This window comes from Geodermatophilus sp. SYSU D00758 (assembly GCF_054049955.1).
This window is the reverse complement of the sequence record NZ_JBJGYK010000033.1, coordinates 1-43,849: the sequence shown is the minus strand read 5'-3', so window position 1 is coordinate 43,849 and position 43,849 is coordinate 1. Positions and strand designations below refer to the sequence as shown.

The following is a 43,849-nucleotide window of genomic DNA, read 5'->3' as shown; positions in this document are numbered from 1 at the left end:
CCCCCCCCCCCCCCCCCCCCCCCCCCCCCCCCCCCCCCCCCCCCCCCCCCCCCCCCCCCCCCCCCCCCCCCCCCCCCCCCCCCCCCCCCCCCCCCCCCCCCCCCCCCCCCCCCCCCCCGGCCGCGGATCAGCGCTGGGTGGGCCGCGCCCGGCGGACGACGAACGGGCCGATGGCGAGCAGGTCGACGGGGGCCGAGCCGAAGCACTCCAGGGCGTCCCGCGGGTCGTCGACCATCGGCCGGCCGGCGGTGTTCAGGCTGGTGTTGACCACGACCGGCAGCCCGGTGCGCCGCTCGAAGCACTCGAGCATGCGGGCGACCAGCGGCTCGTCGGCGCGGTCGACGGTCTGGATGCGCGCCGTCCCGTCGACGTGGGTGACCGTGGGGATGCGGTCGCGCCAGTCGGGGTGCACGTCGTGGACGAAGAGCATGTACGGCGAGGGGATCGGCCCGCGGCCGAAGATCTCCGGGGCCCGCTCGGCCAGCACCATCGGCGCCACCGGGCGGAACTGCTCGCGGCCCTTCACGTCGTTCATCCGCTCGAGGTTGGCCTCGAAGCCGGGGTGGGCGAGCAGCGACCGGTGACCCAGCGCGCGGGGGCCGTACTCGCTGCGGCCCTGGAACCACGCCACGATCCCGTTGTCGGCGAGCACGGCGGCGACGGCGTCGGCCACGTCGTGCGGGCGCTCGTAGTCGATGGCCGCGGTGATCAGCCAGGACTCGATCTCCTCGTCGGTCCAGCCCCGTCCGAGGTCGGCGCCGGGCATCGGCGCGGTGGTGTCGCCGAGCTCGGTGGCCACGGCCATGGCCCCGCCGAGCGCCGTCCCGGAGTCGCCGGCCGCGGGCTGAACCCAGACGTGCTCGAACGGGCCCTCGGCGGAGATGCGGCTGTTGGCCACGCAGTTGAGCGCGACGCCGCCGGCGAGGGTCAGCGCGGAGTCGCCGGTCCGGCCGTGCAGCCAGCGGACGAGGTCGAGCATCGTCTCCTCCAGCCGCAGCTGGACGCTGGCGGCGAGGTCGGCGTGCGCCTCGGTCCACTCGTCGCCCTTGCCCAGCCGCGGCGCGAACTCGGCGAAGTCGATGCGCTCGGTCCGGAAGCCGCCGTCCCCGGTCGCGTGGACGTAGGGCTCGAGCTCGGCGGCGAAGCGCGGCTTGCCGTAGGAGGCCATCGCCATGACCTTGTACTCGTCGGAGCTGCGCAGGAAGCCGAGGTGCTCGGTGAGGTCCTCGTAGAGCAGGCCCAGGGAGTGGGGGAGGGCCTGGCTGGCCAGCACCTCGAGCTGCCCGTCGGTGTAGCGGCCGGCCAGGTGGCTCACCGCCTCGCCGCGGCCGTCGAGCACCAGCACCGAGTTGGTCGGGTAGGGCGCGGCCAGGCCGGCGCTCGCCGCGTGCGCGACGTGGTGCGGGACGTACCGGACCCGCTCGGCGGCCAGACCGGGCAGGTGGTGGGCGAGGAAGGACGGCGCCTTCTCGGCGTACATCTTCCGCATGACGTCGCCCTCGTCGTACAGCCCGGTCTCCTCCGGACTCGGCATCAGCCGCGGGTCGAAGGAGTAGGCGACGGCGTCCAGGTCGGCGGGGGTGAGCCCGGCCTCGGCCAGCACCCAGGCCGCCGAGAGCTCGGGCAGCTCCCAGGCGCTCCACGGCAGCGGTCGCTTGCCGTGCTTGCGCCGGCTGAACCGCTCCTCCTCCGCCGCCGCCACGACCTCGCCGTCGACGACCAGGGCCGCGGCCGGGTCGTGGTAGAGCGCGTTGATGCCGAGGACCTTCACCCGTGTACTCCTCTCGCCGGGAACGCCGATCGCCCGGGCACAGGGGTGATCATGAGGGCGCCGGCGTCGTCCTGCAGTGCGAACGCCGGCCGGGAGCCCGGGGATCACCCGCCCGTGCGCGTGCCGCGGCCCCCTCCCCGCCGCCGGGAGGCGGCCGGGGCACGGGAGGTCGCGGCGCGCCCGGCGCCGGTCAGCCGCCGCCGAGCAGGTTGCCGACCTGGTCGATCAGCAGGATGACCGAGAAGAACCCGTAGAAGAGCACCGCCCAGAACAGCGCCACGAGCCGCACGCCGCGGGTGCGGAACTGCTCCGGCAGCGTGTGCCGGTTGAGCTGGATGAGCAGCGCCGAGTACACGAACATCACCAGGCCGTTGAGCGAGCTGGCGATCACCAGCAGGATCAGCGGCTGCGTCACGCCCGACAGCAGGATGGCCGAGCCGAAGACGATCTCGGTCCAGACCACGGCGAAGTAGATCCGGCTCTCGCTCCACCGCGGGTTCTCGCGCAGGACCCCGGTCTTCAGGACGTCGGCGGTCACCCGGCCCACCATGTCGAGCACGGCGAGGTTGGTCGAGAAGAGCACCACGGTGCCGATCAGCCAGAACGTCGTCGACAGCCAGGCGCCCTGCTCCGCGCCCAGCGCGTCGCCCTGCTGCCGGATGAAGTCGAAGCTCTCCGCCTCCGTGGTGCCGACCCCGATGGTCGAGTAGGCGAGCATCATGAAGGTCAGCAGCGCGATCAGCCCGATCACGAAGAACGTGACGAACTGCTCGCGGTCGGCCACCCGCCACCAGTCCCGCCACCGGCGCAGGTTCGCCTCGTCGCGGCGGCACATGAAGCCGGTGGTCGGGGCGGCCACCTCCTCGCCGGTGAACGGGGAGACGACCTTGGGCAGCCGGGCCCCCATCGCCAGGCCCTTGTCGCGGACCCAGTTCGACTGGGCCAGGTTCATGGCACCGCCGGCGCCGGCGAAGGCGATCGCGCCGAGCAGGGTGGCGGTGCCGATCTGGCTCACCGCGTCGGGCAGCTCGCCGACCGAGACCAGGCCCTCGGCCAGGCCCGAGTAGCCCTCTCCGCCGACCAGGAAGACCAGGGCGTAGATCAAGAACAGGACGATCAGCCCCACCATGAAGAACTGGATCTTCTCCACGGTCTTGTAGACGACGGGCGAGGCGGTGAGGACCAGCCCGATGAGGACGAGGACGCCGATCGTGATGTAGGGGACGGCGTCCTCGCTGAAGCCGAAGACGAACCCGAGCGTCGTCGTCCCGCCGGTCGCCCAGCCGGGCCAGGCCCAGGGGACGACGGTCATGATGACGAACAGCCAGCTCCACGGCTTCCAGAGCCGGGTGAAGCCGGTGACCGCGGTCTCGCCGGTGACGAGCGTGTAGCGCTCGATCTCCATGTTGAGGAAGTACTGCGTCAGGACGCCGATGACGACCAGCCACACGACGGCCAGGCCCACCTGCGAGGTGATGTAGGGCCAGAGGACGAACTCGCCGGACCCGATGGCCCCGGCCAGCAGCAGCACGCTGGGGCCGATGACCTGCCTGATGTGCAGCGGTTCCGGCAGGTCGGCGTACGGGACGGGCGGCAGCGCCTTGCTGGGCAGCTCGGTCGCCAGGTGCCGGGGCTCGGAGGTCTCGTGGGTCGCCATGGCTCCTCCTGGGCCGGTCGGAGCGTCTCGGCGCCCCGGGTGGCGACGAACGGTATGACCTGCGTCACACCGTGGCAAGACGGTGGTGCCCGGGGCGGCTCGCCGGTCGCCACCCCGGGTTCAGCCGCGGCGGGTGAGCAGGTCGTTCTCGGTGACGGCGGCCAGCGCGAGGGTCTTGTAGCCGACCTCCTCGAACAGGACGACGACGCGGTCGTCCTCGACCCGCATGACGACCCCGGGGCCCCACTCGGCGTGCTCCACGGGCGTCTGCGCGGGGAAGGGCGTGTCGGCGTCGTCGCCGACCGGCTGGTCCTGCGAGAGCCCGGCCGAGCAGTTGTCGCAGTTGCCGCACGGGTGCTCGAGCTGCTCCCCGAAGTAGCCCAGCAGGAACTGCCGCCGGCAGTCGGTGGTCTCGGCGTAGCCGCGCATCATCTCGACCCGGCTCTGGTCGACCCGCTCGTGGTGCTCGGCCAGCTCGTGCGCCGCGGCGGCCGCGTCGGCCGGGTCGGGGGCGCCCTCGGCCGGGTGGGCGGCGCCCTCCTCGTCGAGCACGACGGCCGAGACCTGCTCGAGCAGGTTGAGGTCGCGGGCCAGCGGGGTCGCGGCGCGGCCGGTCTCCTCCCGCAGCTGCTTGACGTCGACGCCGTCCTCGATGCCCGCGGCCTCCGCGGCCGCGACCAGGCCGGCCACCTGCTGCAGCTCCTCCTCCGGCGGGATCCCCGCGGCGAAGAACTTCCGGACCCCGAGGTCCTCCTGCCGGTAGACCAGCAGTGCCAGCGCGGGCTGCCCGTCGCGGCCGGCCCGGCCGATCTCCTGGTAGTAGCTGTCGAGGGAGTCGGCGGGCTCGGCGTGCACGACGAAGCGGGTGTCGGGCTTGTCGATGCCCATGCCGAAGGCGGTGGTGGCGACGACGACGTCGAGCTCGTCGGCCATGAAGGCCCGCTGCACGTCCTCGCGCTCGGACTTCTTCAGCCCCGCGTGGTAGGCCCGGGCCCGCAGCCCGCGGTCGGCCAGCTCACCGGCCAGCTCCTCGGTGCCCTTGCGGGTGGCGCTGTAGACGATGCCGGGCACGCGGCCCTCGCCCACCTCGGCCAGCACCCGGTCCAGCACCGCCTCGTGCTTGGTGTGCGCGTCGGCGTGCTGCTCGACCTCGAGCCGGATCTCCGGCCGGTCGAACCCGGCGACGACCACCTCCGGATCGCGCATGCCGAGGCGCTCGACGATCTCCGCACGGACCGGCGGGGCGGCGGTGGCGGTGAGCGCGAGCACCGTGGGGTGGCCCAGCTGCTCGACGACGGCGCCGAGCCGCAGGTAGTCGGGCCGGAAGTCGTGACCCCAGGCGGACACGCAGTGCGCCTCGTCGACGACGAACAGGGTGGGCCGGGTGGCGGCGACGGCCTCCACCACCTCGGGCTTGACCAGCTGCTCGGGCGCGAGGAACAGGTAGCGGACCGTTCCGTCCGCCAGCCCCTCGAGGGCGGCGCGCTGGTCACCGGCGGAGAGCGCCGAGTTCAGCTGCGCGGCCGAGCCGGCGAGCGTGTCCACCTCCTCGAGGCGGGCGACCTGGTCGCGCTGGAGGGCGATGAGGGGGGAGACCACGAGCACGGGGCCGTCGGTCAGCCGGCCGGCCACCTGGTAGACGGCGGACTTCCCGGCTCCGGACGGCAGCACGGCGAGGGTGTCGCGCCCGGAGACGACGCTCTGCATCGCCCGCTCCTGGCCGGGGCGGAAGGTCTCGAAGCCCAGGAGCTCGCGGGCGGTCTCGCGGATGCGGCGGGTGCGGACGGCGGCGGTCTTCCCCGCCGGGTTGTCCGCGCTCGTCGGCTCGTCCTTGCCGGTGCGTGTCACCGGCTGCCTCTCCCCGGGGCGCGTGATCGGCAAACGGGACGCGGGTGGGACACCCGCCACCCCGGTTCCCCTCACGCCTGCCGCGCCACCCCGGCGCCTCGCCGCCCGCAGGGCGTTCCCCGGGGAACGCCCTGCCGCCCCGCCCCGGGTGTGCCTGCGGGGACGCCGTCAGAGGCCGACGGCCACCGTGGCCGCGAGCTCGCGCACCGCTTCCAGGTCGTCCTTCCCCGGTGCCCCGGTCAGGCTCAGCGGCGCCGCGACCCGCTTCCACCCCAGCGCCCCGGTGATCCGGTCGATCGCGGCGAGCGCGCCGGCGGTGTCGTCGTTGCCGTGCACGTAGACGCCGTGCGGCAGCCCGACGGTGGCGTCCAGGCACGGGTAGTAGACGGTGTCGAAGAAGTGCTTCAACGCCCCCGACATGTAGCCGATGTTGGCCGGCGTCCCGAGCAGGACGCCGTCGCACGCCAGCAGGTCGGCCGGCCCGGCGGAGAGCGCCGGCCGCAGGGTCAGCTCGACCTCCTCGACCATCGCCGCTCCCTCCTTGACCGCCTCCAGCACGGCCTGCATCGCGGGCGACGGCGTGTGGTGGACGACGAGGAGCCGGGGCACCTCCGCATTCTCGCCCGGGTCCGCGGCGCGCGTGGAGCGTGCCCGTGACCGGGGCGTTGCCGCGGGGACGTCCTCAGCCGGACGTCGGGGCAGCGGTCCCGGTGGCGAGGCGGCGGTAGGTGGCGGTGGCTTCGGAGGAGAACCCGTCAGGCGCCGTCTCCGCCTCTCGGCGGTGGAAGCGCGCTCGTCGGCGCTCGTGTCGAAGCCGAGACCCCGGGCGGGCGCGGACACCCGTCGACCACCCGGGACGTCGCCGGACCGCCGTCCCATGTCGAGCCGCAGGGCGCGGCACCGGCTACCGGGGGAGTCGCCGCAGGTGGCGGACACCGGGTGAGCGGGGGTGTTCCCGAAGGAACGCCCCCGGCGTCACCGCAGGGACGACCGGCGGGTGCCGACGTCGGCGCGCTCGGCGGCGGCCCGGCCGGCGAACCAGCCGCCGGCGTCGACCGAGGCCCGGCTGCGGCGGCTGCGCACCCGCGGGAAGAGCTCGGCCGCCCGGGCCTCGACCGCCTCCTGGCGGCTGCGCAGCACCGGGAGCAGGTCGACGCCGTGCTCGGCCGCCGCCTCGGCGGTGGCCCGCCGCCGCGCTGCCTGCAGCCGCTCGCCGATCCGGGCGGCGTAGCCGAGCAGGAACGAGCGCCGGAACGAGCGGGACGCCGCACCGCGTGCCGCCCCGCGCTCGGCCGCGGACAACCCCTGGGCGACCTGCAGCAGCAGCGACGTGAACAGCAGCTCCACCGCGTCGAGGTCCGGCGGGGCGCCCACCAGGTTGGCGATGCCGAGCCGCCCGTACCAGACCAGCCGGACGTCGTTGGCCTCCGCGACCGCGGCCAGCAGCTGCATCCGGGCCCGCACGTACGGCTCCGCGACGTGCACCCGGCGGGTGCCGACCTCGGCCCCCGGGGACGGGGACGGGGACGGGCCGGGCCCGAGCAGGGCGGCGTCGACCGCATGGCGGGTCATCAGCTCCTGCGCCTTCGCGGTCAGCGCCTCGGCCTCGTCGGGGAACTCGGTGGACTCGGCCTTGGCCAGCAACCCGCGGATGCGGCGCAGCACCCGGGAGTCGTCGGGCGCCGCCCCGGCGCCGGGGGCGGGCCGGGAGCGGGGCGGGCCCCACCGGGACGGGGGCGGCATGAGCACGTCGAGGCGGGCCAGCCAGCGCAGGGAGGCGGCCAGGAGCAGGACCACGCGCCACGCCTCCCGTGCCGGGCGCCGGTGCGCCCGGTGCCAGGCGGCCACGACCGCGGGCTCGCCCGGGGAGAGGGCACCGAGCTCCCGCAGCTGCTCGACCCAGCCCTCCGGCGCCCGGCGCTGCGCACCGCTGGCCCGCGCGTGCTCGGCGATCAGCGCCACCGCCAGCGGGGCGGACCGCGCGGACGCCTCGCGCGCCACCGCGTGCACGACGTCCGCGGGCTGCCAGCCGCGTTCGAAGGCCTCCTCCAGGGCGGTCAGCAGCACGCCGGTCGCCGCACCGGCGCGGTCGACGGCGGGGTCGAGCGCCGCCAGCTCCTCGGCGGCCGCGGGGAGCCCCTCGTCGTCGGGGAACATCCGGGCGAGCAGCAGCGTCCGGACCCGTGCGTCGTCAGCCATGCCGGCGATGCTGCCCGCCGGCGCCCGCGGCACCCGGGACCGCCTGGGGACGGCGGGGTGCCGTCCACAACCCCGGCGGCGGGGTGGCGGCCCCTAGGGTCCCCCCGTGGCCGCCTCCTACCGCATCGCCGAGGCCGCGGAGCTGCTCGGCGTCAGCGACGACACCGTCCGCCGCTGGATCGACAGCGGCCGGCTGCCCGCGCGCCGCCAGGGCGGGGCGCCCGCCCAGGTCGCCGGCGCCGACCTGGCGCGGGTGGCGGCGCAGCTGCACGACGCGCCCGAGCCGGGCGCCACCCGCTCCTCCTCGGCACGCAACCGGCTCACCGGCATCGTCACCCGCGTGGTCCGCGACACCGTGATGGCGCAGGTGGAGCTCCAGGCGGGTCCGTTCCGGGTGGTGTCCCTGATGTCGCGGGAGGCCGCGGACGAGCTGGGGCTGGAGGTCGGCGTCCGCGCCGTGGCGACGGTCAAGGCCACGCAGGTCAGCGTCGACGTCCCCTGACCCCACCCCACCACGTCGCCTGCACGCGGGGGAGCTTGCGCAGACGCGCACCGATCTGGTCTCCTCCTCCCGCACCTGCGGACGGGAGGACGATGTGCGCGACCGCATCCGAGGCACGCTGACCGGCGCGGCGCTGCTCGCGCTGGCCGGCTGCGGGGGCGGCTCCGCCGACGGCGCGGGGACGGCGGCCTCCGGCGCCCCGGCCGACGAGCAGCTCGGCGGCACGCTCACCGTCTTCGCCGCCGCCTCGCTCACCGACGTGTTCACCGAGCTCGGCGAGCAGCTCGAGCAGGAGAACCCGGGGCTGTCCGTGCAGTTCAGCTTCGTCGGCAGCTCGGCGCTGGCCACCCAGATCACCCAGGGCGCCCCCGCGGACGTGTTCGCCTCCGCCAACCCACCGCAGATGGCCGTGGTCACCGACGCCGGCCTGGCCGCCGGCGACCCGGAGGTGTTCACGACCAACGTGCTGGAGATCGCCGTCCCGGCCGGCAACCCGGCCGGGGTCACCGGCCTGGCCGACTTCGCCCGCGAGGACCTCGCCCTGGCCCTCTGCGCGCCCGAGGTGCCCTGCGGCGCCGCCTCGGAGCAGGTCCTCGCCGCGGCGGGCGTCACGGCGGCCCCCGACACCCTGGAGGAGGACGTGCGCGCGGCGCTGACCAAGCTGGAGCTCGGCGAGGTCGACGCCGCCCTGGTCTACGCCAGCGACGTCGCCGCGGCGGGGGACGCCGCCGAGGGCGGTGCGGTGGAGGGGATCGCCTTCCCCGAGGCCGAGGACGCCGTCAACGACTACCCGGTCGCCGTCCTCGCCGACGCGCCCAACCCGGACGCCGCCGCCGCGTTCGTCGAGCTCGTCACCTCCGACACCGGGCAGCGGGCCCTGGCGGACGCCGGGTTCCGCGCCCCGTGAGGCGGCGGCGGGAGACCGGCGTCCCCGCCCCGCTGCTGGTCCCGGCGGCGGTGGCCGTCGCCTTCCTGGTCCTGCCGCTGGCCGGCCTGCTCATCCGCACCCCGTGGGCGGACCTGCCCGCCCAGCTGGCCGAGCCGGCCGCCGGGCAGGCGCTGCGGCTGTCCCTGGTGTCGGCGACCCTGGCCACCGGCGTCTCGCTGCTGCTCGGCGTCCCCCTGGCCTGGGTGCTGGCCCGGTCGCGGGCGCGCGGGCGCTCGGTGCTGCGGGCGCTGGTGACCGTGCCGCTGGTGCTGCCCCCCGTGGTCGGCGGCGTCGCCCTGTTCCTGGTGCTCGGCCGGCAGGGCATCGTCGGCCGGTGGCTGGACGACGCCTTCGGGGTCACGATCCCGTTCACCACGACCGCGGTCGTCATCGCCGAGACCTTCGTGGCGATGCCGTTCCTGGTGATCAGCGTCGAGGGTGCACTGCGCGCCGCCGACGCCCGCTTCGAGGACGCCGCGGCCACCCTGGGCGCCGACCGGTGGACGACGTTCCGCCGCGTCACCCTCCCGCTGGTGGCTCCCGGGGTGGCGGCGGGGGCGGTGCTGTGCTGGGCCCGGGCCCTGGGGGAGTTCGGCGCCACCATCACCTTCGCCGGCAACTTCCCCGGCACCACGCAGACCATGCCGCTGGCGGTCTACCTCGAGCTGCAGAGCGACCCGCCGGCGGCGATCGTGCTGTCGGTGCTGCTGCTCGCCGTCTCCCTGGGCACGCTGCTGCTGCTCCGCGACCGCTGGCTCCCCCGCAGCGGAGCGGCCGCGTGACCCTGACCGCGGCGGTCGAGGTGCGGCGGGGGGCGTTCACCGTCGCGCTCGACGTCGCGGTCGCGCCCGGGGAGGTGCTCGCCGTCCTCGGGCCCAACGGCGCGGGCAAGTCCACGCTGCTGCGGGTGCTCGCCGGGCTGCTGCTCCCCGACGCCGGCCGGGTGGCGGTGGGGGACGACGTCTGGGACGACGTGGCCGCGGGGCGGCACGTACCCGCCCACGAGCGCCGGCTGGGCATGGTGTTCCAGGACCACCTGCTCTTCCCGCACCTCTCGGTCACCGAGAACGTCGCCTTCGGGCTGCGCACCCGCGGCGTGCCCAAGGCCGAGGCGCGGGCCGCCGCCCGGGGCTGGCTGGCGCGGGTCGGCATCGGGGAGCTGGGGGACCGGCGGCCCGCGCAGCTCTCCGGCGGCCAGGCGCAGCGCGCCGCCCTGGCCCGCGCGCTGGTCGGCGACCCCGCCGTCCTGCTGCTGGACGAGCCGCTGTCGGCGCTCGACGCCCGGACCCGGCTGACCGTGCGCGCCGAGCTGCGCCGCCACCTCGCCGACTACCCCGGCAGCACCGTGCTGGTGACCCACGACCCGGTCGACGCGATGGCGCTGGCCGACCGCGTCGTGGTGGTCGAGGGCGGGCGGGTCGTGCAGGAGGGGACGCCGGCCGAGGTGAGCCGGCACCCGCGGACGGACTACGTCGCCCGGCTGGTCGGCCTGTCCCTGCTGCCCGGGACGGCGGACGGCACCGGTGTGCGGCTGGACGGCGGCGGCAGCGTGGCGGTCGCCGAGGAGGCGTCGGGCCCGGTCTTCGTCGCCGTCCGCCCCGAGTCGGTGGCCCTGTACCTCAGCCGGCCCGAGGGCAGCCCGCGCAACGTGTGGCCGGCCCGGCTGGTCTCGGCCACCCCGCACGGGGCGACGGTGCGCTGCGAGCTCGACGGCGAGGTGCCGATGATCGCCGACGTCACCGCGACCGCGTTCGCCGAGCTCGGGCTCGCGCCCGGGGTCGCCGTCTGGGCCACCGTGAAGGCCTCCGAGATCGCGGTCTACACCCGCTGAGAGGCTGGAGGGGTGAGCGCAGTCGCCGGGATGGTCCTGGCCGCCGGGGGCGGCCGCCGCTACGGGATGCCCAAGGCCCTGGTCGAGTACGAGGGCAGCCTGCTGGTGGAGCGGGCCGTGGCGACGGCGGCGGCCGTCTGCGACCCGGTGCTGGTGGTGCTCGGCGCCCGGGCGGTCGACGTCTGGCGGACCGCCCGGCTGGGGAACGCCGTCGTCCTCGCCAACCGCGACTGGGAGACCGGGATGGCGTCGTCCCTGCGCACCGGGCTCGACGGGCTGCGCGGCTGGCCCGGGAGGGTGGACGCTGCCCTCGTGCTGCTCGTCGACATGCCCGGGATGACCCCGGCGGCCCTGCAGCGGGTGGCCGCGCACGCCGCGCCCGACGTGCTGGCGGTCGCCACGTACGACGGGGTGCGCGGCCACCCGGTGCTGCTGGGCCGGGAGCACTGGGCCGGTGTCGCGGCCACGGTCACCGGGGACGAGGGGGCCCGCCGGTACCTGGCCGAGCACGAGGTCACCGAGGTCGACTGCACGGGGCTGGCCGACCCGGTCGACCTCGACGTCCCCCCGGCGGGGGCCCGGTGAGCACCGACCCGACGCGACCGCTGCCGCCCGGCCCGCTCGCCGAGGCCGCGGAGCGCTTCGCCGGGGCGCTGGGCGACGCCGGGAGGGTCGCGGTGGCCTTCTCCGGCGGCGTGGACTCCAGCGTGGTGGTCGCGCTGGCGGCCCGCGCCCTGGGCCGGGACGGCGTCGTCGCCGTGCTGGGCGTCAGCCCGAGCCTGGCCGCCGACGAGCGCGCGTCCGCGCGGGCCACGGCGGCGCAGGTCGGCGTCCGCCTGGTCGAGGTCCGGACCGCCGAGCTCGACGACCCCCGCTACGTCGCCAACGCCGGCGACCGCTGCTACTTCTGCAAGCACGAGCTCTACACCCGCTCCTTCGCCGAGGTGGTGCGGGCGCACCGCGTCGACCTGCTGCTCAACGGGGACACCGCGGACGACGCCGTCCGCGGCGACCGCCCGGGCAGCCGGGCCGCCGCCGAGCTCGGCGTCCGCCGCCCGCTGGCCGAGGCCGGCATCGGCAAGCGCACCGTGCGGGAGCTGGCGCGGACGCTCGGGCTTCCCGTCTGGGACAAGCCCAGCGCGCCCTGCCTGGCCAGCCGCATCCCCGTGCACACCCCGGTCACGATCGGCGACCTCGGCCGGGTCGAGCGGGCCGAGGCGGGCCTGCGCCGGCTCGGCCTGCGCGACCTCCGGGTCCGCCACCTGGGGGCCCGGGCCCGCGTCGAGCTCTCCGCGGAGGGGCAGGCCGCCCTGGCGGACCCCGCCTTCGCCGAGGCCGTCCGGGCGGCGGTGCGGGCCGGCGGCTCGGCGGGCGGGGGCTACGACGAGGTGGAGTTCGCGGCGGCCCCGCTGCGCCGCGACTGACCGACGGGTGCGCACCGACCGGCCGATGCGCACCCGCCGCCCGGGTACCGTCGGCGCCGTGATCGCGCGAGTCGTCGACGTCCCCCTCTCGGTCGCCGAGCACGAGGACGCCGTGGCCGACAAGCGGGCCGGCGCGGTGGTGTCCTTCGCCGGTGTCGTCCGCGACCACGACGGCGGCCGGTCGGTGACCGAGCTCGAGTACGTGGGGCACCCCACGGCGCAGGACGTGATCGCCGAGCTCGCCGCCGAGTTCGCCGCCCGCCCCGAGGTCCACGCCGTCGCCGTCTCCCACCGCATCGGGCTGCTGGGCATCGGTGACGTCGCCCTGGCGTGCGCGGTGAGCGCCGGCCACCGCGGCCAGGCCTTCACCGCCTGCGCCGAGCTCGTCGACGAGGTGAAGAAGCGGCTGCCGATCTGGAAGCGCCAGGTCTTCACCGACGGCGAGGAGGAGTGGGTCGCCTGCCCCTGAGCGGGCGGCCGGTCAGAGCCGGTCGGTGGCCCGGCGCCCCCGCGGTGCGGGCGGCGGGTCGGAGGGCGGCACCCCCGCCGCCATGAGCGTGCTGATCATCCGTGCCGCGAACTCCACCTGCGGCAGGTCGCGGGTCGCGCTGCGGGGCCGGGCGCGGAAGCCCAGGCCGCAGACCGTGCCGAACAGCTCCCCGCCGGCCGTCACCAGCGGGACGCCGATGTAGGCGGCGACCCCGGTCAGCGGCCCGAGCCGGCGCGAGGCGTAGGCGGGGACCGCCGCGGTCACCGTGGCCGCGCGGGGACCCTCCCCCACCGTCATCAGCTGGCAGAAGCTGTTCGCCCAGGGCAGCGCCGACCCCGGTGGCAGGACGGCGGCCGGGTAGGCGTGCAGCACCACCTGCAGGTCCCCGACGACGCGGGTCACCGCCCACACGTCCCAGCCGAGCTGGTCGTGCAGGAACTCCAGCGCGCCGCACGCCGCCCCCGGGAAGTCCCGCCAGGGGGCGACGTCGGTGATGCCCGGCCCCGACACGTCCTCGGCTAGGACCCCCGCCGGTCGTCGCGGAGGTCCCGCTCGGCGTCGCCGTGCTCCCGTGCGGTGTCCGCCCGCTCGGCGGCCTCCTCCTCGGCCTCGCCCTCCAGCCGCCGGGCCTCCCCGGCGACCTGGGCGGCGGCGTCCCCGTGCGACTCCCCGTAGAGCTCCTCGGCCCGGCCGTAGAGCTCCTCGGCCTTCGCCCTGGCCTTCTCCCAGATGCTCATGGGGTCATCCTCCCGCGCGGGGGTGGGCGGCGCAGCGGGTTCGGCGACCCGCTGCGGGTCCGGTGGTGCGCTGCGGGGCCGGCGGTCCGCTGCGGTCAGCGGTGCACGGTGTCGCGGATCTCGCCCACCAGCTCCTCGAGGATGTCCTCGAGCGCGACGACGCCGACGACCGCGCCGTCCTCCAGCGAGCCGCCCTCCACGACGGCGGCGAACTGGGCGCCGCCGGCCTGCATCGTCTGCAGCGTCGAGCGCAGGTCGCCCCGCGCCGGCACCCGGGGCAGCGGCCGGGTGATGTCGGCCACCCGGACGTCGGGCCGGCCGTCGTCGACCAGCACGTCCTTCACGTGCACGTACCCGGTGAACGAGCCGTCCCGGACGACGGGGAAGCGGGAGAAGCCGGTGCGGGCGGCGGCCCGCTCGACGGCCACCGCGGAGTCCGCGGCGTCGACGGTGGTCAGCGACGCGCGGGGGATGAGGACCGAGCGGGTGTCGCGGTCCTCCAGGGTCAGCGCGCCGGTGAGCAGGTCGTGCCCGCGCTTGTCCAGCAGCCCGCCCTCGCGCGACTGGTCGATCAGCCCGGCGACCTCGTCCCGGGTGAAGGAGCTGGTCACCTCGTCCTTGGGCTGCACCCGCAGCAGGCGCAGGGTGGCGTTGGCCAGGGCGTTGAGCACCAGGATGACCGGCTTGAGCACGGTGACCACCGCGCGCAGCGGCGGGGCCAGGGCCAGGGCGGCCCGGTCCGGACCGGCCAGGGCGAGGTTCTTGGGCACCATCTCGCCGATCACCACGTGCAGGGCCACGACGAGGGTCAGCGCGATGACGAACGAGATCGGGTGCACCAGCGCCTCGGGGACGCTGAACGCCTCGAACACCGGCTCCAGCAGGTGGGCGACGGCCGGCTCGCCGATCGCGCCCAGCCCCAGCGAGCACACGGTGATGCCCAGCTGCGCGCCGGCCATCATCAGGGAGACCTGCTCCATCGCCCCCAGCGTCGTGCGGGCGCGCCGGGACCCGGCCTCGGCCAGCGGCTCGATCGACGAGCGGCGGGCGGAGATCAGCGCGAACTCGGCGCCCACGAAGAAGGCGTTGGCCAGCAGCAGGACGACGGCGACCAGCACCCCGACCCAGTCACCCACGGGAGGCCTCCTCGACCGTCTCGGACGCCGGGACCGCGCCGACGCGGGCCCGGTCCACCCGGGTGCCGTCGAGGCGCTGGACCTCGACCCAGACCCCGCCCAGGTGGCCCTCGGCCTCGCCGGCCAGCTCGGGGGGCAGCGGGCGCACCGCGGTCACGCGGTCACCGGCCTCGGGGATGCGGCCCAGGTGGTGCAGGACCAGCCCGCCCACCGTCTCGTAGTGCCGGTCGGCCGGGACGGGCAGCCCGGTCAGGGCGGTCACCTCGTCCGGGCGCAGCAGCCCGGAGACCGACCACGAGCCGTCCCCGAGGTCCACGGCCTCGGGTTCGGGCTCCTCGTCGTGCTCGTCGGAGACGGCGCCGACCAGCTCCTCGACCAGGTCCTCGACGGTGACGACGCCGTCCGTGCCGCCGTACTCGTCGACCACCACCGCCATCTGCAGGCCGCCGCGGCGCAGGTCCACGAGCAGCTCGTCGAGCTGGCGGGAGGTCGGCACGAACATCGCCGGCACCATCACCCGCTCCACCGGCACGTCGGAGCGCTGCGACCGCTCGACGCCGAGCGCGTGTTTCACGTGGACCATCCCCACGACGTCGTCCGCACCCGCGCCCGCGACGACGGGGAAGCGCGAGTGCCCCGACTCCCGCGCCGCGGCGAGCACCGCCGCGACCGGGGCGTCCACCGGGACGGTGGTCATCCGGATGCGGGGGGTGGCGACGTCGCTGGCCCGCAGCTCGCCGAAGGCCAGTCCCCGCTCGAGCAGCGTGGCGGTCCCCTCGGGCAGGGTGCCGACGGCCCGCGAGCGGCGGACCAGGGAGGTCAGCTCCTCCGGGGAGCGCGCCGAGGCCAGCTCCTCCTGGGGCTCGACGCCGAACACCCGCCGCAGGATCACGTTGGCCCAGCCGTTGAGCAGCCGGATGACCAGCGCGGTGGAACGGGTGAACCCGCGCTGGAAGCCGGAGACGGCGCGGGCCACCCGCAGCGGGTCGGCGATGGCGAGGTTCTTGGGCACCAGCTCGCCGAACACCATGGTGAGCGCGGTGGCCAGCACCAGGGCCAGGGTGATCGAGACCGACCGGGCGGCGGTGCCGGAGAGCCCGACGCCCTCCAGCGGGCCGCGCAGCAGCGCGGCGATCGAGGGCTCGGCGACGAAACCGATGGCCAGGTTGGTCACCGTGATGCCGAGCTGGGCGCCGGAGAGCTGGGTCGAGAGCGTGCGCAGGGCGGCGAGGACGCCGGGCGCCCGGCGGTCGCCCTCCTGGACGCGGCGCTCGACGGTGGCCCGGTCGACGGTGACGAGGGCGAACTCGAAGGCCACGAACCCGGCGCAGGCCAGCACCAGCAGGATGCCGACGAGAACGAGCAACCACTCGATCACCGGGTGCCGCCCGGCGGGAGGGCAGGGGAAGGGGGATGGTGAGGCAGCGCCGTCACGGCGTCGGGATCAACCTCCGGCGAACGGGGGCAGCACGTCGACGACCACCCCGGGTTGCAGCTCCAACGAGCGGTCGCGGGTCTGTGTTCCGTCGACCAGGAACGAGCAGGCGGTGAGCACCCGCTCCAGGCGCTCGCCGTGCGCGGCCACGACCTGCTCGACCAGCTCGGCGAGGGTGCCGGCGGTGCGGGTCTCGGTGTCGACGCCGGCGGCCGCGCGCGCACCGGCGAAGTACCGCACCGTGACGGTGGGGCCGGCCACGCTCAGCCCCCGATGGCCGACATCGGCCGGGACGGCTGCAGGAAGCTCGGGTCGTCGATGCCGTGGCCGGGCAGCTTGGCGAGGGTGGCGATCCGCCAGCGGTCGGCCAGCTCCCGGTCGGTGGCGCCGTCGCGCATCGGCGTCCGCAGGTCGGACTCCTCGCGGGCGAACAGGCAGTTGCGGATCTGCCCGTCGGCGGTCAGCCGGGTGCGGTCGCAGGTGCCGCAGAACGAGCGGGTGACCGAGGCGATGACGCCGACCGTCGCCGGGCCGCCGTCGACCAGCCAGCGCTCGGCCGGCGCCGAGCCGCGCTCCTCGGTGTCCGGGGTCAGCGCGTGCGCCGCCGACAGCCGCTCGAGGATGTCCTCGGCGGTGACCATCTCCCCGCGGGTCCAGGCGTGGTGGGCGTCCAGCGGCATCTGCTCGATGAACCGCAGCTGGTAGCCGTGCTCCAGGCAGTAGTCGAGCAGCGGGACGGCGTCCTCCTCGTTGATGCCGCGCAGCAGGACGGCGTTGACCTTCACCGGGGTCAGCCCGGCGTCGCGGGCGGCGGCGAGGCCGGCCAGGACGTCGTCCAGCCGGTCGCGGTGGGTGAGCTGCTTGAAGCGGTCCCGGTCGAGGGTGTCGAGGCTGACGTTGATCCGGTCCAGGCCGGCCGCGGCGAGCGCGGGGGCGACCCGGGCCAGGCCGATCGCGTTGGTGGTCAGGCTGACCTCGGGCCGCGGGGTGAGCGCCGTGGCGGCCTGCACGATGCCGACCAGGCCGGGCCGCAGCAGCGGCTCCCCGCCGGTGAAGCGCACCTCGCGGATGCCCAGCTGCTCGACGCCGATGCGCACCAGCCGGGCGACCTCGTCGTCGGTGAGCACCTCCACCTTGGGCAGCCAGTCCAGGCCCTCCGGCGGCATGCAGTAGCTGCACCGCAGGTTGCACCGGTCGGTGAGCGAGACGCGGAGGTCGGTGGCCACCCGGCCGTGCCGGTCGACCAGGCCGCCGGTGCCCGGGACCGGGTCCGGCCGGCGCGGGACCGGGTCGGGCAGCGGCGTCGGCGAGGTCACACCCCGAATGTAGTGGCGGAGTCCCGGTCCGTGCCCGTCCCCCGGACAGGGGACGGCGCCGGCCGGTGAAACCGGGGCGGTGCCCGGTCGGCGTTGCTACGGTCGCGGGGCCACCCGAGAGACCTGCGGGCCGACCGCACTCGCCTGTGGCCAGGAAGCGCGAGAACGTCCGTGTCACCCCGCACCGTCTTCGGTCCCTACGTCCGCCTGTTCGCCGTGCCCGGGTCCCGGGCCTTCTCCTTCGCCGGGTGGGTCGCCCGGCTGCCCATCCCGATGCTCGGTCTGGGCGCCGTGCTGCTGGTGGCCGGCGAGACCGGCAGCTACGCCCTGGCCGGGGCGGTCTCGGGCACCCTGGCGCTGAGCTTCTCCGTGGCCAGCCCGCAGTGGGCCCGGGCCATGGACCGCCGCGGCCAGGGCCCGGTGCTGCGCTGGGCCATGACGGCCTACGCGGCCTCCGGGGTCGCCTTCGTCGCCGCCGTGACCGCGGGTGCGCCCCGGTGGAGCTGGTTCGTCCTGGCCGCGCTGTGCGGGGCCAGCGGTCCCAACATCGGCTCGCTGGTCCGCGCCCGCTGGGCCGCCGCCCTCGAGGACGCGCAGCGCCGGCAGACCGCGTTCGCGCTCGAGGCCGTCGTCGACGAGGTCGTCTTCGTGGTCGGGCCGCCGCTGGTCACGCTCCTGGCCACCCTCGTCGCGCCGCCGGCCGGCTTCCTCACCGGGATCACGCTGGGGGCCCTCGGCGGGTTCTGGCTGGCCGGCCAGCGCGGCTCCGAGCCGGTGGTGCAGCCGCCCGACCCCGACGCGCCGGCCCGCCGCTGGGCCGCCCTGAACCGCGCGGTGCTCGTGGTCTCGGCCACCTACCTCGCCATCGGGGCCGTCTTCGGCGCCGTGGACGTCGTCGTCATCGGGTTCGCCGAGGTGGAGGGCGTGCCGGCCCTCGCCGGGCTGGCGCTCGCGGTCTTCGCCGGCGGCAGCCTGCTCGCCGGGCTGGTCTACGGGGTGGCCCGCCTGCCCGGGGGCCTGAGCGCGCGGTTCCTGGGGACGGCGGTCTTCTTCGCCCTCGCCGTCCAGCTGCTGTGGGGCGTCGGCTCGATCGCCGTCCTCGTGGGCGTGGGGTTCGTGGCCGGGCTGGCCATCGCGCCGGTCCTGGTCTCCGGGACGTCGCTGGTCGAGGCCCGGGTCCCCCGGTCGGCGCTGACCGAGGCGCTGTCGTGGACCACGACCGGGCTGACCCTCGGGGTCACGGCCGGGTCCGCGCTGGCCGGGGCCGCCGTCGACGCCTGGGGCGCGGAGGCGGCGTTCGCCGTCCCCGCGCTCGGCGCGGCGCTGGCCGGGCTCGTGGCCCTGGCCGGCGCCCCGCTGCTGCGCCGCCCCGGGGCGCCGGGCGCCGCTGTGACCGGCGCACCGGTTGGCCGCTCCGTGGCCGGGTAGGCGTCCCGGGTCGGCAGCGCGCGACCCGGTCGCGCGCGCCTCCCCGAACCCGTCCCGAGAGGAGTCCCCTGTGGCCACCGTGCCCACGATCCGGCTGAACAACGGCGTCGAGATCCCGCAGCTCGGCTTCGGCGTCTACCAGGTCCCGCCGGAGGACACCGCCGAGGCGGTCGGCGCCGCCCTGGAGATCGGCTACCGGCACATCGACACCGCGGAGATGTACGGCAACGAGAAGGGCGTCGGCGAGGCCATCGCCCGCTCGGGCATCGACCGCGGCGAGGTCTTCGTCACCAGCAAGCTGAACAACGGCTTCCACCGCCGGGACGACGCGCTGCGCGCGTTCGACCGGACGCTGGCCGACCTCGGCACCGACCACCTGGACCTGTTCCTCGTCCACTGGCCGCTGCCGACGATCGACGTCGACTACGTCGAGACCTGGAAGGCCATGGAGGAGATCTACGCCTCCGGTCGCTGCCGGGCCATCGGCGTCTCCAACTTCCAGCCGCACCACCTGCGCCGGCTGTTCGCCGAGACCGAGGTCCGGCCCGCGGTCAACCAGATCGAGGTCCACCCGTACCTCGCCAACGACGAGGTGCGCACCTTCGGCGCCGAGCACGAGATCGTCACCGAGGCATGGTCGCCGATCGCGCAGGGCAAGGTGCTCGACGACCCGGCGATCACCGAGGTCGCCCGGGCGGTCGGCCGCACCCCGGCCCAGGTCGTGCTCCGCTGGCACGTGCAGCGCGGCGACGTGGTGTTCCCGAAGTCGGTGACCCGCTCCCGCATGGAGGAGAACTTCGCGCTGTTCGACTTCGAGCTCGACGAGGGGCAGATGGCCACCCTCACCGCGCTCGACCGCGGCGAGCGCACCGGCCCCGACCCGGACACGTTCGACTACGTCCCCGGCTGAGCCGGACCCAGCCCGGGACGTGTCGGGATCCCGTGATCCCGCACGTCCCGGGCGGGGGGACCGCCGAGATCGCGTGATCTCGGTGGGGTGTTCAGTCCGTCGTCACGAAGTCGATGAGCTCCTCGACCCGGCCGATGAGCGCGGGCTCCAGGTCGGTCCAGGTGCGCACCCGGGCGAGGATGCGCTGCGCCCAGACGTAGCCGGTGTCGTCCTCCCAGCCGAGCCGGCGGCAGACGCCCTCCTTCCAGGGCTCGCCCTTGGGCACGGTCGGCCAGGCCCGGATGCCCACGACCGACGGCTTGACCGCCTGCCAGATGTCGACGAACGGGTGGCCGACCACCAGGGCGTGCTCACCGGTCACCTGCTCGGCGATGCGCGACTCCTTCGAGCCGCGGACGAGGTGGTCCACCAGCACGCCCAGCCGGCGCCCGGCCGCGGGCCGGAAGTCGCGCACGATGCCCGGCAGGTCGTCCACGCCGTGCAGGGGCTCGACGACGACGCCCTCGATGCGCAGGTCGTGGCCCCACACCCTCTCGACCAGCTCGGCGTCGTGCTTGCCCTCGACGTGGATGCGGCCCTCGCGGGCGACCCGCGCCCGCGCACCGGCCACGTACGTGGAGCCCGAGGCGCTGCGGGCCGGTCCGGCGGGGGCCTGCGGCCTCGGGCGGACCAGCACGACCGGCCGGCCGTCGACCCAGAACCCCGGCCCCAGCGGGTAGCCGCGCACCTTCCCGAACCGGTCCTCCAGGTGGACGACGTCCTTCTCGCAGCGCACGACGGCGCCCACGAACCCGGAGCTCGGGTCCTCGACGACGAGGTCGCGCTCGGCCTCGACCTGCGGGACCGGCTTCTTCACGGTGCGCGGGTGCACCAGGTTGTCGTAGGGGGAGCGTGGAGGCACGCCCTCAAGCTTGAGCAGCCCGTGGCCGCCGACCCGCCAGCGACGCGCCGGGAGCGGCTCGTCCGACACGCCCGACCGGGAACCGATCACGGTGCGTCACAAGCGTCTCCACGGTGCGAGCACGGCGCCGGCGCCCGGTTCACCCCCGGCCTGAGCAGGGCGGATGCGCTCGGCGGAGGGGCTGCGGGGCCGGTGCCGGACGCCCGTGCGCCCGGCCGTCCGGCGTGCCGGACGGATCCGGTCTGTTTCGACGCGCCGGTCGGCGGTCACCCATGGAGCGACCGTTCCGAGCAGCAACCCCGATGGGAGCTACAGCGACGATGATCGGCACCGAGTCCATCAGCCGCGTGATCGGCAAGGACGTCTACGACGAGTCCGGCGACAAGATCGGCTCGGCCTCCGAGGTGTACCTCGACGACGAGACCGGTCAGCCGGAGTGGGTCACCGTCCGCACCGGTCTGTTCGGCACGAAGGAGTCCTTCGTCCCGATCCGCGACGCCGCCATGACCGATGACGGGCTGCGCGTCCCGGTGAGCAAGAGCGCCGTGAAGGACGCCCCCAAGATCGACACCGACGGGCACCTCTCCCCGGCCGAGGAGCAGGAGCTCTACCGCTACTACTCGATGGAGTACGGCACCGCCCGGGAGACCACCACGACCGGTGTGGTCGAGACCGGCACCGCCCGGACCGGCGTGGACGAGCGCCCGGCCGTCGGCCGCGACACCTCGGGCCCGACCACCGACAACGCCATGACCCGCTCCGAGGAGCGCGTCAACGTCGGTACGCGCCGCGAGGAGACCGGCCGGGCCCGGCTGCGCAAGTACGTCGTCACGGAGAACGTGAGCGAGACCGTCCCGGTGACCCGCGAGGAGGTCCGGGTCGAGCGCGAGCCGATCACCGACGCCAACGTCGGCAACGCCATGGACGGGCCGGCGATCAGCGAGGAGGAGCACGAGGTCACCCTCCACGCCGAGCGCCCCGTGGTGGAGAAGGAGGCCGTGCCGGTCGAGCGCGTCCGCCTCGACACCGAGACGGTCACCGACCAGGAGCGGGTGTCGGCCGACGTCCGCAAGGAGGAGATCGAGGTCGACGGCGTCCGGGACGACGACCGGCGCGTCTGACGCGCACGACCCCGGCACCGCACGTCACGTCGGCGCCCGCCCGGTCCCCCGGGCGGGCGCCGACGCGCGTCCGGGCGGTGTCTGCCCGACCGGGCAGCGTCGTCCGCCCACCGCAGGTGGGATGCTCGTCGGCGTGAGCGAGCTGGTGAGCGACACCCAGACGGCCACCCCCCAGGTGGGGTCCGCCGACCCCGACGAGCTGGCCGCGGCGCTGCGCTCCACCGGCTACCTGCCCGACGAGGGGCTGGCCACCGCCGCCTACCTGGCGCTGGCCATGCACCGGCCGCTGTTCCTCGAGGGGGAGGCCGGCGTCGGCAAGACCGCCCTGGCCCAGGCCCTGGCCCAGGTCACCGGGCGGCCGCTCTACCGCCTGCAGTGCTACGAGGGCCTGGAGGCCAGCCAGGCCCTGTACGACTGGGACTTCGGCCGCCAGCTGCTGCACCTGCGCGCCGCCGAGGCCGCGCACGCCACCGGGGACACCGAGACCCTCGAGGCCTCGCTCTACGACCGGCGCTTCCTGCTGGCCCGCCCGCTGCTGCAGGCCCTCGAGGACTCCCCGAGCGTGCTGCTGGTCGACGAGGTCGACCGCGCCGACGACGAGTTCGAGGCCTTCCTGCTCGAGGTCCTCTCCGACTTCACCATCTCGATCCCGGAGCTGGGCACCATCCGGGCGTCGACGCCCCCGCTGGTGATCCTGACCTCCAACCGCACCCGCGAGGTGCACGACGCCCTCAAGCGCCGCTGCCTCTACCACTGGCTGCAGCACCCCGACTTCGACCGCGAGGTCGCCATCCTGCGCACCCGGCTTCCCGAGGTCACCGAGCAGCTGGCCCGCGAGGTGGCCCGCGCGACCGCCAAGCTGCGCACCCTCGACCTGCTCAAGCCACCGGGGGTCGCCGAGGCGATGGACTGGGCGACCGCGCTGCACACGCTGGGGGCCCGCGACCTCGACCCCGACATCGCCGCCCGCACGCTGGGCGCCGTCCTCAAGTACCGGGAGGACACCGACCGGGTGCACCAGCTGACCCGGGGGGCGTTGTTCGGTGGCGGCTGAAGCGGCCCCGCGGCCGTCCCCACCCGGCCGGGACGTCGTCGACACCGTCCTGTCCTTCGCCCGGACGCTGCGGCACGCCGGCGTGGCGGCCTCCCCGGACCGGGTGGAGGCGATGCTCGGCGCGGTCGGCGCCCTCGACGTCCTGGACGCCACCGACGTCTACTGGGCCGGCCGGCTGACGCTGTGCGGCGGGCCCGACGACCTCGACCGCTACGACGCCGCGTTCGCTGCCTTCTTCGGCGGGGAGGCCCCGCGCGTCCCGCGCCCGGCCCCCGGTCCGCCGGACCGCCAGGTGGCCACCACGGCGCCGCTGGAGCCGCCCTCGGGCGAGGGCGAGCAGGGCGACGAGGAGCCGCCGGAGCTCGCCGGCCGGGCCAGCGAGGAGGAGGTGCTGCGGCACCGGGACGTCGCGGAGATGTCCATCGCCGAGCGGGAGCACCTGCGCCGGCTGTTCGCGCTGCTCGTGCCGGCCTCGCCGATGCGGCCGTCCCGCCGCCGGCAGTCCAGCCCGCAGGGGGCCGTGCACCCCTCCCGCACCGTCCGCCGGGCGCTGCACAGCGGCGGGGAGGTCACCCGGCTGCTGCACCGGCGGGCCCGGCCGCGGCCGCGGCGCGTCGTCCTGCTCGTCGACGTCTCCGGCTCGATGAGCCCCTACGCCGACGCGCTGCTGCGGTTCGCGCACGCGGCCGTGCGCGCGCACCCGTCGGCCACCGAGGTCTTCACCATCGGGACCCGGCTGACCCGGGTGACCCGTGAGCTGCGGCTGCGGGACCCCGACAAGGCGCTGGCCGCCAGCGCCGGCGCGATCCCCGACTGGTCCGGCGGCACGCGGCTCGGCGAGGTGCTCAAGGCCTTCCTGGACCGCTGGGGCCAGCGCGGCACCGCCCGCGGCGCCGTGGTGGTGGTGTGCAGCGACGGCTGGGAGCGGGGCGGGACCGACCTCCTGGCCGAGCAGATGCGCCGGCTGCACCGGCTGGCGCACGCCGTGGTGTGGGTCAACCCGCACAAGGGCCGGGAGGGGTACGAGCCCCTCACCGCCGGCATGCAGGCCGCCCTCCCCTCGGTCGACGCGTTCGTCGCCGGGCACAGCATGGCGGCGTTCGAGGAGCTCGCGGGAGTGATCTCGCATGCCTGAGCTGTTGAGCGGAGTGGGAGGGGCGCGATCCCCGCGCCGTGGCACTCCACTGCCGAGGAGGGGCAGCGATGCGTGACGTGCTCGAGGACCTGGTCGGCTGGTGGCAGGCGGGCGAGACCGTCGGGATGGGCACGGTGGTCGCCACCTGGCGCTCGGCGCCGCGCCCGGCCGGCGCCTCGATGCTGGTGGGCCCCGACGGGACGGCGGTCGGCAGCGTCTCCGGCGGCTGCGTGGAGGGCGCGGTCTACGAGGAGGCCAAGGACGTCGTCGACTCCGGCGTCCCCACCCTCGAGCGGTACGGCGTGAGCGACGACGACGCCTTCGCCGTGGGCCTGACCTGCGGCGGCATCCTCGACGTCTTCGTCGAGCGGGTCTCCCGCGAGTCCTTCCCCGAGCTCGGGGAGATCAAGGAGTCGGTCGACCGGCACGAGCCGGTCGCCGTCGTCACCTGCGTGGCCGGCCCCGAGGACCGGGTCGGGCGCCGGCTGGTGCTCTGGCCCGACCGCGCGTCGGGCACCCTCGGCCTGCAGCGGCTCGACGACGCCGTGGCCGCCGATGCGCGCGGCATGCTCGCCGCCGGGCGCACCGGGATGCTGCACGTCGGCCACGACGGCGAGCGCCGCGGGGACGACCTGTCGCTGTTCGTGAACTCCTTCGCCCCGGCGGCCCGGATGGTCGTCTTCGGCGCCATCGACTTCGCCGCCGCCGTCGCCCGGGTCGGGGCCTTCCTCGGCTACCGGGTGACCGTGTGCGACGCCCGCCCGGTGTTCGCCACCCCCAAGCGGTTCCCCGACGCGCACGAGGTCGTCGTCGAGTGGCCGCACCGCTACCTGCAGGCCGAGGTGGACGCCGGGCGCATCGACGAGCGCACCGTGCTCTGCGTGCTCACCCACGACCCCAAGTTCGACGTCCCGCTGCTCGAGGTCGCGCTGCGCCTGCCGGTGGCCTACGTCGGCGCGATGGGGTCGCGGCGCACCCACGAGGAGCGGCTGGCGCGGCTGGAGGAGGCGGGCCTGTCCAAGGAGGAGCTCTCCCGGCTGTCCTCCCCGATCGGCCTGGACCTCGGTGCCCGCACGCCCGAGGAGACGGCCATCTCGATCGCCGCGGAGGTCATCGCCGGGCGCTGGGGCGGCACCGGGGAGCGGCTGACCGGCACGGAGGGCCCGATCCACCGGACGGCGGACCGCTGACGGGTCGATGAGGGATGTCGCGCAGTCAGCAGAGCGGTTCCCCTCGGAGCAGGGCGTCGCGGACCTCATCGGCACGGACCAGCCCGCGGGCACCAGGAGCCACCGAGTAAACGAGCGGGGTTCCGCCGTGCGCAAGTCGCAGGGGCCTCCCGTCGACCTCGTCAACGGTCACGGTGCCGTCCTCGCCCGCGGCCGAGTAGGACATCTCGAGCGCCCACGACACGACACCCGGGCCGCCCACGACCTCCACGTGGAAGACCTCGACGTCGCTGTCCGACACGCGGAAGACGGGGGAGTCCTCCAGCACCCCGTCGACGTAGACCTCCACCGAAGGCGGGTCGCCGGCCAGGTCGACCACCAGGACGCGTACCGGCACGGCGGCGCCGCACCCCTCCCAGGAGTTGACCCACGTCCCGTCGGGCACGGGGCTGGTCTCGAGCACGCGGACCCGGATCTCGTCGATGACGACCGGTTCTGCTTCCCGCCCCCTGAGCACCAGCTCGAGCGAACGATCCCCGTACGGGATGCCGCCGTTCTCGGTCGCCCAGCGCTCGAACTCGGCGGTGTCGACCGTGTCGATGTCGACAGGAGCACCGGCCGGATCGACCGTCACCGGGAACAGGTGGTTCGGGGTGCCGGTCCGGTCCTCGACCTGCACCACGACGGGGTCGAGGAGTCGGTCCTGGGCGGCCTCGAACGCCGACTGGACGAGGATCCCCCCGACCGCACCCGCGATCCCGAGGGCTCCGACGAGCGCCAGCAACCGCTTGCCGAAGCGGCGGCGACGTCCTGCGGGTTCCTCGGTGACCTCCGGAGCTGCCTCCCGCGGTCTCCCCGAGCGGCGCCGCGAGCCGGACGGTGCCGAAGCGCCGGCCTCCTCGGCGTCACGGACCTCAGGCCTGGGCTGCTCGAGGTCCATAGCCGTTCGCCTCTGCGTCGACCGGTGGGTGCGCGAGCACGGTAGGTGTGCCCTGTCACCCGGCCGTCACGGTCGTGTCACCGCGGACCCCGGGCGGCGTCACCGGGCGTGGCCTCGATCCGGCGGAACCGCGGTCGACGACGGTCCCGGTGCTCTCGTGCGTCGAGAGGAGGGAGCGAGGGCCTCGACCGCAGCGCCTCCGCAGCCCCCTCCGGTGCCCGGACGGGGTGAGCGATCATCGTCAGGTGGGCAGCGAGGCGCCGTACCGCTACGACGTCGAGGTGGTCGGGCTGCTGGCCTCGCCCGGGCACCGCTACGACGGCCGGCCGCAGCGGCCGGTGCCCGAGCAGGCCGGAGACCGCCGCACGGAGATCGAGGTCCGGGCGGGGCACGGGGTCGTCGGGGACCGCTACGCCGGCCGGCCGGCCCACCGGGACGCCCGGCTCACCGTGCTCGCCGTGGAGGCGCTCGAGGCGCTCGCCGACGAGCTGGGGACGGACCGGTTCGACCCGCTGCTCGCCCGCCGCACCGTCGTCCTGCGCGGCGCGGAGGTGGAGGCGCTGCGCGGGCGCGAGTTCGCGCTCGACTGCGGGGAGGGCGAGGTGCGGCTGCGCGGCGGCCGCCCGGCGCACCCGTGCGCGTGGATGGACGTCGTCCTCGCGCCCGGGGCGCACCGCGGGTTGCGCGGCCGGGGCGGGGTGCGCTGCGCCGCGCTGTCCGACGGGGTGCTCCGGCTGGGCCCCGCCGTCCTGACCGCACCGGTGCCGCTGGACCCGGCCCGGGCCGGGGCCGCCGTCCTGCGCGCGCGGTCGTGACCGCGCCGGGACGGGGTACGGGGCACCCGTGCGCACCCGAGCCGCGGCCATCGCCGTCCTGACCGCCCTGCTCGTCCCCGGCTGCGGGGGAGGAGGGGACGCCGGCGGCCCGGCCGCGACCGGCGGCGCACCGGCGGGCGCGACGACCCGGGAGCCGCGCCCGTCCGGTCCCGAGCTGGTCGAGGCCGCCGCCGACGCGCTGGAGGAGGCCGGGGCCGTCCGGGTGCGGGGAACGGCCACGGGCGATGGCGCGGAGGTCCCCGTCGACCTGTTCCTCCGCGGCGACGACCTGACCGGCACCGTCGGGCTGGAGGGCCGGACCGTCGAGATCGTCCGGGCGGACGGCGAGCTCTACGCCCGGGCGCCTGCCGGCTTCTACGAGGACCGCGGGGTCCCGGGGTTCGTGGCCGGGCGGCTCGACGACGTCTGGGTCACCGTCCCGGAGGGGCAGGCCGAGGGCCTCGACGCCGTGTCCGTCGCCGCGTTCGCCGAGGAGCTGCGGGCCCGCGCCGGGGACGCCCGCGAGGACGTCCGGGACGGCGAGCTCGCCGGCCGGCCGGTGCTCGTGGTCACCGGGGCCGACGGTGCGTCGGTGCGCGTCGCGGCCGAGGGCGAGCCGTACCCCCTGCGGATCGACAGCGCCGAAGGGGACTTCCGGCTGGACCGGTTCGGCTCGGACCGCACCGTCGAGGCGCCGGGGTCCGCCCTCGACGTCGGCGGCCTGGTCCCGGGCGGCTGACCCACCGGCCGGCGCCCGGTGTCCGGGGTCACTCACCCGAAGTGGCGATCCGCCACCGTCCGTGTCGCCCGCCGATCTCGGCCGAGCCGCATGCTCCCCGGGACCGGACGCCGCACAGTTCCGGACGAGTTCCCGGGAGAAGTCGCCACCATGCGCATCCGGACCGTCGCCGTCATCGGCACGGCCGCCGTCCTGCTCACCGGGTGCGGGGGTGCTCGGGAGGTCGCAGGTACACCTGCCCCGGCTCCCGCACCGAGCACCGCCTCGGAGACCGCCGGCCCCCTGGCCGGGCTGAGCGGCCCCGAGGTCGCCGCCGCGGCAGCCGCCGCGCTGGAGGAGGCCGGGGCGGCCACCGTCCGGGGCACGGTGTCGACCGGGGCCGAGCAGGTGACGGTGGACATGCACCTGCAGGGCGCGGACGCGGTCGGTGCCCTGGGGATCGACGGGCGGACCGTCCAGTTCCGGCGACTCGCCGGCACCGTGTACCTGCAGGGCTCCGCGGACTTCTGGACCGCGGTGGGGGTCCCCGCCGGCACGGCGGCCGTGGTCGACGGCGTGTGGGTGTTCGTCCCGGCCGGTACGGGGCTCGGCCTCGACGAGCTGTCCATCGCGGCCCTCGCCGCAGAGTTCGCTGACGCGGCGACCAGCCGCATCGAGGACGCCGTCCGGTCCGTCGAGGTGGCCGGGGAGCCGGCGGTGGTCGTCCGCCAGCCGGACGGCAGCACGCTCACCGTCGCGGCCGAGGGGCCGTCCTACCCGTTGGAGGCCACCAGCTCGGGGACGACCGCGGGGACGATGACCTTCAGCCGCTTCGGCGAGCAGGTCCCGATAACCGCGCCCGCCGACGCCCTGGACCTGGGCCGGTTCGGCGCCTGATGCAGCCCGCCGGTGGAGTGCCACGGGCGCGTTCTCCGCGCCGGGGCACCCCACCCCCGGGTCACGCGGCGGGTGGCCGGGTCAGGGTCAGCCGGAACTCGTGCACGGGGTCGAGGTGCTGCACGTCGACCCGGTGGCCGTGCAACCGGCCCAGCGCGACGACCCGCGCGAGGTCGGCCAGCCCGCAGCAGCCCAGGACGAAGGGCAGCGGGGCCGGGTTCAGGACGGTCCGCGCCCGGTCGTAGAGCCGGTAGTCGCTGCCGAGGAAGACGGTGGCCGCCCGCTGCGCGGCGGCCCCGGTCAGCCGGACCACCACCGGCCGGTCGCCGGCGAGCGCGTCCCTCGCGCGCGCCAGCAGCCGGCGGTCGGCGAAGTCGAGCACCACCGGGCGGGGAGCCCCTGCAGTGGCGTCGGGCACCGGGCGCGGGACCGGGAGGGCGGGGTCGAGGACGGGGCTGCGCATCGGGGTGACCTCCGTTCGCTGCGGGCGGTCCGCGGGGGCCGTGCGGCCGGGGAGCTGCCCACCCATCGGACCGAGGTTCGCACCCGCTGCCGTGATACCGCCGCCCGCTCGGGCCGCCGGCGGCCGCTCAACCGAGCAGGGACCGCACCGCCGCCGGGGCGCCGGCCGGGCTGAGCAGCGGGGCCACCCGCCCGGCGCCGGCGGCGGCCAGCGCCGCGCAGGCCGCGACCGACCCGGCCTCCTCCGACAGGGACAGCACGTGCAGGTGCGCCCCGACGCGGGCCAGCGCGGCCGCGGCGGGCAGCGGGTCGGGGCTGTCGGTGGGGACGCCGTCGGAGAGCAGCAGCACGTCGCGGGCGGCGGCGCGGGAGCGGCCCAGCTGGGTGGCGGCCGTGCGCAGCGCCAGGTCGAGGTCCGTCGTCCCCCCGCCGCCGAGGTCGAACAGCCGGTCCACCACGACGTCGACCCGCGGGTCGGAGGACAGCGGCCGCAGCACCACCGCCTGCGACCAGAAGGCCACCACGGCCAGCTCGTCCTCGGGCCGCATGCGCTGGGCGAGCGCCGAGGCGGTGAGGACGGCGACGGCCAGCTCGTCCCCGGCGACCGAGCCGGAGGCGTCGACCAGCAGGACGCACGCCCGGCCGGTGGAGCGCCAGCCGCGGGTGTGCAGGTGCTCGGCCCGCCAGTGCGGCTCGGCCCCGCGCGCGGCGAGGGTGGCGTCGAGGTCGATGTCGCCGCCGGTGGCGTCGCGGCGGGTCACCACCCGCCGGGTGCCCGGCCGGTCGGGGACGCCGGCCCGCGGGGTGGCCACCGGCAACCGGGTCGCCAGCCGCCGCGCGGCCGCCCGCAGCCGGGGGTCGAAGGCGCGGCCGAGGGCGGCCAGCAGCCGGGCGGCGGCGTCGGGGTCCCGGGCGGCGAGGTCGGCCATGGCCTCCTCGTCGAGCTCGCCGGCCTGCGGGGAGACCTGCCGGAAGTCCCCGTGGGCGCGGGCGAGCTCGTCGCGGCCGGCCTTGCGCGCGGCGTTGTCCCGCAGCACCTCCTCGACCTCGCCCGGGTCCTCGACGGGGGCCTGCTGCGGCCGCCGTCCGCCGGGCGGGTTGCGCAGCGCGTCGCCGTCGGGCGCCGGGGGTGGCCCGCCCTCACCCGCCTCGCTCTCGCCCGCCTCCCTCTCGCCCGCCTCGTCGGGCGTCAGGCTTTTCCCAGCTCCTCACCCGCCCGGTGCCAGATGTCGGTGACGACGTCCTCGACGGTCCGGGAGGAGCCGTCGGCCAGCGTCACCTTGCCGGTGAGCGCGGCCAGCGCGGCGTCCAGGCCGGTCTCGTCCTCCACGGCGTCGTGGCCGCGCACCGTGGCCAGCTCCAGGGCGATGAGCACGGTGTCGATGGCCCCGCGCACCGAGGAGCCGATCCGCAGCTCGGGGTGGTCGCGGGTGATCCGGACCGTGCGCACCGCCTGCGCCACCAGCGGGTCCGGACCGTCGGTGGCCGCGGCGACGACGGCGAGCTCGGCGTCCTCGTCCTGGTAGCCCATCGCCACCCGGCAGGAGCGGTCGTAGAGGGCCGGGGTGACCCGGGCGGTGCCGACCGCGTCGAACGGGTTCATGGCCGCGACCAGCCGGAACGTCGGCCGGGCCACCACCCGGCCGTAGCGCGGCACGTGCATCTCCCGCTCGGAGAGCACCCCGAGCAGGACGTTCATCGTCTCCTCGGGGACCCGGTTGAACTCCTCGACGTAGAGCACGGCGCCGTCGGTCATGGCGCGGGTGAGGGGGCCGGGGACGAAGTTCTCGGCGCGGTAGTCCTCGGTGAGCACCCGGGAGGCGTCGTGGTGGCCGACCAGCCGGGTGGGGGTGAGCTCGGCGTTGCCCTCGACCAGCACGAGGGGGACGCCGGCGCCGTCGGCCAGGGCGCGCAGCAGGGTCGTCTTGCCGGTGCCCGGCGGCCCCTCGAGCAGGACGTTGCGCCCGGCCGACAGGGCCGCGGCGACGACCTCGGCCTCCCGGATGCGGGCGACCACCCGCTCGCGGGCCACCCGGACCATGCCGGTGACGTCGAGCCGGCGTGCGGTGGTGCTCATGGTCTGCTGCTGCTCCTCGGGTGACGACGTGCGACCGGGGCGCCCCCGCGAGGGAGCGCCCCGGCCTCAGGGACCAGTCGGGTCCTACTGGTCGTGGACGATGACGCCGCGGATGTTCTTGCCGGCGTGCATGTCCTCGTAGCCCTGGTTGATGTCGTCGAGCTTGTACCGCTTGGTGATCAGCTCGTCGAGCTTGAGCTTGCCCTCCTGGTAGAGCCGCAGCATCTTCAGCATGTCGGCGCTGGGGTTCTGGTCCCCGAACAGGGCGCCGCGGATCTCCTTCGTGAAGAGCGCCAGCATGCTCGGGTTGATCGGGATGCCCACGTCGGTGAGGTCGCCGAGGCCGGTGATGACCACCCGGCCGCCCTTCCCGAGCGCCTCGACACCCTGGGCGACGTGCTCGCCCTTGAGGATCCCGACGGTGATCAGCACCTTGTCCGCGCCCTGGCCGTTGGTGACGCTGCGCGCGAACTCGCCGGCCTCCTCGATGCTCTCGAAGGCGTGGGTGGCGCCGAGCTCCTGGGCCTTCTCGCGCTTGAAGGCGATCGGGTCGACGGCGATGACGTGGCTGGCTCCCGCGTGCGCCGCGCCCTGCACCGCGTTGATGCCGATGCCGCCGATGCCCATCACGATCACGGTGTCGCCGGGCTTGACCTCACCGGCCTGCACCGCCGTCCCCCAGCCGGTGCCGACCCCGCAGCCGACCAGGCAGGCGACGTCGAGCGGGATGTCCTCGGGGATCTTGACCGTCGAGCGGACGTCGACCGTGGTGACCTCGGCGAAGGTGCCCAGGCCGCACATCTGGCCGACCGCGGTGCCGTCGCCGGTCTGGAAGCGGAAGCTCTCCGCGTCGTCCCACCGCGAGCCGATCAGCAGGTTGGCGCCCGAGTCGCAGATGTACTGCTGGCCGTTGGCGCAGTAGCGGCAGCGGCCGCAGCCGGGCAGGAAGGAGAAGACGACGTGGTCGCCCTCCTTGAACCCGGGGGTGTTGGGGCCGACGGCGGTGACGACGCCGGCGCCCTCGTGACCGCCCAGGAAGGGGTAGTGGCCGACCGTCATGTCGCCGGTCGCGACGTGGTCGTCGGAGTGGCACAGGCCCGACGCCGCCACCTTGACCTGGAGTTCCCCGGTCCGCGGGTCGTCCGCGACCAGGTCGGTGACCTCCCACTTGCCGGGGGCGGAGCGCAGGATCGCCCCGCGGGTGTTCACAGGCACGGATGAACCTCCTCGTTCGCCCTCACCACTGAGGGCCGTCCTGGCATGCACCGGTGCATGACCGTGCCGACACCGTATGGCGGCGATCACACCGCGGGGAAGACCGGTGCAACGTCCACGCTCCGTCCACCGGGGAGGATGTCGCCCGTGCCCGAACCCGTGGTCGTCGTCGGCGCCGGGCCGGTGGGGCTGACCGCGGCGCTGCTGCTGGCCCGCCGCGGCCTGCCGGTGGCCGTGCTCGAGCGCCAGCCGGCGCCCTACGGGCAGCCGCGGGCGGTGCACCTCGACGACGAGGCGCTGCGGGCGCTGGCCGACGCGGGGGTGGCCGAGGCGTTCCTGCGGATCAGCCGGCCGATGCCCGGCCTGCGGCTGGTGGACGGCGACCGCCGGGTGCTCGCCGTCTTCGGCCGCGGTCCGGGACCGCACGGCTGGCCGCAGGGCTCGATGTTCCACCAGCCGGACCTGGAGGAGCTGCTGCTGGCCGCCGTCCGGTCGGCACCGGGGGTGGAGCTGCGCGCCGGCGCCGAGGTGGTGGGGCTGCCGGCGCCCGGTGTGGTCGCCGTGCGCGACCGCGGGTCCGACCGGGTCTCGACGGTCGCCGCGGCGGCGGTCGTCGGCTGCGACGGGGCCAACAGCACGGTGCGGCGGCTGGTGGGCGCCCGGCTGCGGGAGCTCGGGCCGGCCGACCGCTGGCTGGTCGCCGACCTGCGCGCACCCCGCGGCCTGCCGGTGTGGCCGGGCACCACCCAGGTGTGCGACCGGCGCCGGCCGGCCACCGCGATGCCGGTCACCGGGGACCGCTACCGCTGGGAGTTCCGGCTGGCGCCCGGCGAGACGGCCGGGCGCCTGGACCTGCCCGCGCTGCTGGCCGCCGACGGCGCGGGGGGCGCCGTGGTGGAGCGGGTGGCGGAGTACACCTACCGGGCCGCCGCCGTCGACCGGTGGCGTGCCGGCCGGGTGCTGCTGGCCGGGGACGCCGCGCACCTGAGCCCCCCGTTCGTCGGCCAGGGGCTCGGCCTGGGGCTGCGGGACGTGCACCAGCTGGCGTGGAAGCTCGCCGCGGTGCTGGACGGGTCGGCGCCGGAGCGGCTGCTCGACACCCACGGCGCCGAGCGCGGCCCGCACGCCCGCGCCATGGTGCGGCTCGCGGTGCTGGTCGGCCGCCTCATGACCGGCGGCGGGGCGGGCGGCGCCGTCCTCCGCCGCGGGGTGCTGGCCGGGGTGGGGCGGGTGCCCGCGCTGGCCGCCTACGCCGGGGAGAGCCGCACGCCGGCGCTGCGACCCGGCCCGCTGGTGCGGCGCTCCGGACCGGCGGGGCGCCGGCTGGCCGGGACGCTGCTGCCGCGCGCGGCCGTGCTCGCCGGTGGGGGGAGCTGCCCGGTGGACGACGTCCTCGGCCCCGGGTGGGCGCGGCTGCGGCTGCTCGGGGGCGGCCGGGTGGCGGTGCACCCCGCCGGCGGCCGCGAGCGGGTGGTCACCGACCCGGCCGGCGTGCTGCCCGGCCGGCTCCGGTCGGCGGGGGCGGCGGAGGTCGTCGTCCGTCCCGACCGCATCGTGGCCGCGGCGCACGGGTCGTGATCTCCCCGCTCGGGTAGGGGTGGGTCATGCAGATCGACAAGGCGCAGATCCTCGACCTCCTCCGCTCCCAGGGCGACCAGGGCAAGGCCGACCGGGCCGACCAGCAGCTGCCGGGCACCGTCGACACCGAGCAGCACGCCGGCCTGCTCCAGCAGCTCGGCATCGACCCGATGGAGCTGGTCACGATGCTCACCGGCGGCGGCGGCCAGGGCGGCGGCGGGATCGCCGGCAAGCTGGGCGGCATCCTAGGCCGCTGACCCGGCGGGTGGTGCGGGTCGCCGGTGGCCGGCCACCCGCACCTCCCTCCCGAGCGCCTACGCCTCCGAGTGCACCTGCACTCAGCGGCGTAGGCGCGCCCAGGGGGACCCCGGGTCTGCTCCCGGCGGGTCCCGCGGACGGCTCCCGGGGGCGCCCCCCGGCGGGAGCCGTGGTCGACCCGGGGTGCATGCTCGGCGGGCCATGAGCTACGACGTCGCCGCCGTCCGGTCCGCCTTCCCCGCGCTGCGCGCCGGGGCCGCCCACTTCGACGGGCCCGGGGGCTCGCAGGTCCCCGAGCCGGTGGCCGCCGCCGTCGCGGCCACCCTCACCGCACCCATCGCCAACCGGGGTCGCACCACCGCGGCCGAGCGCACGGCGGACGACGTCGTCCTCGCCGCCCGCCGCGCGGTCGCCGACCTGGTCGCCGGCGACCCCGGCGGCGTCCTCTTCGGCCGCAGCATGACCCAGCTGACCTACGACCTCTCCCGGGTCCTGTCGGCCTCGTGGGGTCCGGGCGACGAGGTGGTCGTGACCCGGCTGGACCACGACGCCAACATCCGCCCGTGGGTGCAGGCCGCCGCTGCGCGGGGCGCCACCGTCCGCTGGGCCGACTTCGACCCGGCGACCGGCGAGCTGGACCCGCAGGAGGTCGGGCGCCTGCTGAACGGGCGCACCCGGCTGGTCGCCGTCACGGGCGCCTCCAACCTCATCGGCACGCGGCCCGACGTCCCCGCCATCACCGCCCTGGCCCACGAGGCGGGCGCGCTGACCTACGTCGACGGTGTCCACCTCACCGCCCACGCCGCCGTGGACGTCACCGCGCTCGGTGCCGACCTCTACGCCTGCTCGCCGTACAAGTTCCTCGGCCCCCACTGCGGCTGCGTGGTGGCCGCACCGGCGCTGCTGGAGACGCTGCACCCGGACAAGCTGCTGCCCTCCACCGACGCCGTCCCCGAGCGCTTCGAGCTGGGCACCCTCCCCTACGAGCTCCTGGCCGGCACCACGGCGGCGGTCGACTTCCTCGCCGGGCTGGGCGGCCCCGAGGGCGACCGCCGGGCCCGGCTCGAGGCCGGGATGGCCGCGGTGGAGGCACACGAGGACCGGCTGCGGGTGCGGATCGAGGAGGAGTCGGACGCGCTCCCCGGGGTCACGGTGCGGTCCCGGGCACGGCACCGCACGCCCACCCTGCTGCTCACCTTCGACGGGCGGGACGCCGCGGACGGCTACCGGTTCCTCGCCGCGCGCGGGGTCAACGCGCCGGCCGGCTCGTTCTACGCGATCGAGGCCAGCCGGCACCTGGGGCTGGGGGACACCGGCGGCCTGCGGGTCGGGCTGGCGCCCTACAGCGACGACGAGGACGTCGACCGCCTGCTCTCCGGCCTGCGGGAGTGGCTGGCCGGCTGACCTCGTGGAGTGCCCCGTGCGAGGGATCCTCGCGGGGGCACTCCGCCCGCCGGTTCGGTGGTGCGCGACCGGATCCTGTGACGGCTCTCACCGGGCGGGCTACCCTCGGGACCGCCGACCGCGCGCCCCGGGAGGTCGCCGTGCCCACCGCCCCACCCGTCGCCCACACCGCCTCCCGCGCCGGGCCGCAGCCGGGGCCCACCGTCCCCCCGCGCCGGGCCGGCTTCACCAAGTACCTGGTGCCCGAGGTCGTCTTCGGCTGGGGGGCGCTGTCCGAGGCCGGCTGGGCCGCACGCCGGCTCGGCGCCCAGCGCCCGTTCGTGGTCACCGACGCGGGCCTCGCCCAGGCCGGCTGGGAGGCCGAGCTGGCCGGGCACCTGGCGGAGGCGGGCCTGCGGGCCACCGTCTGGCGGGGCCTCACCCCCAATCCCAAGGACCACGAGGTCGCCGCGGGCACCGAGGCCTACCTGGCCAGCGGCTGCGACGTCATCGTGGGGCTCGGCGGGGGCTCGGTCATCGACGCGGCCAAGGCGATCGCGGTCGTGGCCAGCAACGGCGGCCGGATCCTCGACTACGAGGGCGTGGACAAGGTCACCGCGGCCATCCCGCCGACCCTCATGTGCCCCAGCACCGCGGGCACCGGGGCCGACGTCTCCCAGTTCGCGGTCATCACCGACACCACCCGGCGGCTCAAGGCCACGCTCATCGGCCGGGCCCTGGTGCCCGACATCTCGATCACCGACCCGAGGCTGCTGGGCACCATGCCCGACGACCTCGCCGCCGCCACGGGCCTCGACGCGCTCACCCACGGCATCGAGGCCTTCGTGTCGAAGGCCTCCGGGCCGCTGACCGACGTGCACGCCCTGCACGCCGTCGAGCTGATCTGCGGCTCCCTGCGGCGCACCCTGTGGGACCGGGACGACGACGTCGCCCGCACCGGGATGGCGCAGGCCAGCCTGGAGGCCGGGCTCGCCTTCACCAACGCGATCCTCGGGGCCACGCACGCGATGAGCCACCAGGTCGGCGGCCTGCTGGACCTCCCGCACGGCGTGGTCAACGGGGTGCTGCTGCCGCACGTCATCCGGTTCAACGCCCGCAGCGCGCCGGACCGGTTCGTCCCGGTCGCCCGGGCCATGGGCATCGACGTCACCGGGATGCCCGGCGACGTGGCGGCCGAGGAGGCAGCCGAGGCGGTGGCGCGGCTGGCCGCCGACCTGGGGGTCCCCCGCGGGCTCGCCCAGCTCGGGGTCCGCGAGTCCGACATCGACACGCTGGCCACCACGACGCTCGGCGACGCCTGCCTGTCGACCAACCCGCGGGACGCCGACCGCGCCGACGTCGCCGCGCTGTTCCGCGCCGCGCTCTGAGGGCCGGTGCACCCCGGGACCGGGCGCACCCCGGACATCTCCGCGCTCACCGGGCTGCGCTCCTCCAAGCCCAGCTGGTACGCCGAGTACCGGCAGACCGCCGGGGACCTGCACCGCGCCCTCGACTCCCTCGAGCACGTCGCCGGGGTGCTGTCGGCGACCGGGCAGGGCGCCGGGGCGCTGTGCCGGGAGGTCGTCGACGCGACCGCCGAGCAGCTCGGCGAGCCGTGGGTGGTGCTCGCGCTGGCGCCGACCGCGCTCCCGCTGGCCCGCCCCCGGCTGCTCGGTCGCGGCCCCGCCGGTGCGCCGGTCGGGGAGGTCGCGCTCCTGCCCGAGGTGGTCCGCCGCCCGGTCCAGGCGGCCCTGGCCGCGGACGCCGTCGAGCCCTGGCAGGACGCCGACGGTGCGGTCGTCGTCCCCCTCGTCGTCGACGGCGAACCGGTCGGTGCGCTGGTCGCCTGCGGCGGCCCCCGCCGGACGGTCGGGCCGGCCGACCTCTCCATCCTGCGCATCGTGGCCAACCAGTCCGCGGTGGCGCTGCTGAGCGACCACCTGCTGGCCCGGTCGGAGTCCCTGCGCCGGCAGACCGAGCGGCTCTACGCCCAGGCCGAGGAGCGCGCCCGGACCCTCGCCGAGCAGCACCGGCAGCTGGACGAGGCGCAGCGCCGGCTGGACGTCGCCGCCCAGCGCGAGGCGGTGGACGCCGAGCGGCACCGCATCGCCCGCGAGCTGCACGACAGCGTCGCCCAGCACGTCCTCTCGGCCGGCATGACCATCGAGTGGTGCCGGCCGGAGGTGGCCCACCACACCGAGGTGCACGAGCGGCTCGGGCACGCCAAGGCGCTGACCCGCGAGGCGGTCGAGCGGCTGCGCGGCGCCATCCACGCGCTCTCCACCGACGGGCACGGTGCCGACGGCGGTGGCCTGGGGGACGGGCTGCCCGCCCTGCTCGGCCGGCTGCCGGTGCTCGTGCCGGCGCCCGGGCCGGCGCTGGCGGTCCGGGTGGAGGGCGTGCCGCGCGAGCTGCCGGGGGCGGTGGAGCACGCGCTGTTCCGGATCGCCTCGGAGTGCCTGTTCAACACCGTCCGGCACGCCGGCGCCACCCGCTGCACGGTGCGGCTGGCCTACCGCCCCACCGAGGTCCGGCTCTCGGTGGCCGACGACGGCGGCGGTGACCCCGAACTGCTGCGGCGCGCGCTGCGGGCCTCGGGCCGGCGGGAGGACGGGTACCACCGCGGCCTGGGCAACATGGCCTCCCGGTGCCGGGAGATCGGGGCGACGCTGCGGTTCACCCGGGCCAGGATGGGAGGCGTGCGGGTGGAGGTCCGGCTGCCGCTGGGGGACGACGATGGCTGAGGTCATCCGGCTGGTGATCGTCGACGACCACGCGATCGTCCGGCAGGGGCTGCGCTCGATCCTGGAGCGCGAGCCCGACATCGACGTCGTCGGGGAGGCGTCGTCCGCCCCGGAGGCCCTCGACCTGGTCGCGGCCACCCGGCCGCACATCGTGCTGCTCGACCTCAAGCTCTCGGCCGGCTCGGACGTCGCCGGCCTGGCCCTGTGCGGCCGGCTCACGCAGGCCACCCCCGCGCCCGGGGTGCTGGTGGTGACCACCTTCCTCGACCAGCAGCTGGTCCTCGAGGCGATCCAGCGGGGCGCCCGCGGCTACGTCCTCAAGGACGTCGACGCCGTGGCTCTGGTCGGCGCGATCCGGGCGGTGCACCGCGGGGAGAGCGCCTTCGACAGCCACAGCGCGTCGATGGTGGTCAAATCGCTCTCCGGCCCGGCGCCCGGCCCGGCCGGCCCGGACCTCACCGCCCGCGAGCGCGAGGTGCTCACCCTGCTCGCGCGGGGGCTGTCGAACGAGGCGATCGGCCGCGAGCTCTACATCTCGGCGACCACGGCGAAGTTCCACGTGGGCAACGTGATGCGCAAGCTCTCGGTCTCCCGCCGCGCCGAGGCGGTCTACGCAGGCAGCAAGCTCGGCCTCATCTAGGCCCCGTCCGGAGGCTCGCCGCGAGCTCGCGAGCGGGGAGAGGGTCGGGGTCCTTGTCGGGGTCCTTCCACCGCGTCGCTCAGCCGGCCTCGGCGATGCGCTTGATCGCGGCCAGGGTGGCGGGGATGCCCTCGTGCGCCGCACGGGTGCGCTGCTCGACCTGCCGCTGCGCGTCGTCCCCGTACTTCCGGTCGAACATCGCCAGCCCGGCGGGGAGGAACGCCCAGGACTCGGTCAGCCGGGTGCCGCCGTCCGCCGGCTCGAGCTCGAAGCCCCACCGGACGAACCCGTCGCCGACCACCCAGGCGAACTCGCGGCCGCGGTCGGCCGCGACCACCCGGCTGCGGGTCTCCCACGTCCGCTCGGGGGTCTCGTTGCGGCCGGTGAAACCGGCGCCGACCTCGGCCCGCGCGCCCTCGTCCCACCAGCAGGCCCGGCAGACCGGGCGCCACTCCCCGGTGCGGGTCACGTCGGAGACCAGGTCGTACAGGGTCCCGGGGTCGACGGCGACGAGGATCGAGCCGGAGTGCGTCAGGTCGGTCACCGGGGGAGTGTCGCAGCCGCCCGGGGACGTGGTGGCTCCCTGCAGGGGCCTGCCGCGAGCATGCGAGTGGCGGGGGCAGGGGGTCCTTCTTCAGCGCTGGGCGGCGCGGGTGACGACGTCGGTCGCCCAGGTCTCCAGCCCCGACTGGTCCCGGATCACCTCCACCCGGTCGCAGTGCTCGGCGTACGCGGGCAGGTCGCACCCGCCCAGCGCCCACGAGTACCGCGGCTCCGGGGTGAGCCAGATGGTCTCGCGGACCCGCCGGGTCAGGTCGGCGAACACGTCCAGCCGGGGGGCGTTGCCGTTGCCGCGGCCGTCGCCGAGGACCAGCAGCGTCGAGCGGCGGGTGAACGCGCCGGAGTGGTCGGCGGCCAGCGTGGCGAAGACCGTGCCGTAGTCGCTGGAGGCGTCCACGTCGATCACGTCGCCGCCGAAGACCAGGCCCAGCGCGGTCTCCAGCGGGTGCTCGTCGAACAGGTCGGTGATCTCGACGACGTCGTCGACGAAGGCGAAGGTGCGCACCTGGGCGAACATGTCCTGCAGGGCGTGCACCACGTGCAGGGTGAACCGCGCCGTCGTCCGCACCGAGAGGCTGACGTCGGCCACCACGACCAGCCGCGGCTTGTCCTCGGCCAGCCGGGTGGTCACCGGCCGGAACGGGACGCCGTCGTAGCGCAGGTTCCGGCGCATGGTGCGGGCGACGTCCACCCGCCCGCGCGGGGACTGCCGCTTCTTGTGGGTCAGCCCGCCGTGCAGCGAGGTGGCCAGCCGGCGCAGCGACTCCTCGATCCGCGCCCGCTCGCTCTCGGTGACCTTCTCCACGGGCGCCCGCGCCAGCTCGCGCTCCTCGACGGCCAGGTCGGTCATCTCGGCCAGCTTCTGCAGGTGCGCGGCGAGCAGCTCGGGGAGGTCCTCGATCACCCCGGCGAGCTGCCGGCGCAGCGCCTCGGCCACCTCCGGGTCGAGGTCGCCCACCGGGTCGGCCAGCCAGTCGCGCAACGCCTGCTGCTGGGCCACGGTGAGCTCCACGTCCAGCGGCGTGCCGCCGCCGCGGACCAGGTCGCCGGGCAGGCCGGGGTCGTGCAGCCGGTTGACCTCCAGCTGCACCTGCTGGGCGTCGTCGGCCGGCGCCCCGCTGCTCTCCGAGGACAGCACGATCTGCTGGGTCAGCGAGGCCAGGTCGACCTTGTTGGCCTCCTGGTGCAGGTTGTACTGCGCGGCGAGGTCCTCGGGCCGGAAGAACTCCTTGATGTCGACCGGCTTGCCGTGGCTGTGCCCCTCCTGCACCTCGGCGTCCGGGTCCGGCGACCACGTCATCCGGGTCAGGTCGCCGGTGTCGGCCAGGTCGTCGTGGGCGTGCCCGTGCTCCTCGGGGGCCTCCACCACCGGGCGCAGCGAGAAGAACCGGTCGAAGGTGTCGGCGAAGACCTCGGCGTCCCGGCGGTCCTTGAGCAGGGCCGCGCCGAGCGCCGCCTCCAGGGCCGTCCGGTCCCCAACCCCGACCGCGGCGGCGGCGGCGAACGCGTCGACGGCCTCGGCGGTCGACACCCGCATCCCGCGCAGCCGGAGCAGCCGGACGAACCGGTGCAGCGCCGCTTCCACGAGCCCTCCCCGTCAGACCGGCCGGCGCCGCGCGCTGCCGCCGCGGTTGGCCGCGAACGACCGCTGGCCCTGGCCGGCCCGCACCTGGCGCTGCACGGCGGGCGCGGCCGGACCCGGGTCCTGGTCGGGGGCCTGCTGGCCGTAGTAGTTGCGGTCGTGCCGGCCCGGGCGGTCCTTGCCGGCTCGCACGGCCCGGCCGGGGGCGTCGTCGTCGGGGTGCGCGTGGTCCTGGTGCACGTGGTCCTGGTGCGCGTGGTCCTGGTGCGCGTGGTCCTGGCTCGCGTGGTCGTGGGTGTGCCCGCCGTGGGTGTGCGCGCCGTGCGAGTGGGTGTGCCCGTGACCGTGGTCGGAGGGCAGCCGGGCCGGGACGGCGGCGTTCGGGTCGACCAGCCGCGGCAGCGCCTCGCGCGAGCGCTGCACGTCGCGCTCGTACTTGGCCACGACCGAGACGGTGTCGGCGAGCACCTCGGCGTCGAGCTCGCTGACGCCGAGGACGGCGAGGGTGCGCGCCCAGTCGATGGTCTCGGAGATGCTCGGCGCCTTGCGCAGGTCCAGCCCGCGCAGGCCGCGGACGATGTCGACCAGCCGGGTGGCGGCCGCGTCGTCCAGCCCGGTCCTCTTGGACCGGAGGATCGAGAGCTCCCGCTCGGCGTCGGGGTACTCGAGGAACAGGTGCAGGCAGCGCCGCTTGAGCGCGGCGGAGAGGTCGCGGGTGTTGTTCGAGGTGAGGACGACGTAGGGCGGCTGCGTGGCCCGGAACGTGCCGATCTCGGGCACCGACACCTGGTACTCGGCCAGCATCTCCAGCAGCACCGCCTCCAGGGCCTCGTCGGCGCGGTCCACCTCGTCGACCAGCAGCACGACCGGCTCGGGGGAGCGCACCGCCTCGAGCAGGGGCCGCGGGGCCAGGAACCGCTCGTTGAAGAACGCGCTGTCGGCGTCGGCGACCCGGGCGACCGCCTCCTCGAGGGTGCCCGAGTCGGCCAGCAGCTGGGCGGTCTTCTCCCGCAGGATCTGGGTGTAGAGCAGCTGCTTGCCGTAGTCCCACTCGTAGAGGGCCTTGGTCTCGTCCTGGCCCTCGTAGCACTGCAGCCGCAGCAGCCGGCGCCCGGTGGCCGCGGCGAGGGTCTTGGCCAGCTCGGTCTTGCCGACCCCGGCCGGGCCCTCGAGCAGCAGCGGCTTGGCCAGCCGGGACATGACGAAGGTCGTCGTCGCCAGGCGGCGGTCGGTGATGTAGCCCTGCTCGGCGAAGGCGCGGGCGACGTCGTCCGGGCTGTCGAAGTCGGCGGGGGCGGCGTCGGCGGGGACGGGCTGCAGGCTCAACACAGGCTCCTGGCGGGGGTGGACGGCCGTGGAGGGGGTGACCGGGGCCACCCCCTCCACGGTAGGCGGGGTCAGGACAGGAGCTCGTCGAGCTCGCCGGTCATGCAGTGCTCGACCACCGGCCGGACGGTCTCGAAGGTGCACTCCTTGGGGTTGCCGGGGGTGCAGGCGTCGCCCAGGACGTGGTGGGTGATCCGGTCGACGTCCTTGTCGTCGCCGGCGATGACCCCGGCGCCCTCGTAGAACTTCGTCGGGCCCTGGCCGAGCCGGTTCTTCGAGTACGTGTCCTGCTTGACGTCGACGAAGCGCTCGGGGATGCCCACGTCGCGCAGCAGCCGGATCGCCGCGGCCAGCGCCGCGTCGGCGGCCTGGACGTCGGTCATGCCGTGGGTGTCCACGCCCATGGCCCGGGCGATGTCGGCGAAGCGCTTGTAGGCCACCGGCATGTTGAACGCCCAGACCCGGGGCAGCGCGATGGCGTTGTTCAGCCCGTGGTGGGTGTCGTAGAAGGCGCTCACCGCGTGGCTGATGGAGTGGATGATCCCCAGGCCGCCGGAGTTGAACGCCTGGGCGGCGATGTACTGGGCGTACATCATGCCGCGGCGGCCCTCGAGCTCCTGGCCGTTCCAGACCGCCTGGCGCAGGTGCTCGGCGGTCATCTTCACCGCGTAGAGGGCGTTGCCCAGGGACGGCGGGAAGTCCAGCCGGGAGACGTAGGGCTCGCTGGCGTGGGCCAGCACGTCGAAGCCGCACTGCGCCGTGTAGTCGACCGGGCAGTCGTAGTAGAGGACCGGGTCGTCGATCGCCAGGGTGGCCAGGCAGTTGTCGTCGAAGGCCACGTACTTGTGCGGGTTGTCCGGGTCGGTCGTGGTGTCGGTGATGACGTAGGCCCAGGAGGTCTCCGAGCCGGTGCCGGCCGTGGTCGAGACCGCGATGTGCGGTGGGTTCTTCGGGTTCTCCGACTGGTTGAAGCCCTCGAACTCGTTGACGCTGCGGCCGTCGTGCGCGACCGAGATGCGCGCGCCCTTGCAGGCGTCGTGGCTGGAGCCGCCTCCGATGGAGACGAAGCTGTCGCACTGGTTCTCCTGGAACATCCCCACGGCGTCCATGACGTTGTAGTCCTTGGGGTTGGACTCGACCTTGTCGTAGACGACGACCTCGAGGCCGTGGTAGCGCATCGACTCGGCGATCTTGGTGACGATGTCGGTCCCGCGCAGGCCCGAGGTCATGATCAGCGTCTTCTTGAACCCCAGCTTGAGCGCCTCGGGGCCGATGAGCTCGTGCGCGCCGGGGCCCATCATCGCCCGCGGGAACGGGTGGAACTCCTTGATCGGGAAGGGCTTGAGGAGTTCTTCGACCTTCATGGGTGGGTCCTCCCTGCTGGGGTGTGCCGTGCCGTGGCCGCGGACGCTATGGCGGCGGTCACAGCCCGGGCAGGGGTCCGCGTGGGGAACCGGCCGTCCGGAGGAGCAGGTCCGCCCGGCCGGCCAGGTGCACCTGCCCGACCGGAGAGGGGAGGCGGACCGACCCGGGGCGTCCTGGCTCACCGTTGCCGGTCCTGGGGGGGGGGGGGGGGGGGGGGCGGGGGGGGGGGGGGGCGGGGCGGGGGTGGGGGGGGCGCGGGGGGGGGGGGGGGGGGGGGGGGGGGGGGGGCGCGGGGG

43 protein-coding genes and 1 pseudogene are annotated in these 43,849 nt (G+C 75.9%); 23 read left to right on the top strand and 21 right to left on the bottom strand.

Features of this window, described 5'->3' with window-relative positions; genetic code table 11:
• Window positions 1-127 precede the first annotated feature (127 nt).
• The 5 genes from ACI8AC_RS19630 to ACI8AC_RS19610 all read right to left on the bottom strand — a co-directional run bounded on the left by ACI8AC_RS19630 (window position 128) and on the right by ACI8AC_RS19610 (window position 7,475).
• Window positions 128-1,771: a carbamoyltransferase family protein gene (locus tag ACI8AC_RS19630; RefSeq protein WP_456899513.1), complete on the bottom strand. Its 1,644-nt coding sequence runs from the start codon at window positions 1,769-1,771 to the stop codon at window positions 128-130.
• 190 nt (window positions 1,772-1,961) lie between these two features.
• Window positions 1,962-3,428 (bottom strand): Nramp family divalent metal transporter, encoded by a 1,467-nt coding sequence (locus ACI8AC_RS19625; RefSeq protein WP_456899512.1) that lies wholly within the window; start codon window positions 3,426-3,428, stop codon window positions 1,962-1,964.
• A gap of 120 nt (window positions 3,429-3,548) precedes the next feature.
• Window positions 3,549-5,276, bottom strand: a complete 1,728-nt coding sequence (locus ACI8AC_RS19620) for a RecQ family ATP-dependent DNA helicase (protein ID WP_456899511.1) — start codon at window positions 5,274-5,276, stop codon at window positions 3,549-3,551.
• Window positions 5,277-5,444: 168 nt separating this feature from the next.
• Entirely contained in the window at window positions 5,445-5,885 is a 441-nt protein-coding gene (locus tag ACI8AC_RS19615; RefSeq protein WP_456899510.1) for a flavodoxin family protein, read from the bottom strand.
• Window positions 5,886-6,251: 366 nt separating this feature from the next.
• A complete protein-coding gene (locus ACI8AC_RS19610) occupies window positions 6,252-7,475 on the bottom strand; it encodes a DUF2786 domain-containing protein (protein ID WP_456899509.1) in 1,224 nt (407 codons plus the stop codon).
• A 106-nt stretch (window positions 7,476-7,581) separates the two neighbouring features.
• Here ACI8AC_RS19610 and ACI8AC_RS19605 point away from each other — a divergent pair, with 106 nt between their 5' ends.
• The 8 genes and pseudogenes from ACI8AC_RS19605 (at window position 7,582) to ACI8AC_RS19570 (ending at window position 12,629) form a co-directional block, all read left to right on the top strand.
• The gene (locus ACI8AC_RS19605) at window positions 7,582-7,977 is read left to right on the top strand and encodes a TOBE domain-containing protein (protein WP_456899508.1); all 396 of its coding nucleotides are present in this window, start codon (window positions 7,582-7,584) and stop codon (window positions 7,975-7,977) included.
• A 94-nt stretch (window positions 7,978-8,071) separates the two neighbouring features.
• Window positions 8,072-8,884, top strand: coding sequence for a molybdate ABC transporter substrate-binding protein (gene modA, locus ACI8AC_RS19600; RefSeq protein WP_456899507.1), 813 nt, complete (start codon window positions 8,072-8,074; stop codon window positions 8,882-8,884).
• A complete protein-coding gene (locus tag ACI8AC_RS19595; RefSeq protein ID WP_456899506.1) occupies window positions 8,881-9,687 on the top strand; it encodes an ABC transporter permease in 807 nt (268 codons plus the stop codon). Before modA ends, ACI8AC_RS19595 begins: the two co-directional genes overlap by 4 nt.
• 26 nt (window positions 9,688-9,713) lie before the next feature.
• Window positions 9,714-10,160 (top strand): annotated as a pseudogene (locus tag ACI8AC_RS19590) (ATP-binding cassette domain-containing protein); the annotation flags it as partial.
• Window positions 10,161-10,280: 120 nt separating this feature from the next.
• Window positions 10,281-10,736: a TOBE domain-containing protein gene (locus tag ACI8AC_RS19585; protein ID WP_456899514.1), complete on the top strand. Its 456-nt coding sequence runs from the start codon at window positions 10,281-10,283 to the stop codon at window positions 10,734-10,736.
• Between the two features lie 12 nt (window positions 10,737-10,748).
• The gene (locus ACI8AC_RS19580) at window positions 10,749-11,321 is read left to right on the top strand and encodes a nucleotidyltransferase family protein (RefSeq protein ID WP_456899505.1); all 573 of its coding nucleotides are present in this window, start codon (window positions 10,749-10,751) and stop codon (window positions 11,319-11,321) included.
• The gene (gene larE / locus ACI8AC_RS19575) at window positions 11,318-12,160 is read left to right on the top strand and encodes an ATP-dependent sacrificial sulfur transferase LarE (RefSeq protein ID WP_456899504.1); all 843 of its coding nucleotides are present in this window, start codon (window positions 11,318-11,320) and stop codon (window positions 12,158-12,160) included. The genes ACI8AC_RS19580 and larE overlap by 4 nt, the downstream gene beginning before the upstream one ends.
• Window positions 12,161-12,218: 58 nt before the next feature.
• Complete coding sequence (locus ACI8AC_RS19570; protein ID WP_456899503.1) at window positions 12,219-12,629, top strand: molybdenum cofactor biosynthesis protein MoaE; 411 nt, start codon at window positions 12,219-12,221, stop codon at window positions 12,627-12,629.
• Window positions 12,630-12,641: 12 nt separating this feature from the next.
• Here ACI8AC_RS19570 and ACI8AC_RS19565 read toward each other — a convergent pair whose 3' ends face one another.
• From ACI8AC_RS19565 to moaA, 6 genes are all read right to left on the bottom strand, one after another.
• Window positions 12,642-13,160: a GAF domain-containing protein gene (locus ACI8AC_RS19565; protein WP_456899502.1), complete on the bottom strand. Its 519-nt coding sequence runs from the start codon at window positions 13,158-13,160 to the stop codon at window positions 12,642-12,644.
• Window positions 13,161-13,168: 8 nt separating this feature from the next.
• The gene (locus ACI8AC_RS19560; RefSeq protein ID WP_456899501.1) at window positions 13,169-13,387 is read right to left on the bottom strand and encodes a hypothetical protein; all 219 of its coding nucleotides are present in this window, start codon (window positions 13,385-13,387) and stop codon (window positions 13,169-13,171) included.
• Window positions 13,388-13,482: 95 nt separating this feature from the next.
• Window positions 13,483-14,523, bottom strand: coding sequence for a hemolysin family protein (locus tag ACI8AC_RS19555; protein ID WP_456899500.1), 1,041 nt, complete (start codon window positions 14,521-14,523; stop codon window positions 13,483-13,485).
• Window positions 14,516-15,901 (bottom strand): hemolysin family protein, encoded by a 1,386-nt coding sequence (locus ACI8AC_RS19550; RefSeq protein WP_456899499.1) that lies wholly within the window; start codon window positions 15,899-15,901, stop codon window positions 14,516-14,518. Before ACI8AC_RS19550 ends, ACI8AC_RS19555 begins: the two co-directional genes overlap by 8 nt.
• 66 nt (window positions 15,902-15,967) lie before the next feature.
• Window positions 15,968-16,219: a MoaD/ThiS family protein gene (locus ACI8AC_RS19545; protein ID WP_456899498.1), complete on the bottom strand. Its 252-nt coding sequence runs from the start codon at window positions 16,217-16,219 to the stop codon at window positions 15,968-15,970.
• 2 nt (window positions 16,220-16,221) lie between these two features.
• Window positions 16,222-17,274 (bottom strand): GTP 3',8-cyclase MoaA, encoded by a 1,053-nt coding sequence (gene moaA / locus ACI8AC_RS19540; RefSeq protein ID WP_456899497.1) that lies wholly within the window; start codon window positions 17,272-17,274, stop codon window positions 16,222-16,224.
• A 171-nt stretch (window positions 17,275-17,445) separates the two neighbouring features.
• Here moaA and ACI8AC_RS19535 point away from each other — a divergent pair, with 171 nt between their 5' ends.
• Both ACI8AC_RS19535 and ACI8AC_RS19530 read left to right on the top strand, forming a co-directional pair.
• Window positions 17,446-18,702 (top strand): MFS transporter, encoded by a 1,257-nt coding sequence (locus ACI8AC_RS19535; protein ID WP_456899496.1) that lies wholly within the window; start codon window positions 17,446-17,448, stop codon window positions 18,700-18,702.
• A gap of 70 nt (window positions 18,703-18,772) precedes the next feature.
• On the top strand, window positions 18,773-19,612 hold the full coding sequence (locus tag ACI8AC_RS19530) for an aldo/keto reductase (RefSeq protein ID WP_456899495.1): 840 nt from the start codon (window positions 18,773-18,775) through the stop codon (window positions 19,610-19,612).
• A 91-nt stretch (window positions 19,613-19,703) separates the two neighbouring features.
• Here the strand turns inward: ACI8AC_RS19530 and ACI8AC_RS19525 are convergent, their stop codons facing one another.
• Window positions 19,704-20,513, bottom strand: a complete 810-nt coding sequence (locus ACI8AC_RS19525) for a DUF3097 domain-containing protein (RefSeq protein WP_456899494.1) — start codon at window positions 20,511-20,513, stop codon at window positions 19,704-19,706.
• A gap of 320 nt (window positions 20,514-20,833) precedes the next feature.
• Between ACI8AC_RS19525 and ACI8AC_RS19520 the strand changes: the two genes are divergently transcribed.
• The 4 genes from ACI8AC_RS19520 (at window position 20,834) to ACI8AC_RS19505 (ending at window position 25,013) form a co-directional block, all read left to right on the top strand.
• Window positions 20,834-21,634 carry a DUF2382 domain-containing protein gene (locus ACI8AC_RS19520; RefSeq protein ID WP_456899493.1) on the top strand — a complete coding sequence of 267 codons (801 nt, stop codon included), beginning with the start codon at window positions 20,834-20,836 and terminating at the stop codon, window positions 21,632-21,634.
• 133 nt (window positions 21,635-21,767) lie between these two features.
• Window positions 21,768-22,688 (top strand): AAA family ATPase, encoded by a 921-nt coding sequence (locus tag ACI8AC_RS19515; RefSeq protein ID WP_456899492.1) that lies wholly within the window; start codon window positions 21,768-21,770, stop codon window positions 22,686-22,688.
• Window positions 22,678-23,823, top strand: coding sequence for a vWA domain-containing protein (locus ACI8AC_RS19510; protein WP_456899491.1), 1,146 nt, complete (start codon window positions 22,678-22,680; stop codon window positions 23,821-23,823). The genes ACI8AC_RS19515 and ACI8AC_RS19510 overlap by 11 nt, the downstream gene beginning before the upstream one ends.
• 68 nt (window positions 23,824-23,891) lie before the next feature.
• The gene (locus ACI8AC_RS19505) at window positions 23,892-25,013 is read left to right on the top strand and encodes an XdhC family protein (RefSeq protein ID WP_117378853.1); all 1,122 of its coding nucleotides are present in this window, start codon (window positions 23,892-23,894) and stop codon (window positions 25,011-25,013) included.
• 25 nt (window positions 25,014-25,038) lie between these two features.
• Here ACI8AC_RS19505 and ACI8AC_RS19500 read toward each other — a convergent pair whose 3' ends face one another.
• On the bottom strand, window positions 25,039-25,932 hold the full coding sequence (locus tag ACI8AC_RS19500; protein WP_456899490.1) for a hypothetical protein: 894 nt from the start codon (window positions 25,930-25,932) through the stop codon (window positions 25,039-25,041).
• Between the two features lie 245 nt (window positions 25,933-26,177).
• Here ACI8AC_RS19500 and ACI8AC_RS19495 point away from each other — a divergent pair, with 245 nt between their 5' ends.
• From ACI8AC_RS19495 to ACI8AC_RS19485, 3 genes are all read left to right on the top strand, one after another.
• Window positions 26,178-26,747, top strand: a complete 570-nt coding sequence (locus tag ACI8AC_RS19495) for a molybdenum cofactor biosysynthesis protein (RefSeq protein ID WP_456899489.1) — start codon at window positions 26,178-26,180, stop codon at window positions 26,745-26,747.
• 28 nt (window positions 26,748-26,775) lie between these two features.
• On the top strand, window positions 26,776-27,486 hold the full coding sequence (locus ACI8AC_RS19490) for a hypothetical protein (RefSeq protein WP_456899488.1): 711 nt from the start codon (window positions 26,776-26,778) through the stop codon (window positions 27,484-27,486).
• 150 nt (window positions 27,487-27,636) lie between these two features.
• Window positions 27,637-28,362: a hypothetical protein gene (locus ACI8AC_RS19485; RefSeq protein WP_456899487.1), complete on the top strand. Its 726-nt coding sequence runs from the start codon at window positions 27,637-27,639 to the stop codon at window positions 28,360-28,362.
• 61 nt (window positions 28,363-28,423) lie between these two features.
• Here ACI8AC_RS19485 and ACI8AC_RS19480 read toward each other — a convergent pair whose 3' ends face one another.
• From ACI8AC_RS19480 to ACI8AC_RS19465, 4 genes are all read right to left on the bottom strand, one after another.
• Window positions 28,424-28,825 carry a hypothetical protein gene (locus ACI8AC_RS19480; protein ID WP_456899486.1) on the bottom strand — a complete coding sequence of 134 codons (402 nt, stop codon included), beginning with the start codon at window positions 28,823-28,825 and terminating at the stop codon, window positions 28,424-28,426.
• Between the two features lie 127 nt (window positions 28,826-28,952).
• The gene (locus tag ACI8AC_RS19475; RefSeq protein ID WP_456899485.1) at window positions 28,953-29,861 is read right to left on the bottom strand and encodes a vWA domain-containing protein; all 909 of its coding nucleotides are present in this window, start codon (window positions 29,859-29,861) and stop codon (window positions 28,953-28,955) included.
• 152 nt (window positions 29,862-30,013) lie between these two features.
• Window positions 30,014-30,901, bottom strand: a complete 888-nt coding sequence (locus ACI8AC_RS19470) for an AAA family ATPase (protein WP_456899484.1) — start codon at window positions 30,899-30,901, stop codon at window positions 30,014-30,016.
• 84 nt (window positions 30,902-30,985) lie between these two features.
• On the bottom strand, window positions 30,986-32,116 hold the full coding sequence (locus tag ACI8AC_RS19465) for an NDMA-dependent alcohol dehydrogenase (protein ID WP_456899483.1): 1,131 nt from the start codon (window positions 32,114-32,116) through the stop codon (window positions 30,986-30,988).
• A 147-nt stretch (window positions 32,117-32,263) separates the two neighbouring features.
• Between ACI8AC_RS19465 and ACI8AC_RS19460 the strand changes: the two genes are divergently transcribed.
• The 6 genes from ACI8AC_RS19460 (at window position 32,264) to ACI8AC_RS19435 (ending at window position 38,719) form a co-directional block, all read left to right on the top strand.
• Complete coding sequence (locus ACI8AC_RS19460) at window positions 32,264-33,694, top strand: bifunctional 3-(3-hydroxy-phenyl)propionate/3-hydroxycinnamic acid hydroxylase (RefSeq protein ID WP_456899482.1); 1,431 nt, start codon at window positions 32,264-32,266, stop codon at window positions 33,692-33,694.
• A 26-nt stretch (window positions 33,695-33,720) separates the two neighbouring features.
• Window positions 33,721-33,951 carry a hypothetical protein gene (locus ACI8AC_RS19455; RefSeq protein WP_456899481.1) on the top strand — a complete coding sequence of 77 codons (231 nt, stop codon included), beginning with the start codon at window positions 33,721-33,723 and terminating at the stop codon, window positions 33,949-33,951.
• A 202-nt stretch (window positions 33,952-34,153) separates the two neighbouring features.
• On the top strand, window positions 34,154-35,356 hold the full coding sequence (locus tag ACI8AC_RS19450) for a cysteine desulfurase-like protein (RefSeq protein WP_456899480.1): 1,203 nt from the start codon (window positions 34,154-34,156) through the stop codon (window positions 35,354-35,356).
• Window positions 35,357-35,496: 140 nt separating this feature from the next.
• The gene (locus ACI8AC_RS19445; RefSeq protein WP_456899479.1) at window positions 35,497-36,723 is read left to right on the top strand and encodes an iron-containing alcohol dehydrogenase; all 1,227 of its coding nucleotides are present in this window, start codon (window positions 35,497-35,499) and stop codon (window positions 36,721-36,723) included.
• Window positions 36,724-36,729: 6 nt separating this feature from the next.
• Entirely contained in the window at window positions 36,730-38,079 is a 1,350-nt protein-coding gene (locus tag ACI8AC_RS19440) for a GAF domain-containing sensor histidine kinase (RefSeq protein ID WP_456899478.1), read from the top strand.
• Entirely contained in the window at window positions 38,072-38,719 is a 648-nt protein-coding gene (locus tag ACI8AC_RS19435) for a MadR family response regulator transcription factor (RefSeq protein WP_456899477.1), read from the top strand. Before ACI8AC_RS19440 ends, ACI8AC_RS19435 begins: the two co-directional genes overlap by 8 nt.
• A gap of 79 nt (window positions 38,720-38,798) precedes the next feature.
• Here ACI8AC_RS19435 and ACI8AC_RS19430 read toward each other — a convergent pair whose 3' ends face one another.
• The 4 genes from ACI8AC_RS19430 to mdo all read right to left on the bottom strand — a co-directional run bounded on the left by ACI8AC_RS19430 (window position 38,799) and on the right by mdo (window position 43,552).
• Entirely contained in the window at window positions 38,799-39,263 is a 465-nt protein-coding gene (locus ACI8AC_RS19430) for an SRPBCC family protein (RefSeq protein ID WP_456899476.1), read from the bottom strand.
• A gap of 90 nt (window positions 39,264-39,353) precedes the next feature.
• Window positions 39,354-40,865: a VWA domain-containing protein gene (locus ACI8AC_RS19425; protein ID WP_456899475.1), complete on the bottom strand. Its 1,512-nt coding sequence runs from the start codon at window positions 40,863-40,865 to the stop codon at window positions 39,354-39,356.
• A gap of 12 nt (window positions 40,866-40,877) precedes the next feature.
• The gene (locus tag ACI8AC_RS19420; RefSeq protein WP_456899474.1) at window positions 40,878-42,188 is read right to left on the bottom strand and encodes an AAA family ATPase; all 1,311 of its coding nucleotides are present in this window, start codon (window positions 42,186-42,188) and stop codon (window positions 40,878-40,880) included.
• A gap of 71 nt (window positions 42,189-42,259) precedes the next feature.
• Window positions 42,260-43,552 (bottom strand): NDMA-dependent methanol dehydrogenase, encoded by a 1,293-nt coding sequence (gene mdo, locus ACI8AC_RS19415; RefSeq protein ID WP_456899473.1) that lies wholly within the window; start codon window positions 43,550-43,552, stop codon window positions 42,260-42,262.
• Window positions 43,553-43,849 lie beyond the last annotated feature (297 nt).

Coding starts and splice junctions, on each gene's coding strand:
- ACI8AC_RS19625 (WP_456899512.1), bottom strand. CDS start 3,428: ATGGCGACCCACGAGACCTCCGAGCCCCGGCACCTGGCGACCGAGCTG.
- ACI8AC_RS19610 (WP_456899509.1), bottom strand. CDS start 7,475: ATGGCTGACGACGCACGGGTCCGGACGCTGCTGCTCGCCCGGATGTTC.
- ACI8AC_RS19585 (WP_456899514.1), top strand. CDS start 10,281: ATGGCGCTGGCCGACCGCGTCGTGGTGGTCGAGGGCGGGCGGGTCGTG.
- ACI8AC_RS19560 (WP_456899501.1), bottom strand. CDS start 13,387: ATGAGCATCTGGGAGAAGGCCAGGGCGAAGGCCGAGGAGCTCTACGGC.
- ACI8AC_RS19520 (WP_456899493.1), top strand. CDS start 20,834: ATGATCGGCACCGAGTCCATCAGCCGCGTGATCGGCAAGGACGTCTAC.
- ACI8AC_RS19505 (WP_117378853.1), top strand. CDS start 23,892: ATGCGTGACGTGCTCGAGGACCTGGTCGGCTGGTGGCAGGCGGGCGAG.
- ACI8AC_RS19500 (WP_456899490.1), bottom strand. CDS start 25,932: ATGGACCTCGAGCAGCCCAGGCCTGAGGTCCGTGACGCCGAGGAGGCC.
- ACI8AC_RS19485 (WP_456899487.1), top strand. CDS start 27,637: ATGCGCATCCGGACCGTCGCCGTCATCGGCACGGCCGCCGTCCTGCTC.
- ACI8AC_RS19480 (WP_456899486.1), bottom strand. CDS start 28,825: ATGCGCAGCCCCGTCCTCGACCCCGCCCTCCCGGTCCCGCGCCCGGTG.
- ACI8AC_RS19470 (WP_456899484.1), bottom strand. CDS start 30,901: ATGAGCACCACCGCACGCCGGCTCGACGTCACCGGCATGGTCCGGGTG.
- ACI8AC_RS19455 (WP_456899481.1), top strand. CDS start 33,721: ATGCAGATCGACAAGGCGCAGATCCTCGACCTCCTCCGCTCCCAGGGC.
- ACI8AC_RS19450 (WP_456899480.1), top strand. CDS start 34,154: ATGAGCTACGACGTCGCCGCCGTCCGGTCCGCCTTCCCCGCGCTGCGC.
- ACI8AC_RS19435 (WP_456899477.1), top strand. CDS start 38,072: ATGGCTGAGGTCATCCGGCTGGTGATCGTCGACGACCACGCGATCGTC.
- mdo (WP_456899473.1), bottom strand. CDS start 43,552: ATGAAGGTCGAAGAACTCCTCAAGCCCTTCCCGATCAAGGAGTTCCAC.